A 57,671-nucleotide genomic window follows, 5' to 3' on the forward strand; every position below is an offset into this window, starting at 1 on the left:
CTGAAGCCGCGGCGCTGGCCGGTTCGGCGAGGCCGGGGCATAATCCGGCGGCACACCCGGGGAGATCCACCGATGGAGCTGTCGACGCTGCTGATCTACGCCGTCACGCTCGGTGTCGCCTGCGCCGTGCCGGGCCCGACCACCGCGGCGCTGGTGGCCCGCGTGCTCGGCCGCGGCAGCCGCGGGGCGCTGTCCTTCTGCGCCGGGCTGGTGGCCGGCGACCTGCTGTGGCTCGGCGCCACCGCGCTGGGCCTCGCCATGCTTGCGGCGACTCTGCAGCCGGTCTTCGTCGTGATCAAATACGCTGGCGCCGCCTATCTGGTGTATCTCGCCTGGAAGCTGTGGACCGCCCCGCCGGCGGCGCCGGCCGAGGCGCAGCCGGTGCGCGGCGAAGGCCTGCGGCTGTTCCTGACCGGCATCTCGGTCTGCCTCGGCAACCCGAAGACGACGCTATTCTACTTGGCGCTGCTGCCGACCATCATCGACCTGCCGCGGCTGAACTGGGTCGGCTTCGCCGAGCTCGCCGCCACGCTGGTCGTGGTCTACGGCACCGTGCTGGCGCTCTATGTCGTGCTGGCGCTGCGCGCCCGGCGGATGTTCCGGTCGCCGCGGGCGCTGAAGGCGATCAACCGCGGCACCGGCGCGGTGATGGCCGGTGCCGCGGTGGCGGTGGCAACGCGGTAGGGCCAGCTTCGGACAAAGAGGGCGGGCGTCGGTTCTTTCGTCGACAAGGGTTCGCGCCGCGAGAGCAGGCACCGAAGGGAGCGGCCTCAACCGACCGCGGCAATCACCGCGTCGCAGACGCGGTCGGCGTCGGCGTCGGACAGGAAGGGGTGCATCGGCAGGCTCAGCACCTCGCGGCTCAGCGCCTCGCTCACCGGCAGGGAGCCCTCGCCCTCGCCATGGGCGCGATAGGCCTCGGCGAGGTGCATCGGCGTCGGGTAGTAGATCGCGGTCGGCACCCCGGCCTCGCCCAGCCTGGCCCGCGCCGCGTCGCGGTCCGCCACCCGGATGGTGTACTGCGCCCAGGCGCAGGTCAGCCCGTCCGGCATCACCGGGGTCTGGACCCGGTTCGACAGCCGGGCCGAATAGTGCCGGGCCAGCTTGTCGCGGGCCTTCAGCTCCTCATTGAAGCTCGGCAGCTTGGCCAGCAGGATGGCCGCCTGGATGGTGTCGAAACGGGCGTTGAGACCGACCCGCACCGTGTCGTAGCGGCTCTTGCCCTCGCCATGGACGCGGATCGACTTGAGGACCGCGGCCAGCTCGTCGTCATCGGTGAAGATGGCGCCGCCATCGCCGTAGCAGCCCAGCGGCTTGGCCGGGTAGAAGCTGGTGGCGGTGACCGGCGCCAGCGACCCGACCGGGCGGCCGTGGAAGGCGCCGCCGAAGCTCTGCGCCGCGTCATCGATGACGAACAGGCCGTGCGCGTCGGCGATCGCCTGCAGCTGCGGATAGTCGACCGGCAGGCCGAACAGGTCGACCGCGATCACCGCCTTCGGCGCCAGCCTGCCCACGGCCTTGGTCGCGGCAATGCGGCGATCGAGATCGGCCAGGTCGACCAGATAGGTCGCGGGATCGACATCAACGAAGACCGGCGCGGCGCCGAGCAGCAGGATCGCCTCGGCCGTCGCGGTGAAGGTGAAGGCCGGGACGAAGACGGCGTCGCCCGGGCCGATGCCGCGGGCCATCAGCGGCATGATCAGCGCGTCGGTGCCGCTGGCCACGGTCAGGCAGTGGCGGGCGCCGGCCCGCCGCGCCAGCTCGCCCTCCAGCTCCGCCACCTCCGGCCCCAGGATGTACTGGCCGTGGTCGAGCACCGCATGGATGCGGGCGTCGATCAGGGGCTTCAGGCGGGCGTATTGCTGCTTGAGGTCGACGAAGGGAAGCGACACGGGCAAGCCTCGGGCTTATCGGGACTGGGGCTGATGTAGCCCCGCCCCGGCCCCGACGCCAGCCTGAAACGCGGCCCGGACAAAGCGCCTCAACGGTCGGGCCGCCTCAGTGCTCGACGGCGTCCGGCCCGAGCGAGCGCAGCAGGTCGACCAGCCGGCGGCGCACCGTCGGGTCCTCGATCCGGTAATAGGCGCGCACCAGCTCCAGCGTCTCGCGGCTGGCCACCATCTCGCTGTCATGCGCCGGATGGTGGGCGGAGCCGTTCTGCGGGACGTCCGCCATGCCTTCGAAGAAATAGCCGACCGGCACGTTGAGAATGCGCGTCAACTGGTGCAGCCGGCTGGCGCTGACGCGGTTGGCGCCGCGCTCGTATTTCTGGATCTGCTGAAAGGACACGCCGAAGGCCGCAGCCAATTTCTCCTGGCTCATCCCCAGGAGGGTGCGGCGCTGGCGCAGTCGGGTACCGACATGGATATCCACCGGATCCGGGCCATCTTCGGTGATGGTCTTGCGCCGGCGCTGTCGGTCCAAGCCGCGGGTCGCCATACTGTCAGTTCCTCCTGCGAGCCACGCCCGACACCGAATACGATCGCGAACGATCGATCTGGTGCGGTCCCCCTATTTGCCGCAGTGTCGAACCCGGCCCGCCTCATACTATAGTATGTCGCGAGAAACCCGGCCGCAATACCCGCATAAGGCGATCTGCACCGCCACGTCTAACCCGCACGCCCCAGCACAGGTTCCACCGCCGCCAGATCCGGCAGCGGGATGTGGCAGCGGATGACGTGGCCGTCGGCGCCGGCGCGCTCAGGCGGCGCCTCGGTTTCGCAGATGCCGCCGAGCTTGCGCGGGCAGCGGGTGTTGAACGGGCATCCCTGCGGCGGGTCGAGCGGGCTAGGCAGCGGCCCTTCCAGGATGATGCGCTTCTTCTCGATCGTCGGGTCGGCGACCGGCACGGCGGCCAGCAGCGCCTCGGTGTAGGGATGATAGGGCGGCTGGAAGACGGCGTCGGTCGTCCCCTGCTCCATGATCTGGCCGAGATACATCACCACCACCCGGTCGGCCAAGTAGCGGACCACGCCGAGATCGTGGCTGATGAACAGCAGCGTGGTGCCGGAGCGGCGCTGGATGTCGACCAGCAGGCCGGTGACCGCCGCCTGGACCGAGACGTCGAGGGCCGAGACCGGCTCGTCCGCCACCACCATGGCGGGAGCGCCGGCGAAGGCGCGGGCGATGCCGACGCGCTGCTTCTGCCCGCCGGAGAGCTGGCGCGGCTTGCGGTCGATGAAGGCGCGCGGCAGCTTGACCAGGTCGAGCAGGCGCAGCACCTCCTCCTCGACGTCGCGCCGGCCCTGCTTGACGCCGAATTTGCGGATCACCCGGCCGATCTGCTGGCCCACGGTCATGCTGGGGTTCAGCGTGTCGTTCGGGTTCTGGAACACCATCTGCAGCGAGGACAGCAGCTTGGCGTCGCGCTGCTGCACCGGCTTGCGGCCGATATCGGTGCCGCGGAAGGACACCGAGCCGTCGGTCGCCGTCTCCAGCCCCATCAGCACCCGGGCGAAGGTGGACTTGCCGCAGCCGCTTTCGCCGACGATGGCGACGGTCTGGCCGCCCTTGGCCTCGAAGCTGATCGCCTCATTGGCGCGGACGTAGCGGGTACGGTCGCTGCCGAACAGGGCGGCGATCGAGCTGTCGTAGATCGGGTAATGCTTGCGCATCGCCGCGACCTCCAGCACCGGCAGGTCGTTGGCGACGGCGGCGACGGCGGCGGGCATGACCTCGAGCGGCGCCGGGACCGGCGGCAACGCCTCGATCTCCTGCCAGCGCAGGCAGCGCACCCCGCGGGTCTCGCTGGCGGCCAGCATTGGCACCGGCGCCGCATCGCAGCGGCCGGCCTGGAAATGGTCGCAGCGCGGCCCGAACCAGCAGCCCTTCGGCCGGTTCTGCGGCAGCGGCAGCTGGCCGCGGATCGGCACCAGCGGCCGGGCGGTCTTGTCCCGCCCGGGAGTCGGGATGCAGCCGAACAAGCCCTGGGTGTAGGGATGGCGCGGGGCGGCGAAGATCTGGTCGATCGTCCCCTCCTCCACCGCCTGGCCGGCATACATGACGCAGACCCGGTCGCAGGTCTCGCGGATCAGCCCGAGATTGTGGCTGATGTAGAGCATGGCGGTGCCGAGCGTTCGGCCGAGTTCGGCGATCAGGTCGACGATGCCGGCCTCGACCGTGACGTCGAGCGCCGTGGTCGGCTCGTCGAGCAGCAAGAGCGACGGGTTGGACAGGAGCGCCATGGCAATCACCACGCGCTGCTGCTGGCCACCCGAGATCTGGTGCGGATAGGCCTGCAGCACCCGGTCGGGGTCGCCGAGCCGGACCCGGGCCAGCATGTCGCGGGCCCGGGCCAGCGCCTGCTCGCGGGTGCAGCCGGGTTCGTGGCACAGCGGCACCTCGGCCAGCTGGTCGCCGATCCTGAGCGCCGGGTTCAGCGCCGCCATCGGCTCCTGATAGACCATGGCGATCTCGGCGCCGCGGATCCGCCGCAGCTCCTCCTCCGACATCGCCATCAGGTCGCGGCCGCGGAACTTCATCGAGCCGCCGGCGATGCGCCCATTGCGGCCGAGATAGCGCATGATCGCCATCGCCACGGTCGACTTGCCGCAGCCGCTTTCGCCGACCAGGCCGACGCATTCGCCGGGGCGGACGGTGAGCGAGAAGTCGACCACGGCCGGGATCTCGGCGGCGCGGGTGAGGTAGGAGATCGACAGCTTGTCGACCTCCAGGATCGGGGTGGTGGTGTCGCGCGGCGGGATCAGCTCGACAGCCATGCCCTCAATCCTTCAGCGAGATTTCGCGCAACCCGTCGGCCAGCAGGTTCAGGCCGAGGACGAGCGAGGAGATGGCGATGCAGGGAAAGACCGTCATCCAGGGCGCGAAGGCGGCCATGGCGCGGGTCTCGTTGACCATGCCGCCCCAGTCCGGATCCGGCGGCGGCAGGCCGAGGCCGAGGAAGCCGAGCACGCCGATGGTGATGATGGTGTAGCCGAGGCGCAGGCAGGCATCGACGATCAGCGGCCCGCGGGCGTTCGGCAGGATCTCGACGAACATGATGTAGAGCGAGGATTCGCCCCGGGTCTGTGCCGCGGCGACATAGTCGCGGTTGCGCAGGTCGAGCGTCAGGCCGCGGACGATGCGCATGATGCCGGGGGCGCTGGCGCAGGTCACCGCCAGCACGATGTTGATGCCGGACGGGCCGAAGGTGGTGATGATGACGACGTAGAGCACCAGGATCGGGAAGGACAGGATGATGTCGCCGATCCGGCTGAGCACGTCGTCCCACAGGCCGCGCTTGTAGCCGGCCAGAAGCCCCATGGTGACGCCGAGCGCATAGGCGCAGGCGGTGGCCAGGGGGGCGTAGATCAGCACCCGGCGCGCGCCCCAGATCACCCGGCTGAGGATGTCGCGGCCGAGCTGGTCGGTGCCGAGCCAGAACACCCCGCCATCCGGCGCCACCGTGCCGGGCGGCTTGAACGGCAGCAGGTTCTGGTTCGGCGGGAACGGCGCGATCACCGGCGCCAGCAGCGCCACGACGATCCAGAACAGGACGATCAGCACGCCGACCACGCCGACCCAGCTCTCGCGCAGCAGCAGCACCGAGCGCAGCGCGCGGAGGATCGGGTTGCGGCCCAGCGAGGATGGTGGCGGCAGCGAGATCTCGGCCATTCCGACCCCTCAGGTGAAGCGGATGCGCGGGTTGAGGTAGGTGTAGCCGACATCGGCGATGGTCTGGGTCGCGACGGCGACGAAGACCGAGACCATGGCGCAGGCCTGGATCAGGTAGATGTCCTGGTTCAGCGAGGCTTCGAGCAGCAGGGCGCCGAAGCCCTTGTAGCCGAAGAAGGCCTCGACCACGATCACGCCGGACAAGAGCCAGTTGATCTGCAGCACGATCACGGTGAAGGGCGCGATCAGGGCGTTGCGCAGGGCGTGGCGCAGGATCACCCGCTTGTAGGGGATGCCCTTCAGCACCGCGGTGCGGATATAGGGGCTCTGCATCACCTCGGCCATCGAGGCGCGCATCATCCGGGTGACGTAGCCGAAATCGTACAGCACCAGGACCGCGACCGGCATGACCAGCTGCAGGACGTCGAAGCCCTGGCTCATGCCGCTGGTCCCCGGCAGCCACTTCAGGACCAGCACGAACAGGAAGGACAGGAAGGTCGCCGAGGCGAATTCCGGGACCGAGGTGGTGACGATCGACAGCACCGAGATCGAGCGGTCGGTGCCGGAGCCCTCGCGCATGCCGGCGAGGACGCCGAGCACGACCGAGACCGGCACCATGATCAGGAAGACGCAAGCAGCGAGGATCGCGGTGTTCCCGAGCCGGGGCCAGAGCACGTCGGCGACCGAGGTCTTGAAGCGCAGCGAGGTGCCGAAGTCGCCGCTCGCCATGCGGCCGAGCCAGGCGAAATAGCGCTCATACCAGGGCGCGAAATAGCCATGCGCCTCGAGCCACAGGTTCCGCTGCTCCACCGAGCTGTAGGGGCCGAGGACCTTCACCGCGACGGACGACCCGTTCACCTCCAGCAGCAGGAAGACCAGCAGCGACACCGCCAGCATGGTCAGGACCATGAAGAAGGCGCGTTTGGCGAGGAAGATCAGCATGGTCTGACGGCCTCCTCAAAGCCTTCCGGGCTCGGCGCCGGCTCTGGCGGCACGAACCCCCTCCCCCTGCCCCCCCTCCCGCAAGGGGAGGGGGGACTCGATTGTGTTGGGCGAAAGAGCCGTCACGCCGACAGCCACACCTTCTCGAAATACAATTCGCGGGCGAAGTGGTAGGCGAAGCCCTGCACCTTGTCCGTGCTGGCGGTGTAGATCTTCGCCCAGAACGGAATGATGGTGATCGCGTCCTCCTGCATGATCTGCTCGAGCTGCTTCACCAGCTCCTTGCGCTTCGCCACGTCGACCGTCGCCTGCGCCTGGTCGAGCAGCTTGTCGAATTCGGGGTTGGCGTAGCCGGTCTCGTTCCAGGACCCGCCGGTGCGATAGCCCAGGCCGAGGGCCTGGACCGCGAGAGGACGGGTGGTCCACTGCGTCACGCTGAACGGCCAGGAGGTCCAGCGGTCCCAATAGGTGCCGCCCGGCAGGATGTTGACCTTCAGGTTGATGCCGGCCGGCTTCACCATCTCGGACACGACCACGCCGATCTGGCCTTCCCATTTCGGGTCGTCGACGCAGTTGATCTCGAGGTCGAGGCCGTTCGGATGGCCGGCATCGGCCAGCAGCTTCTTGGCCTTTTCGTAGTCCTGCGGCACGGCCCCGAGCTTGGTGTATTCGGGATGGATCGGCGCGACATGGAAGTCCTCGCCCGCCGTGCCCAGCCCCTGATAGGCCAGCTGCAGCAGCTTGTCGTGGTCCATGCAGGCCTGGATCGCCTGGCGCACCCGCTTGTCGTCGAACGGCTTCTCGGTCACCCGCATGCGGGCGATGCCGACGATCGCTGTCTCCTTCTCATAGACCTTGAGCTGCGGGTTCGCCTGGTAGCCGGGCAGCAGGTTGGGATCGAGCTTATACAGCACGTCGACCTGGCCGGAGGACAGGGCCGCCAGCTCCGCCGCCGGGTCGGCGCCGAGGTCGATGAATTGCAGCTCATCGATATAGGGCTCGCCGCCCCAGTAATCGGCCTTCTTGGTGTACACCGCGCGCTGGCCGACCGTGTATTCCTTCAGGTTGAAGGGACCGGTGCCGATCGGATTCTTGATCAGGTTGGCTTCGTGCTTGGTGGCGAAGTCGCGATGGGTGATCAGCGCCGGATAGTCGCCCAGGCTCTCCGGGAAGGCGAGCATCGCGTTCTGGAAATGGAAGCGCACCGTGTGGTCGTCCACCCGCTCCAGCGCGTTCGGCGCCATCTTGATGGTGTCGCCCTCCTTCACCGTCAGGCCGCTGAACCGGCCCTGGTTGGAGGAGCCGGTCTTGCTGTCGAGCCAGCGGGTGAAGGTGGCGATCACGTCGTCGGCGTTGAAATCGTCGCCGTTGCTCCACTTCACGCCCTTGCGAAGGGACAGAGTCCAGACGGTGACGTCGTCATTCGCCGTCCATTTCTCGGCGAGATGGGGATGGGACAGGTTGTCGGTGCCGACCCGCACCAGCGGCTCGACCAGTTGCCGCCCGGAATCGCCCTTCTCCGACCAGTCGTAGATCGCCGGGTCGCTGGCATCCATGACGAACATGCCGAGCCGCAGCGTGCCGCCCCTGCGCGGCGTCTCCTGCGCCACCGCCTGCGGCATGATGGGCTCGCCGGTGACCATCGAGGCCACGGAATAAGCGGTCGGGATCGCCAGGCCGAGCAGCACCGAGGTGCGCAGGAACTCGCGCCGGTCGAGCCTGCCGTCGCGCAAATCCTCCGCCAGCTTCGGAATCGCGACGTGAACCTTACCCAGATCTTTGATGTCCATCAGGCTCTCCCTGTCGAGACGCTTTGGAACCACCCTGCCGGGCGACGGGCCTTCTTGAGTTTCTGAAGCCTCGGCCCGCAACCAGGCTCATTAGACGGCCCGCGAGCCATCGCCTTGTTTCCCCTGGCGACGGGGAAGCGTTCGTCCGCGACATCGCAGCCCAGCGGGTCCGATTGGAAGTATCACGGCCGGGCCGCCGCGGCGTCAAACCCAAATGCCGGAGTGCGGCACGCGGCGCCGTGGCGTCCGGGCGGCGGCGCCGCTATCGTCCGGCCCGAGCCCGCATGGAGTGAATGAGAGTGGCCTTCGACAATGATGCCGATGTCGAGCTGATCGAGCGGCGGACGGAGTATGCCGGCTTCTTCCGGCTGGATCGGCTGCAGCTGCGCCACCGCCGCTTCGACGGCGGCTGGACCGGGCCGCTGGTGCGCGAGCTGGTGCTGCGCCGTCCGGCCGTCGCCCTGCTGCCGTACGACCCGGTCACCGACCGGGTGGTGCTGCTGGAGCAGTTCCGGCTGGGCGCCTGGATCGCCGACCGGCCGGGCTGGATGGTCGAGATCCCGGCAGGGCTGATCGATGCCGGCGAGTCGAAAGAGCATTCCGCCGCCCGCGAGACGCAGGAGGAGACCGGCCTGGACGTGGCCGAGTTGCTGCCGGTCGGCGAATTCGCCACCAGCCCCGGCGGCTTCAACGAATGGGTCAGCCTGTTTTGCGGCCGGGTCGCAGCGCCGTCCGAGGGCAGCCTGCACGGGCTGGCGACCGAGCAGGAGGACATCCGCATCCTGCCGATGGCGGCGGATGACGCCCTGGCGCTGCTGGCAGACGGGCGGATCCAGAACGCCATCACCCTGATCGCGCTGCAATGGTTCGCGCTGAACCGGGCGTCGCTCCGCCGCCGCTGGGCCCCGCTTGAAGCCACCGATAGCGCCCTCTAAGGTCTGTGAGGACCCCGAAGACCGAGAATTGGGACCGAGCATGAGCGACACGCCTTCCCGCCGGATCGTCGACGGCTTCGTCGGCGCCATCGGCAACACGCCGCTGATCCGCCTCGCCCGCCTGTCTGAGGAGACGGGCTGCGAGATCCTGGGCAAGGCGGAGTTCCTGAACCCCGGCGGCTCGGTCAAGGACCGCGCGGCGCTGGCGATCATCCGCGACGCCGAGGCGCGCGGCACGCTGAAGCCGGGCGGCACCATCGTCGAGGGCACGGCCGGCAACACCGGCATCGGCCTGGCGCTGGTCGGCCGAGCGCTGGGCTATCGCAGCGTCATCGTGCTGCCGCGGACCCAGAGCCAGGAGAAGAAGGACGCGATCCGCCTGGCCGGCGCCCGGCTGGTCGAGGTCGACGCGGTGCCCTACAAGGACCCGAACAACTACGTTCATTATTCCGGGCGCCTGGCGGCCGAGCTGGCTGAGACCGAGCCGAACGGCGCGATCTGGGCCAACCAATTCGACAATGTCGCCAACCGCGATGGCCATTACCGCACCACCGGGCCGGAGATCTGGGATCAGACCGGCGGCACCGTCGACGGCTTCACCTGCGCCGTCGGCACCGGTGGCACGCTGGCCGGCGTCGCCCTGGCACTGAAGGAGCGCGACCCGAAGATCCGGATCGCGCTGACCGACCCGCTGGGGGCGGCACTGTACAACTGGTACGAACATGGCGAGCTGAAGGCCGAGGGCAGCTCGATCACCGAGGGCATCGGCCAGGGCCGGGTCACCAAGAACCTGGAGGGCATGCCGCTGGACTGGGCGCAGCAGGCGACCGACGCGGAGGCGCTGCAGATCCTGTTCGGCCTGGCCCGGGAGGAAGGGCTGTTGCTCGGCGGGTCGACCGGCATCAACCTGGCCGGCGCGGTGAAGATGGCGCGGCGGATGGGGCCGGGCCATACCATCGTCACCATCCTGGCCGACCACGGCAGCCGCTATCAGTCCAAGCTCTACAATCCGGACTTCCTGCGCGAGAAGGGGTTGCCGGAACCCGACTGGCTGGAGACCAGCGCATGACCGAATTGCTGTTCCGCGACGACGCCTATGCAAGCGAGGCGGCCGCCACCGTGGTCGCCGCGACGCCGGAGGGCATCGTCCTGGACCGGACTGTGTTCTACGCCACCGCCGGCGGCCAGCCGGGCGACAGCGGCACCATCCGCTGGGCCGGAGGCGAGGCGGCGGTGGCCGAGGCCCGCAAGGGCGCGACCCCGGACGAGGTCCGGCATGTCGCGGCCGATGGTGCCGCCCTGCCCGCCCCCGGCACGCCGGTCGAGCTGGCGCTGGACTGGGAGCGGCGCTATCGCCACATGCGGATGCACACCGCGCTGCACCTGCTGTGCGTCGCCGTGCCCGGCGACGTCACCGGCGGCCAGATCGGCGCCGAGCGCAGCCGGCTCGACTTCAACCTGCCGGGCGATGCGCTGGACGCCGCGGCGATCACCGCCCGGCTGAACGAGCTGGTCGCGGCCGCCCTGCCGATCACGACCGAGTGGATCACCGACGAGGAGATGGCGGCGCGGCCGGAGCTGGTGCGCACCATGTCGGTGAAGCCGCCGAGCGGCTTCGGCCGGGTCCGGCTGGTGCGGATCGGCGATGCCGCCAGCCCGGTCGACCTGCAGCCCTGTGGCGGCACCCATGTCCGCAACACCTCGGAGATCGGCCCGCTCGCGATCGCCAAGATCGAGAACAAGGGCAAGCAGAACCGCCGGGTCGTCCTCACCTTCGCAGGCGAAGCATGAACACCATCGTCTCCACCGCCTGGCTGGCCGACCATCTCGACGATCCGGATGTCCGCATTGTCGACGCCACCTACCACCTGCCGGGCACCAACCGCGACGCCGCGGCGGAGTTCGCCGAGGCCCATATCCCTGGCGCGGTGTTGTTCGATGTCGACGACATCGCGGCGCCGGAGAGCAAGGCGCCCGGCGGGCTGCCGCACATGCTGCCGCCGCCCGCGCTGTTCGCCGAGCGGATGGCGGCGCTGGGCATCGGCAATGACAGCTTCGTCGTCTGCTACGACGTGCATGGGCTGATGAGCGCGGCCCGCGCCTGGTGGATGCTGCGCGCCTTCGGCCATGACGGCGTGGCGGTGCTGGATGGCGGGCTGCCGGCCTGGAGGGCCGAGGGCCAGCCGCTGGAGAGCGGCGCGCCCACCCTCGCCCCGGCGCGCTTCACCCCCCATCCGCGGCCGGCGCTGGTGCGCAGCAAGGCCGAGGTGCTGGCCGGCACGGTGGGCATGGTGATCGACGCCCGGGCGCGCGAGCGCTTCGAAGGCACGGCGCCGGAGCCGCGGCCGGGCTTGCGCGGCGGCCATATTCCGGGCGCGCTGAACCTGCCCTTCGGCGAGTTGCTGGACCCGGCGACCAAGACCCTGCTGCCGCCCGAGGCGATCGCTGCGCGCTTCGCCGCCGCCGGGCTGCCGGAGAGCGGGCCGGTGACGGCCAGCTGTGGCAGCGGCATCACCGCCTGCGTGCTGGCGCTGGGCCTGCACCGGATCGGCCGGGAGGATGCGGCGGTTTATGACGGCTCCTGGGCCGAATGGGGCATGCCGGGCGATACGCCGGTCGAGACCGGCCCGGCACGGAGCCGGCCGTGAACGCCGCGGCGGTGCCGGAGCTGACGATCACCGTCACCCAGTTGGAGATGACGGCCAGGCCGGTGCGCCAGCCGCCGCCCCCGCCCTTGGCCCGGCACCTGCTGATGCGGGCCGAGCCGGCGACCGTGTCCTTCTACCGCTACCTCTACGACACGGTCGGCGCGAACTGGCTGTGGACCGACCGGCGGGAATGGGGCGACGACAAGCTTGCTGGCCGGCTGAACGACGAACGCACCGGCGTCTATGTGCTGTATGTCGACGGCGTGCCCGCCGGATTCGGCGAGCTGTTCCAGGCCGATGGCGAGGTCACCGACCTAGCCTATTTCGGGCTGATCCCCGAATTCATCGGCCGCCGGCTGGGGCCGTTCATGCTGTGGTCGCTGATCGACCTCGCCTGGGCGCGGCCGATCCGGCGGATGACGGTCGACACCTGCACCCTCGACCATCCGAAGGCCCTGGCGCATTACCAGCGCGCCGGATTCGCACCCTATGCGCAGCGAGTGGTGCGCAAGCCCGACCCGCGCCTGACCGGCCTGCTGCCGCGCAGCGCAGCGCCGCATATTCCGCTCGCGACCTGACGAGACCTCCCTTTGCTGTCATTGCCGGGCCTGACCCGGCGATCCAGAGGGTGTCGACAATCTCCGGATGCCCGGGTCAAGCCCGGGCATGACAGTTGTAGATGGAAGATCAGTCCCTCTTGCTATCCGCTCAGAACCCGAGAATGACACCGGTGATCAGGTTGGCGTTCTCGAAATCCTGGCCGGTGCGGAAGTTCTGCTTCTCGTAGATCACCTCGGCATAGGTGTTGAGGCCTGGAGCGAGCGTGTAGGTAACGTTGGCGCCGACGATGTGATTGTCCTTCAGGTCCTCGCCGCTGCCGAAGGACGAGTCCAGGCCGTTGCCCTTGTCGGACCAGGTATAGGCATAGGACAGCGACGCCAGGAACGGGCCGGTCTGATAGCTGATGTCGCCGATGACGGTGTCGACCGGCTTGTCGGACACGGCAATGCTCTCATTGTGGGTCCAGTTCACGCTGGCATGGAAGTCCTGGTACCCGACCTGGCCGCCCAGCGTGTAGACCTCGAGATCATTGCCGTGCGGGTTGGCGCCGGAGGCCGAGGTCTGGGTGCCGTGGCCGTAGGCCGCCGTGGCCGCCCCCCGGACCGACCAGTCGCCGAACGTGTCCTGGTAGTTCACGCCGCCGGTGACGACATTCTCGTAATAGGTCTCGTCGTCGTTGAACAGGTCGTTGCGCCCGCCGTTGCCGGCATGGTCCGCGCCGCCGACCACCGGCGTGAAGTCGACGGCGAAGCTGAAGCCGTTGAAGGTCGGCGAGGTGTATTTGATCCGGGTGTCCTGGTTGGTCAACCCGGCGAGATAGGTGGCGTTGATCGAATAGAAGTTGCCGCCGCCCAGCGGGAAGTCGCCGTCCAGCAGCTCGCCGAAATCCATGGCGCCAGCGCCCATGTTCCCGACCAGGTCGTCATGGACATAGACATAGCCGATGTCGTCGGCGACCGTCGGCGCGTCGCCGAAGGTCAGGGTGCCGAAGGCGCCCTTCAGATAGGTGTAGATGCGCGTGACGTTGACGTCGTCGCGGCGGTTGACCGAATCGAAGCGGATGCGGCCACCGTATTCCAGGCCGGAATCGGTGACGTTCTTGACGTCGAAGATCGCCCGCGCGTTGGACTGGAAGTCGTAGTCGCGGTCGAGGCTGCTGTGCTGGCTGTCGCTGAGCACCAGAGTCGACTGGAAGCCGATGAAACCGCTGATCTTCAGCTGAAGACCCGAGACCACGTTCGAGTCGGCCGCCGATGCCGGCGGCGCGACGGCCAGCCCCATGGCGGCCAGCGCCACCCCACCGAGAAGAACCTGCTTCACTTCCCCTCCTCCTGCCCCATCGTCACGGCAGCCTGCGCCCGGATCGCGTTCGTTGCCGGCGTCAGGCCCGCTCAGGGGCCGTGAGATCCTGCACAAGGAGTATCGAGACCGAGTCCTCCCGCGGCGAGTTCCGCCCATCACACGAGTTCAAAGAACCGGGACTCGATTTATCCGAAGACACCCGGACGGTAATCTCGCCGTAAGCTTTGGGCAACATCAATATACATTCTTGGATGTATGTTAAAAAATCATAAGCGGCTCGATTCAAGCCAATAAAAAAGAGGATGCGCGGCCTTGAGAGCCGCGCATCCTCCGTCGACCGGACGTGACGTTTCAGCCTTCGAGGGGACGAGACAGAGACCGTTAGGAGTGGTCCGTCACGCCCGGTCTTCTCGAGCCGACCTTGCGGTCCGGGCTCGTCCGGGTCCTAGAACCCGAGGACGATACCGGTGCCGAGGCTGGCGGACTCCCATTCAGAACCCTGGCGGAAGTTCTGGATTTCGTAGAGCACCTCAGCATAGGTGTTGAGGCCCGGGGCCAGGGTGTAGGTCAGGTTGACACCGGCCATGTGGTTGTCCTTGAGATCCTCGCCGTTGCCGTAGGACGAGTTCAGGCCGTTGCCCTTGTCGGCCCAGGTGTAAGCGTAGGACGCCGACGCCAGGAACGGACCGAACTGGTAGCTGAGGTCGCCGATGATGGTATCGACCGGCTTCTCCGCGACCGCGACGCTCTCGTTGTGCGTCCAGTTCACGCTGGCGGTGATGCCGCCGGAGCCGACCTGGCCGCCGAGGGTGTAGACCTCGAGATCGTTGCCGTTCGGGTTGGCGCCGGTGGCCGTGGTCTTGGTGCCGTTGCCGTAGGCGGCCGACGCGGCGAGGCGGACCGACACGGAGTCGAAGGTCTGCTCGTAGTTGACGCCCGCGGTGACGACGTTCTCGTAGTAGGTCTCGTCGTCGTTGAAGAGGTCGTTGCGGCCGCCGTTGCCGGCATGCTCCGCACCACCGACCACCGGGGTGAAGTCGACGCCGAAGCTGAAGCCGTCGAAGGTCGGCGAGGTGTACTTGATCCGGGTGTCGGCATTGCTCAGACCGGCGAGATAGGTCGCGTCGATCGAGAAGAAGTTGCCGCCACCGAGGAAGAAGTTGCCGTCGAGCAGGTCGCCGAAGCCGGCGCCCAGGCCCATATCGCCGTTCAGCTGGTCATGCGCATAGACGTAGCCGAAATCGTCGGCCGTCGTCGGCGCGTTACCGAAAGTGACCTGGCCGAAGGCGCCCTTCACATACACGTAAGTACGGTCGACCTGGACGTTGTCGCGGCGGTTGACCGAGTTGAAGCGGATGCGGCCGCCGTATTCCAGGCCGGAATCGGTGACGTTCTTGACGTCAAAGATCATCCGGGCGTTGGTCTGGAAGTCGTAGTCGCGGGCGAATTCGTCGTTCTGGCTGTCGCCGAGAGACAAGGTCGCCTGGGACCCGACGAAGCCGCTGATCTTCAGCGACAGACCGGACGTCACATTGGCGGCGTCGGCCGCCGACGCCGGCATCGCGCCGATCAGGGCGGCGGCGACCAGCGCCGTGCCACCCAGCAGTACCTTCTTCATTCTTCCCTCCTATGCCCCACGCCGATGCAGGGCGGTTCGCTCAAGACGCCTCTCGGCCCGCCTGCTTGCCTGCCCCGTCTTGGCTGCCCATCCGGGGCTGCAGGCAGAACCCGACGCTGCCGGTCGGGCGATGGCGGCCGTGTCGAAAGCGGTTCCCCGCAACGGCGCCGATCTGTGTCTTCGAAACCACAGTCCGATCGACCTTGGCGGCCGGCCGGCGGGGTGCCTCAAGACTTGGGCGACCATAGTCCTGCCCTCGCAGACGCGGCAACGGGATTATACATCCTAGAATGTATGTAAGATGAAATCGCAACGAGCTGTGGCCGAACGGCCACACAGGGCCGTTGGAGCCGTCAGGAGAGCCGGTCGACGATGCCGTCGTCCGATGGGCCGCCATCCGGTTGCGGCGGCGGATCGGCGGCAATCGGGAAAGGAAAAAGCTTGGCGGACATGAAAAAAGGCCGGTGGGCAGCGCCTCACCGGCCTCGGGATGGAGCGGGGCGCCGCCCGACCGGCGGCGCCCTGCCCGTCAATGCGCCAGGATCTGGCTCAGGAACAGCTTGGTCCGCTCCGACTTCGGGTTCTTGAAGAACTCCTCGGGCTCGTTCTGCTCCACGATCTGGCCACGATCCATGAAGATCACCCGGTTCGCCACGGTGCGGGCGAAGCCCATCTCGTGGGTGACGCAGATCATGGTGATGCCTTCGCGCGCCAGCTCGATCATCACGTCGAGCACTTCCTTGATCATCTCGGGGTCGAGCGCCGAGGTCGGCTCGTCGAACAGCAGGATCTTCGGCTTCATGCACAGCGAGCGGGCGATGGCCACGCGCTGCTGCTGGCCGCCGGACAGCTGCCCCGGGTATTTGTGCGCCTGGTCGGGGATCTTGACCCGGCCGAGGAAGTACATCGCCGTCTCCTCGGCCTCCTTCTTCGGAATTTTGCGGACCCAGATCGGGGCCAGGGTCAGATTCTCCAGCACCGTCAGATGCGGGAACAGGTTGAACTGCTGGAACACCATGCCGACCTCGCGGCGGATGGCGTCGATGTTCTTGACGTCGTTGGTCAGCTCGATGCCGTCGACGACGATCGAGCCCTTCTGGTGCTCCTCCAGCCGGTTCAGGCAGCGGATCAGGGTCGACTTGCCGGAGCCCGAGGGTCCGCAGATCACCACCTTCTCGCCCTTCTCGACGGCGAAGTTGATGTCCCGGAGGACATGGAACTCGCCGTACCATTTGTTGACCCCGGACATCTGGATCAGGATTTCCGGCTGGGCCGCGGTCGCTTGTTGATTGACTGCCATTTCGATCTCTCCGTCAGCGGCGGCGCGTGCCCCGGTTCAGATAGGTTTCCAGGCGCTGCGAGTATCGCGACATCGCGAAGCAGAAGACGAAGAACAGCAGCGCCACGAACAGATAGGCTTCCTTGTAGAACGGCCCCCAGATCGGATCCGACAGGCCCAGGCGGGCGGCGCCGAGCAGGTCGAACAGCCCGACCATGATCACCAGCGTGGTGTCCATGAAGGAGCCGATGAAGGTGTTGACCAGGGCCGGGATCGAGACCCGCAGCGCCTGCGGCAGGATGATCATCCGCTGCTTCTGCCAGTAGCCGAGGCCGAGGCTGTCGGCGGCTTCGAACTGGCCCTTGGGAATCGCCTGCAGGCCGCCGCGGATCACCTCGGCGAGATAGGCGGCGGTGAACAGGATGATCGCCACCTGGGCGCGCAGCAGGTAGTTGAAGTTCCAGCCCTCGGGCAGGAACAGCGGGAACATCACTGACGCCATGAACAGCACGGTGATCAGCGGCACGCCGCGCACCAGCTCGATATAGCTCACGCACAGGGTCCGGATCGCCGGCATGTGCGACCGGCGGCCCAGCGCCAGGAGGACGGAGAGCGGGAAGGCCAGCGCCATGCCGATCATCGACAGGCCCAGCGTCAGCGGCAGGCCGCCCCAGTTCCGGGTCTCGACCAGCGACAACCCGGGAATCGGGACCTCGAAGAAGCCGAGCGGCACGGCGCCGTACATCAGGCTGATGGCGGCGACCACCACCACCACCCAGGCGACGATCAGGCGCTTGCCCCAGAAGCGGCGCATGGTGCTGGCGACGGCGAGGCCGACCAGCATCAGCATGGCGATGATCGGCCGCCATTCCTCGCCATAGGGGTACAGGCCGAAGAAGATCAGCCGGTACTTCTCCTCGACGAAGGCCCAGCAGGCGCCGGTCGCGACCCGGCACGCCGCCACGACATCGGCAGGCGGCTGGTCCGGCGTCGACGGACCCCAGACCGGGTCGATCAGGGCCCATTGGACGAAGGGCGGGACCAGCCGGATCGCCAGATAGGCGATCAGCAGCGTCAGAACGGCGTTGAACCAGCTGTTGAACAGGTTCTGCCGCAACCAGGCGATCGGTCCGGTGGTCGATCCGGGCGGCGGCGCCGCCGGGATCTCTTGGGTGGCGACGAAGGGTTCGGTCAGGGCTCGAGTGCTGGCCATGCTCACCGCTCCCTCAGCGCCATCTTGCGGTTGTAGATGTTCATGGCGATCGAGATCGACAGGCTGATGAACAGGTACACCGCCATGAAGATCGAGATCGCCTCGACCACCTGGCCGGTCTGGTTGCCGATGGTGTTGCCGATCGACACCAGGTCCGGATAGCCGATCACCACCGCCAGCGAGCTGTTCTTGGTGACGTTGAGATATTGGCTGGTCAGCGGTGGGATGATGGTGCGCAGTGCCTGCGGCAGCACGATGCGGCGCAGCGTGATGCCGGAATGCAGGCCGAGCGCGCGGGCCGCCTCGGTCTGGCCGTGCGACACCGCCAGGATGCCTCCGCGCACGATCTCGGCGATGAAGCCGGCGGTGTAGACCGTCAGGCCGATCACCATCGCCGCGAATTCCGGCGACAGCGTCCAGCCGCCCTGGAAGTTGAAGCCTTTCAGCTCCGGGATCTCGAAGGCCGCCGGCGCGCCGCCGGCCAGCCAGACCACCAGCGGCAGGCCGATGAACAGACCGAGCCCGACCCAGAAGCTGTGGAACTGCTGCCCGGTCGCGGCCTGGCGCTGCCGGGCCCAGCGGGCGATGACCCAGCCGACGGCCAGCGCCACCAGCGCCGCGACCGCCATCCACAGGAAGATCGGGTTGCTCTCGACCGAGGGGACCTGGATGCCGCGATTGCTGATGAAGACGCCGGGCACCGGATTCGCCGCCTGGCGCGGCGGCGGGGCGCTGACCCGGATCAGCCCGGCCCAGAGCAGCAGCTGCACGGTCAGCGGGATGTTGCGGACGAGGTCGACATAGGCGGTGGCGAGCTTGGCCACGAGCCAGTTCGAGGACAGCTTGCTGACGCCGACCACCAGCCCCAGCAGGGTCGCCAGGATGATGCCGAGGATCGAGACCTGCAGCGTGTTCACCAGCCCGACCAGAAAGGCCCGGGCATAGGGATCGCTCGGCGAATAGGAGATCGGCGTCTCGGAGATGGCGAAGCCGGCTTCGCGCGAGAGGAAGCCGTAGCCCGTCTGGATGCCGCGAACCTCGCGGTTGTGAATCAGGTTGGAGACCAGGAACCAGCCGATTCCGACGACCACCAGCAGCAGCACAATCTGGTAGAAAATCGCCCGGAGTCTGGGGTCGTTGATTGCGGATCCACGGCGCACGGCAGTTCCTGCCGCGGCAACGTCCATGGTCATTGCGTCACACCTCGCTCAAACCGCCCTGTCGCTTTTCTTGGCCCGAAGGATCCCAGGCCCCGAAACAAAGCCGCCGACCCGTTTCGGGGTCGGCGGCATCGTCCTCGTTACCGGATCGGGGGCGCGTATTGCAGGCCGCCCTGGGTCCACAGCGCGTTCAGGCCGCGCTTGAGGCCCAGCGGGGTCTTCTCGCCGACATTGCGCTCGAACATCTCGCCGTAATTGCCGACCTGCTTGATGGCGTTGTAGGCCCAGGTCTCCGGCAGGCCGAGCGCCTCGCCCATGCCCGGGGTCTTGCCCAGCAGGCGCTGGATCGTCGGGTCCGGCGAATCGCCGAAGCTGTCGATGTTGGCGCTGGTGACGCCGCTCTCCTCGGCCTGGACCTGGGCGAAGAACACCCAGCGGGTGATGTCGGCCCACTGGTCGTCGCCCTGGCGCACGCTGATCGCCAGCGGCTCCTTGGAGATGATCTCCGGCAGGATGATGTAGTCGTCCGGCTTCGGCGCCTTGGCGGCACGGGTGCCGGCCAGGCCCGAGGCGTCGGTGGTGTAGGCGTCGCAGCGGCCGGAGAAGAAGGCGGCCTCGACATCCTCCAGCTTCTCGATCACGACCGGCTTGAAGTCCAGCTTGTTGGCGCGGAACCAGTCGGTCAGGTTCAGCTCGGTGGTGGTGCCGGGCTGGACGCAGATGGTGGCGCCGTTCAGCTCCTTGGCGCTCGACACGCCGAGGGACTTGTTCACCATGAAGCCCTGGCCGTCATAGAAGTTGGTGGCCGTGAAGGTCAGGCCCAGCGAGGTGTCGCGCGACAGCGAATAGGTGGTGTTGCGGGCCAGCACGTCGATTTCGCCCGACTGCAGCGCGGTGAAGCGCACCTGGGCGTTGAGCGGGGTGAACTTGACCTTCTCGGAATCGCCGAACACCGCCGCGGCCAGGGCGCGGCAGGTGTCGACGTCGATGCCGGTCCACTTGCCCTGGCTGTCCGCCAGGGCGAAGCCGGCCAGGCTGGTGTTGACGCCGCATTGGATGAAGCCGCGTTGCTTGACCGCATCGAACGTGGCGCCGGCCTGGGCCGAGGCGGTGAAGCCCGCCATGGCGACGACCGCAGCCCCCGCTGCCAGCAGAGTACGAACCTTCATGAAACCTCCCCTTTTTACCCCGGCCTTCGCCGGGGCGAAACCGCAAGATCGTCCCGGCAGCACGCCGCCGGGGGAGGGTCATTTAATGGAACATTATGGATGAATGCACGGCTTTTTTTGGTTCGCCGCGGCTGTGCCACCGTTGAAGTACCGTTGAAATACGGTATTTCAGTCAAGCGGTCGGCGAGCCGCGTGCTTCCGGAGTAATCATCCGACCATTCCTCGCGCAGAGGTTGGTCGTTCTTGCGGCAGCGGCCGGAGCTCGACCGAATGTATCGCGACAATCGGCAAGTAGAGCGCGGCCGGTCGACTTCCGGCCGTCAGCGCAGCAGCCCGTCGAGGAAGCCGCCGACCACCCGGTCGCGGTCGATCCGGGTCGCCACCCGGACCGCGGGCCGCGCCGCCGCCCCCTGTTCCTCGGGAACACCGCGGCGGTCAGCCAGGGTCATGCCGCGGGTCAGGTCGCCGCTCAGCTCGACCCGGACCGGCCAGTCGGTGTAGTCGGCGAGGCCGGGGTCGAGCAGCAGCATCGCCGCCGCCAGGTCGTGCAGGGCGCAGCCGCGGATGCCGTAGCGGCCGTGATAGAAGCCGACATAATGCTGCAGGATCGACCAGGCGAAGCGCCCGCGCGGCCGGGAATCGGCCTCGATCCGCGCCAGCTCGGCCTCGCCCAGCCAGGCGGTCATGGTGACGTCGAGCCCGACCAGCGTGACCGGCCAGGACGCGGCGAACACCGCCTCCGCCGCCTCCGGGTCGTGGAAGATGTTGGCCTCGGCCGCGGCGGTGATGTTGCCGGGCACGGTCACCGCGCCGCCCATCACCACCACCCGGTCGACCAGCTTCGGCAGATCCGGCTCGAGATGCAGCGCCAGCGCCAGGTTGGTCAGCGGACCGGTGGCCAGGAGGGACAAGGTGCCCGGCTCCGCCCGCGCCAGGTGGACCAGCTGCTCGGCCGCGGTCTCGGCCGCGAAGGGCCGCAGCGGCGCCGTCGGCCCGTGGCCGCCGAGGCCGTCATCGCCATGGACATGGCCGCTGATGCTGACCGGCTGGGCCAGCGGCGCCGCCGCCCCGACCGCGACCGGGACATGGCCGAGCCCGACCAGGTCGAAGACATGCTGGGCGTTGGCTGCGGCGGTCTCGGCATGGGCGTTGCCATGGACGCTGCCCAGCGCCGCCACCTCCACCCCCGGCCGGTCGGCCAGCCAGAGGATCGCCAGCGCATCGTCGATGCCGACGTCGCAATCGAGGATGATCTTCGGCATCGGCAAGTCCTTTCGTGTCGCCCGGCCCGACCATAGCGCGGCCGGGCGCGGCGCAAAACGCCGCTGGATGCCGGGGGGGGCTCCGTGCCACTCTCCCCGCCCCTGCCCTGCCGACGCGCTGGAGACGATGCCGACGCCGCAAGCCCATCCCTGGCTCGAACCCCTCTGGGTCCGGCTGCTGATCGTCGTCTTCCTGATCGCCGCGCTGGCCGCCGAGTTCCTGTGGCTGGGCGACCGGCTGTGGCTGGTCCTGTGGGGCGCAGCCCTGGTCTATGCGATCTGGGATTTTTTCCTGCGCGGGGTGTATGGCAAGCCAAAGGCGTGACGGAGGGTCATCGCCTTTGCAGCCGGCAGGCTCAGCATTACGGGCAGAGATAACTTCAATCTGTTATCCCGGGCGCGGCGCAGCACGAAGTGGTGCGCTACAGACCGGGATCTGTCTCGGACTGTGAGAGATCCCATGTCTGCACAGCGGCACTGCGCGCCGCAGCGCGCACGGGATGACGACGGGCAATGAAGTGTCACTCGGCATCCGCCGCGGACTGCGCGGCATGGTAAGCCCGCAATCGGCGGAAGACGTCGCGGGCCGGCACGCTGGCGCGCGGATCGGCGAAAGCCTTCTCGACTTTCTCCTTCAGCGGTTCGCTGATGGTTTTCTCTGTCCGATCAGGCGCCATCACACTGCCCTTCCATTCTCCGTCTCGAACAGGTGCAGCCGCTCGGGGTCGAGGCTGATCGTCGTCGGCTCGTCCGGCTGGGCCGGGAAATGGGCGTCGACCTGGGCGGTGAACCTGGCGCCCGCCACCTCGCCCAGGATCAGGGTGTGGGCACCGAGCGGCTCGATCACCCGCGGCAGGATCGGCAGCGTCACCGGGCCGGCGGCGCCGCCCGCCACATGCTCCGGCCGCAGGCCGATGGTGACGGCCAAGCCGTCGCGCCCGGCTAGCGCCGCGCGCTTGGCGGTGGGCACCGGCAGGATGGTGCCGTCCGCCAGCCGCAGGCCATCGCCGACCAGGATCGCGGGTAGGAAATTCATGCTCGGCGCGCCGATGAAAGCGGCGACGAACAGGTTGGCCGGGCGCTCATAGAGGGTCAGCGGCTCGGCCGCCTGCTCGATCCGGCCCTGATTCATCACCACCACCCGGTCGGCCATGGTCATCGCCTCGACCTGATCGTGGGTGACGTAGACGATGGTGGTCTTCAGGCGCCGGTGCAGCGCCTTGATCTCGGCTCGCATCTCGATCCGCAGCTTGGCGTCGAGGTTGGACAGCGGCTCGTCGAACAGGAACACGTCCGGGTCGCGGACGATGGCGCGGCCGATGGCGACGCGCTGGCGCTGGCCGCCCGACAGCTGCTTCGGCCGGCGGTCGAGATAGGGATCGAGGCCGAGAATGCGCGCCGCATCCTTGATCTTGCCGTCGATCGCCGCCTTCGGCTCGCCGCGCACCTTCATGCCGTAGCCGATGTTCTCGCGCACCGTCATGTGCGGATAGAGGGCGTAGTTCTGGAACACCATGGCGCAGTTGCGCAGTCCCGGGCGCAGCTGGGTGACGTCGCGGTCGCCGATCCGGATGGTGCCGCCGCTCGCCGCCTCCAGCCCTGCGATCATGCGCAGGGTCGTGGTCTTGCCGCAGCCCGAGGGGCCGACCAGCACGACGAATTCGCGGTCCGCGATCTCGAGGTCGAGCGACGGGATGACGGGCACGTCGCCATAGCTCTTGGTGACGGCTTCGAGTCTGACGCGGGCCATGATGTCCTTGGGTCTCTGAGCTTCGGCGGGCGCCGCCCCGCCGCTATGCGCGGCGGGGCGGGTCCGGTCTACTTCTTCAGGGGCGGCAGGCCCATCGAGGCGCGATAGGCGGCGAGCTGGGTGTCGCGGCCGAACTCGTCGGTCAGCTTGTTCCACTCCTGAGCGATCGTATCGAGCGCCTGCTGCGGCGAGGTCTCGCCCGCCAGCGCCTTGGACAGCTCGATCTCCAGCACCTCGGTGTAGGAGAAATAGCCGGGGATGCGCATGTCGAGGGCCACGTTCTTGGCCTCGAGGCTGCCGCGCTGTGCCGCCAGGTACTCGTCCGCCTCCTCCTTGGTCATCTTCGCGAGCCAGCGGTCGGGCGCGAAATGGCTGAGGCGGTAGGGGTTGACGCCGGAGCCGCCGGTCACCGTGGCGATGCCGCTGTTTTCCGGGTTCGAGACCCATTCGACGTAGTTCCAGGCGGCCTCGACATTCTTGCCGGCCGAGGGCACCGCCGCCTGCCAGCCGCCGAAGGCCATGAAGGGCGAGAACACCGGCTGGTCGAACTTCTCCCAGGCCTTGGTCTTGTGGTTCCAGATCTCGGTCGACCCCGGGGTCAGGGCCGAGCCGACATGGCCGGCGACCTTGCTCTGGTCCTTGTCGGAGGCGATCACGCCGGTGTCACCCCAGTCGAAATTCATCGCCACCTGACCGCCGGAGAAGGCGGTGCGGATGTCGCCGGAGGAGAAGTTCAGCGCGCCGGGCGGCGAGAACTTCACCGACTTGATGTAGTCCTCCAGCGCCTTGGCCCAGCCGGGGTTGTTGACCTGGGCGTCCATGGTCTCCGGGTCGAAGAACATGCTGCCCGGGTTCTGCGGGTCGTTGGTGTAGCTGGCGGCATGGGTGAAGAAGAACCAGAACTGCTGGCCGCCGCGGCGGAACGCCTCCGCCGTGCCCCACAGCTTCTGGTCGGGCCGGGTGAAGAACTCGGCGATGTCGTAATATTCCTTCCAGGTCTTCGGCGGGGCCAGGTCGTAGCCGTACTTGGCCTTGAACGCCGTCTTCTCCTTCGGGTCGTCGAACAGATCCTTGCGGTAGGACAGGGTGTGGAGGTCGCCGTCGATGGTCTGCGACAGGTGCTTGCCGTCCCACACCATCAGCCGGTCGCGATAGACCGGGGCGATGTCCTCCCAATCCTTGCCCTGGCGCACCGAGTCCGGCATCTCCGACAGATAGGGCGAGAAGTCCGGCATCCAGGCCGGGGCGAAGGTGATGACGTCGAAGGTGGATTCGCCCGCCGTCATCGCGGTCAGGTATTTCGGGTACAGCTCGCCGAACGGGAATTCGACGACATTGACCTTGCCGCAGGTCTTCTGCTCCCAGGTCTTGGCCGCCATCTGCAGTGCCAGAGCGATGAACGGCCCGGTCTGCGACCCCGCGGTCAGGGTCACGCCGGAATAGTCCGGGTCGCAGGCCGCGGCGGCGGGGCCTTGCAGCGCCGCGGTGAGCGCGAGCGCGCCTGCGGCGGCGAGAAGCATGGTCTTCATTGTTGTTCCTCCCTGTGTCGCGATCATCGGATGCTGCCCAGCAGCAGGCCTGATCGCATCAGCCTGGCCAGGAGAATCGCCATCACCATCATCGGCCCGATCGAGATCATGGCCGCGACCGAGATCGCCCACCATTCGTCGCCGCGGTAGGAGTTCTGCCCCGACAGCATGATCGGCAGCGTCTGCCAGCTGCCGGCGGTCAGCAGCAGCGAGAACAGGAACTCGTTCCAGACGAAGCTGAGCGTGATCATCGAGGTGGCGATCAGCCCGGGCCGCGCCATCGGCAGCACGATCTCGAGGAAGATGCGGAAGCGCGGCACGTCGTCGACCAGCGCCGCCTCCTCGATCTCGACCGGCAGCGCCTGGAAGAAGTCGCGCATCAGCCAGACCACGATCGGCAGCGAGAACGCCGTGTAGCACAGCGTCATGCCCCAGAAGCTGTCGAGCAGGGGCAGCCCGGCCTTGCCGATCTCGGAATACAGCAGGTAGAGGGCGAAGGCGGTGACGATCGGCGGGAACATGCGCTGGCTGACGAACCAGAACACGACGTCGTCATTGCCCAGCACCGGGCCCGGCAGGCGCAGACGGTTGAGCAGGATCGACACTGCCAGCGCCGCCACCAGTGCGCCGCCCAGCGCCGGCACGCGCCTCAGCCCCAGGACGCTCGCCAGCAGCAGGAAGCCGCCGATCGCGACCACGGCGAAGGCCACCCCGGCCAGCAGCCGGACCTGGAACGGGAAGCGCACCAGCGCATAGGCCGCCATCGAGCCCAGCGCCACCGACAGCGCCGTCGCCGCCAGGCCGATCAGGGTGGAGTTGACGAAGGGCGTGATGAAGTTGCCGCGGACGCCCGTCAACGCGTCGATCCAGGCCTGCAGCGTCGGCTCGAAGTCGATCCAGGGCAGATAGGTCGGCCCGCCGCTGACCGCGACCGGCGGCTTGAACGAGGTGATCAGCGTCCAGTAGATCGGGAACAGCGTCACCACGAACCAGCCCAGGCACAGCAGGAAGACCAGGCCGCGCTTCATGCCGCCGCGCTGGAGATCCCTCATCGCTGCTTCTCCAGATGCGGCTTGAGGATCGCCAGATAGATCGTGCCGAAGACCACGATCACGATCAGGAACAGGAAGCTCAGCGCCGAGGTGTAGCCCAGGTTGAACTTCTTGAACCCCTCCTGATAGGCGAACAGGGTCAGGGTCTCGGTCGACACGCCCGGGCCTCCGCCGGTCAGGACGAAGACCGTGTCGATGATCTTGAAGCCCTCGATGATGCGGATGAACACGACCGCGGCCGAGATCGGCAGCAGCATCGGGAAGGTGATGCCCCAGAATTGCTGCCAGGCGCTGGCGTTCTCCAGCTGCGCCGCCTCGTAGACGTCCTGCGGCAGGCTCTGCAGCCCGGCCAGCATCATCAGGATGACGAAGGGCGTCCACTGCCAGACCTCGACCGCGATGATGGTGCCCAGCGCCCAGGTCGCGTCGGTCAGGAACGGCAGGTTCGGCAGGCCGAACCAGGTGAACAGGTCGTTGATCGGGCCGACGGTCGAATGGAACAGCATGCGCCCGACCAGGGACACGGCGATCGGCGCCATCAGCATCGGCAGCAGGAAGCCGACGCGGAACAGACGTTCGCCCGGAATCTTGCTATGCAGCGCCAGCGCGACGGCGAAGCCGAGCACGTACTGCACCGAGACCGAGATGAAGACGACAGTCGCGGTGGTCTGCACGGTGGCCCAGAAGCGCGGGTTGGCGAGCAGCGAGGCGTAGTTGTCGAGCCCGACGAAGCGCGGCGGCAGCGGCGGCACCAGCCGCATGCTCTGGAAGCTGATCGTCAGCGAGTAGATGAGGGGAAAGATGCCGACCAGCAGCACGACCAGAAAAGCCGGCCAGATGAAGGCGTGCTTGATCGGCTCCCGCAACGTCCGTACCTCCCCCGTCGCCGCGCTGCTGTCGCGCGGCGTCTTTGCTTTGTCGTACGTTATGGTGACTCGCCCCGCCGGCGCAACCGGCGGAACCGGATGGAGAAGGATGTGATGGACACCGTCGACCCCGTGCGGAATGCCGCGCCCGCCCCCTCGGCCGGCGGCATCGCGGCGGTGATCTTCGATTGCGACGGGGTGCTGGTCGACAGCGAGTTCATCGCCTGCCGGGCGGTGGCCGGGCTGATCGCGCATTACGAACCGCAGGCGCCGGTCGAGGAGCTGGTGGAGCAGCTGGTCGGCACGCCGGACCTGCACATCGTGCGCCAGGTGGCGGCGCGCTTCGGCACGGTGTTCCCGGAGGATATCGGCCCGCGCATGGCGCAGGTGATCGACGATGCGCTGGCGCTCAGCCTCGACGCCATCCCCGGCGTGCAGGCGGCGCTGGCGGCCTTAAGCCTGCCGATGGCGGTGGCCTCGAACAGCCATGCCGCCCGGGTCCGCCGCTCGCTCGAGATCGCCGGCCTGACCGGGCTGTTCGGCGCGCATGTCTATACGCCGGAAGCGGTGGCGCGGCCGAAGCCGGCGCCGGACCTGTATCTCCACGCCGCCGCGCAGCTCGGCGCCGACCCCGGGCGCTGCCTGGTGATCGAGGACAGCGTCCCCGGCACCACCGCGGGCGTCGCCGCCGGCATGACCGTGATCGGCTTCCTCGGCGGGCGCCACATCCGCGACGGCCATGCCGACCGGCTGCGCGCCGCCGGCGCCCGGCTGATCTGCCCGCATATGGACGATCTGGCCGGGCTGGTGGCGGGGCTGCGGAGCTAGCTGCGGCGGACGGCCGGCTCGACCCGGACCACGGTCAGGTTGCGCGGCTTGCCGGAGGGGGTGATCCAGGTGATGGTCTGGCCCTTGCGCAGGCCGATCAGCGCGGCGCCGACCGGGGTCAGCACCGACAGCCGGCCGGCCGCGATGTCGGCCTCCTCCGGATAGACCAACGTGACTGTGTGCTCCTCGCCGGTCGCGTCGTCGCGATAGGCCACGGTCGAGTGCATCTGGACCACGCCCTTGGCCGCGGTCGCGTCGATGATCTGGGCGCGGTCGAGCTCTTCGGCCAGGAAGTCGGCGATCGCCGGGAAGGCATCCGCCGCGGCGTCGGCCAGCGCCGCCAGGCGATCATAGTCGCCGGCGGTGACGTGGATCTCCGGACGCTTGGGCAGGCTGCTGCGGGACATGCCGAGTTTCCTTTCTTCTGGACGACCGCTCCGGGATCGTGCCCGGAGGGTTCGGGTGCGGCCCGGCGCATCATGACGGCCGGGGCGCGAATTCTGGTGAGGCTGGGAGACAGGTCGCCGGATGCGGCGAAGGCGAGAACGGACGACGGGGCGGCTGCGGCCTGCGGGGGCACCGCCCCCGAGATCAGCAGCCCCGGGCTTGAAGCGGCGTTCGACGCGCCGCCAACAGGTTCGTCCGTGGTGTTCTCATGAGGATTGAGATAGGCGGCCGGGACGCGGCCGTCAACCGGCACGATCCGGATCCGCACCGCTCATGAAAAGGCCGCGCGGTGATGAACACCGCGCGGCCGGCCGGACCGGAAGGCCGGTCAGAGCACGAAGTCGTCCGCCACCAGGGCGCCGTGGGTGCGGACGAAGATCTCGAAATCCGCCCTGCCGTCGCCATTGGTATCGCCGGCCAGGATGCTGCCGGCGAATCGCAGCTCGCCCGCGACATTGTGGAAGGCCTGGGCGCCGATGAAGGTGAAGGCCTGGTTGCCGAAGGCCCCCAGCCTGGTGTTCGCGTCGATCGCAGAGAGGTCGATCTTGTCGCCCTCGACATGGATGAAGTCGGTGACGAAGTCCCGGCCCGCACCCGCCGCCGATTCCGACGCGGCGGCGAAGCGGAACGTGTCGGCGCCGCCGCCGCCGGTCATCTCGTCGGTGCCGGCGCCGCCGACCAGGATGTCGTCGCCGATCCCGCCCTTGAGGTTGTCGCCGGCGGCGCCGCCCTTGAGGAGGTCGTCGCCGGTGCCGCCGGAGAGCTGGTCCTTGCCGCCGCCGCCGTCGAGTTGGTCGTCGCCGAGCCAGCCGTTCATCGTGTCCTCACCCGAGGTGCCGACCCGGATATCGTTGACGTCGCGGATCGCGCCCTGCAGATCGGTGAACACCTGCGCCGACGTCTCCGCCACCTCCTCGAGCGTCCCGGCCAGCGAGATCAGGGCATTGAGCTGCGGCACGGCGATGCCGATGTCCTGGAACTCGGCGATCACCTCCTTCAGGTCCTGGACCACGTCGGAGATGTTGGTCACGGACATGTCGAGCACGGCCTGCAGGCCATCGCGGCCGTTGACGCCGCCGACCAGGCTTTCCAGCGCGGCGCCGAGCACGCCGTCCTCGCCGAAGACCTGGGCGAGCGCCGCCTCGGGCACCCCGCCATGCAGCAGGCCCTCGTCGCCGGCCAGGAGGTCGGCCACGGTGCCGGCGATGGCGAGCGGGCCGGCGACGTTGATCACCCCGCTGCCGACGACCAGCACGCCGACATCCAGGAGCGTGTTGAACACATCCCCGATCAGTCCGTCGCCGAGCGCGCCGCGCAGGCCGACCTGGTCGCCGCCGAGGATGCCGAACTCGCTGAAGAAATTGCCGATCAGGCCGCCGTCGCCCTGCAGCAGGCTGCCGCTCAACGCCCCGCCGAGCACGTCGGTCAGGAGCGTGTCGAGCACGTCGACGCCACCGCCGAGCACGCTCTCGAGCAGGCCGGACACACCGCCGCTATCGACGATGTTGGCCATCAGCACATCCGGCGACAGGGCGCCGAGGGCGCCGAGCAGGAGGTCGGTGAGGCCGCCGCCGTCCGGCCCCAGCACGTTGCCGAGCAGGCCGCCGAGGATGCCGTCGGTCAGCAGGCTGTCGAGCACGTCCAGCCCCGGCAGCTGATCGAAGATCCCGCCGATGGCCCCGCCGATGTCGGTGCCGACGCCGAGATCCGCCAGGACACCGCCGATCAGGCCGTCCGGATCGAGCAGATTGCCGATGATGCCGGTGACGGTCAGGTCGTCGAACAGCCCGCCGACATCCCCCAGCATGCCGCCGACCAGACTGGTGATCAGACCGCCAGCATCGCCCACCAGCCCGTCGGCGAGGCCGCCGATCGTATCGGCCACGCTGCCGATCAGGCCGTCGGGAGCGAGCAGCGAGCCAATCAGGTCGCCGCCATTGTTCAGAACCCCGACCAACTGGGTCACCAGCCCGTCCTCGCCCAGCAGGCCGCCAAGCAGCCCGTCGGGGCTGAGCAGGCCGCCCTCGCCGAACAGCCCGTCGAGCAGGTCGCCCACCGGCACGCCGTCGATCGCACCGCCCAGCAGGCCGCCGAGATTGCCGAGCAGGCCGGACACCACGCCGCCGATCAGCTCGGGGGTGAGCAGCTCGCCCAGCAGCCCGCCGGCATCGCCGAGCTCACCGAGGAAATTGCCGAGCAGGCCGTCGAGGCCGCCGCCGAGCAGACCACCGAGCAGGCCGTCGAGCAGTCCGCCGACACCCCCGACAACACCGCCCACCAAGCCGCCGACGCCACCCACGACGCCGCCCAGCAGACCGTCCTCGCCCAGAAGACCGCCCAGCAGCCCTCCTACCAGGCCGTCCTCGCCGAGAAGACCACCCAGCAGCCCTCCCAGTAAGCCGCCGCCGTCAAGAAGTCCATCCAAGGAATCTGTCGAAGCCATTTCCATCTCCTCCAGGGAATGAGCAGTCCCAGACGCTACCGTTCTCTGGACGGCTTCGAGCCTCTGCTGCCGAAGCTAACACGCATTTCGGATGAAAATAAGAATTTATGCAGAAAAATGGGATTCATCGTTCATCAACTACTGGAATATTTCTCGGATATTTCGGTTTTATTTTGCATAAATGATGGTCGAAGCGGGTCGCGCCAAAGCGCCGTCGTCGCGGGCCCGATCCGTCCGGACCGGACATTCTGCCTCGCTCCAGCGCCCCGAAACCGAACTCCGGCAATGGCGGATTAATGCCCCATACCCAGCGCGCGTCCGACGTTTCGCGCCAGGAAGGAATGGATCTGCGCGATGACGGCGGCCCCCTCACCGACGGCGGCGGCGACCCGCTTGGTCGATCCGGCACGGACGTCGCCGACGGCAAAGATGCCGGGGCAACTCGTTTCCAGCGGCAGTCGATCGCCTTCGCCGCTGCGGTCCCCCGTGAGCACAAAGCCCTTTCCGTCGATCGCGACACAGCCGTCGAGCCAGCCCGTGTTGGGATCGGCGCCGATGAACAGGAAGAGGTGGCGCGACGCGCACTCCTCGGTCTCGCCGGTCCGGGCGTCGCGGAACGTGGCGCCGGTCAGGCCCGTCTCCCGATCGCCATGCAGGGCGACGATCTCGCTGCCCACATGCAGCTCGACATTGGGCAGCGCCGCGATCCGGTCGATCAGATACCGGGACATGGTCTGCTCGAGCGGTCGCCGGACCACGAGATGCAGGTGCCTGACCTGCGGGGCGAGGTAGGCGACCGCCTGGCCGGCCGAGTTGCCGCCACCGACCAGGGTGACGTCCTCTCCCGCACAGAGACGCGCCTCGATCGGCGACGCCCAGTAGGAGACGCCGGCCCCTTCCAGCGCGTCGACATTGGGAACATCGGGTCGGCGGTAGCGCGCTCCCGACGCGATCACGATGGACCGCGCCCGCGCAATGCATCCGTTGCTGAGCTCGAGGGAGAATGGAGCGTCCGCATCCGCTCCATGACAGCACAGCTTTCCGACGGTCAGCGGGATTGCGAGCTCGGCACCGAACTTCGTCGCCTGATTGAAGGCACGGCCCGCAAGGGCCTGTCCCGAGATGCCGGTCGGGAAGCCGAGATAATTTTCGATCCGGGCGGACGCGCCCGCCTGGCCGCCGAAGGCGCGTGAATCGAGAACCAGGACAGACAGTCCCTCGGACGCCCCATAGACGGCGGTGGCCAGCCCGGCCGGCCCCGCCCCGACCACTGCCACGTCATAGACGCTCTCCGGATCGAGATCCGGCATGATGCCGAGACAGGACGCAGCATCCGCATCGCTCGGATTTCGGAGCAATGTGCCGTTCGGACAGATCATCAACGGCAGATCTTCAGTCGCGATGCCGAGCCGTTCGACCAGCTCGCGCCCCTCGGTCTCGCAGGCGGCGACGATGGCGTGGGGATAGCCGTTGCGGGTCAGGAATCCGGACAGCCTGATGATGTCCGGCGCCTCCCGGCGTCCGACCAGGACCGACCCTGCGCCGCCGATCCGCCCTTCCTCGATCAGCGATACGCGGCGGAGGATGAAGGCGCGCATGATCGCTTCGCCAAGATCTGCCGACCCGATGACGAGTGCCCGAAGATGTGCTGCATCGAAGGGAATCGCCAGCACGCCCTGGTCGCCGGCGACCACCGACGCCAGGGTCGCATGCCCCGACAGCTGGCTGGTCTCGCCGCTGAACTGTCCGGGCGAGTAAGTGGCGATCACCGACGACCTGCCGGCCGCGCCGCGCTGAATCGCGTCGGCCGAGCCTTCGAGGATCAGCCAGGCGGGAACATTGCGGGTGCCGATCTCATAGAGGACATCACCTGGGTCGAAGCGGCGCGGCTCACCGCTCGCGAAGCGCCGGGCCGTGCCGATCTGGAGAGTCGAAAGCGTCGGATATGTCTGCTCTCGCCGATCGTCGCTGATCGCCATGGCGTGATCTCCGTCCCGGCCTATGCTCGCGCCGGTGCGTGACATCGCCCGGCATCAATTCGTCAGTGTATGCCGCATCCCATGGCAGGTCATGCGGGCGCGAGCTGAGGCGCCTTCGGCTGGGTCAGCGCGAAGACGAGAAGACCCAGAAGCGTCAGCCCGAAGCCTGCCCATACGGCGGAGAGCAGGCCGTAGCCCGCCGCGATGGTCAGGCTGCCCGCCCAAGCGCCGATGGCGTTGGCGACGTTGAGCGCCGCGAGGTTCATGGCGCCCATCAGCGTGGGGGCTTCCGGGGCGAAGCCCGTCAGGCGCACCTGGATCGTGGGGATGGCGACCATCATGGTCATGCCGACGCCGAACAGCGCCGGCATCAGGACCCACACATTGCCGCCGCCGGCCGCCAGCACCGCGAGGACGACCAGGGCGCTGCCGAAGCCCACGACCAGTCCTCGCGCGGGATGGGCATCCGCAAGCCGTCCGCCGATCAGGTTGCCGGCGGTCATGCCGAGGCCGAACAGCGCCAGCGCGATCGGGATCCAGGCCTGATCGAGCGTCGCCACGTCGGTGACGAAGGGGCCGACGAAGGTGTAGACGGCGAAGATGCTGGCGACGCCGAGCGCCGCGACGAGCATCATCGCCCAGACGGCCGGCCGGCGCAGCGAGGCCAGCTCCTGCACCACGGGGCCGCCGTGCAGCGCCTCCGTCCGGGGCACCCAGCTCCACAAGGCCAGGAAGGCCAGGCCGGCCAGCGCGGCGACGGTGAAATAGGTGTTCCGCCAGCCGAGAGTCTGGCCGAGGAAGGTCGCCAGCGGCGAGCCGATGATCGTCGCGACCGTGAGCCCGGTCATGACCAGCGCGAACGCCTTTCCCGCATGGCCGGGACCGACGATATACGACGCCACCACGGCACCGGCGCCGAAATAGGCCCCTTGCGGCATGCCGCTGATGAAGCGCGCCAGGGCGAACATGCCGAGATCCGTGGCGACCGCCGACAAGACGTTGCCGAGGATGAACAGTCCCATCAGGCACAGCAGCAGCGTCCGCCGGTTCAGCCGCGCCGCCACCAGCGTCACCAGCGGAGCCCCGATCACCACGCCGAAGGCATAGGCCGCAATCGCATTCGTCGCCGTGGGGAGATCGATGCCGAGGCTGGCCGAGAACAGCTGGAGAATCCCCATGCTTGCGAACTCCGACGTCCCGATGCAGAAGCTGCCGAGCGCCAGGGCGAACAGCGTGAGGCCGCGCTTGCGCCGCTCCGCTTCATTCGTGCAATGCACCTTCACCGCGGCGCATTGACCGCGATAGGCCTTGTCCAGCATCCCTGCCTCCCTTCGTGATGGCTGTGCCGATCGCGCCGATCCGGCTCTATCGCTTGAAGACGATCATCTTCTCCGCGGTCATCTCATGCGCCGTGTGGGGAATGCCGCCGATGCCGTAGCCGGACTCGCGCCGACCCGCGAACGGCATCCAGTCGGTGCGGAAAGCGCTGTGATCGTTGACCATCACCGCCGAGGCATCGAGCCGTTCGGCGGCGTCCAGCGCGACATCGAGGTCGCGCGTGAAGATGCTCGCCTGGAAAGCGACGGGCAGGGAATTGGCGGCGGCGATCGCCTGGTCGATCTCGTCATAGCCATAGACGCAGGTGACCGGCCCGAAAATCTCATGCGTCGAGACCCTGGCGTCGCGCGGCGGATCGACGAGGATCGCGGGCCTGAGCGTCGTCTTGCCGAGGCGTCCGCCGCCGATCCGCTGCGCGCCCCTCGTCACCGCTTCATCGATCCAGCTTTCGACCCGCTCCGTTTCGCCGGGTGTGATCAAGGGGCCGACCTCGGTGTCGGCGCGGGTCGGATCGCCGACGCGCAATTGCTGGACCCGCGCGGCCAGGCGGTCGATGAAGGCCTGCCTGAGCTCGGCATGCACATAGATGCGCTGGACCGAGACGCACACCTGGCCGGCATGGTAGTAGCCGCCCTTGGCGATCGGCTCGATGATCGCATCGAGATCGGCGCTCCGGTCGACGATGACGGGGGCGACGCCGCCATGCTCCAGCGCGCAGCGCGTTCCTGGCGCCAGGATCGAGCGCAGCCGCCAGCCAACCTTCGCCGAACCGATGAAGCTCAGGAAGGCGACACGGGAGTCGGTCGCGAAGGCTTCGGAAAGGTCACGGCTTTCGGGCAGCAGCGTCTGCACCCAGCCATCCGGCATCCCGGCCTCATGCACCAGCCTCACGAGCTCGACACAGCAGAGCGGCGTCGCCATGGCCGGCTTGACGACGACCGGGCAGCCGGTGGCGATGGCGGGCGCGACCTGATGCACGATGAGGTTGAGCGGATGGTTGAAGGCGGAGATCGCCGCCACCACGCCGATCGGCTCCTTGACGGTCCAGGCGCGGCGGTTCTCGCTTGCGCGGGTGAGGCCCATCGGGATCTCGACGCCGCCCCGCATGCGCAGCAGATCCGCTGCATTGCGGATGCCGTCGATCGCCCGGTCGGTCTCGACCAGCGCGTCCGAATAGGGCTTCCCGCCTTCGCGCGCGATCAGCATGGCGAAGGTCTCGCGCCGCGTTTCGACAAGGCCGGCGAGCTTGTGGAGCACGGCCATCCGCTCATGCGGCTGCAGCCAGGCGGCACGATCCTGGAATCGGGCGCGCGCCGTCGCCAGCTTGGCTTCAAGCGCCGACGCATCATCCGTCGGCAACTCCGCGATGCGCTCGCGATCAAACGCTTGCACAACCTCGACCATGCTCGTCCTCGTTCTCCAAGCGGCAGGGTTGCCGCGATCCGCGCCTTCCGAGCTATCCGACCTCCACCGCCTCCGAGACCACGGCCGTCCGATCGGCCAGCTCGGGGATTTTGGCCAGGTAGGCTTGATAGTGCGGCGAGTTTCGATGGGCTTCGACGGCCGCAGCGTCGCGGTACAGCTCATCCAGCACATAGCGATCTTCGTTCGATGAGTCGTGCCAGACGTCCCAGCGGAGATTGCCCGGTTCGGCCCGGCACTGCGATGCCATGCCGACGAGCAGCGCTCTGAGCTCAGCGCTCCTTCCCGGGCGAGCGGTCAGGATGGCGGTGATCTTGGACGGAGACTGTGTCACGCGCGGCTCCCGGTGAAATGGGCAAGCGGGCCTCCTCTCAGCGGCCAGGCTTCGAGCGTGCGGGTTCTGATCGCACGCCCGAAGCTTCAGTCCGCATCCGGCTGGTTCATCCTTTGAGGGCGGCGAGCAACTCTTTCCCCAGCGGCCCCGCCGAGGCAGGGTTCTGGCCGGTGATGAGGCGTCCATCGACGATGACGTGAGGTTGCCAGTTGGATGCTGACGAATAGTCGGCACCCTCTGCCCTCAACGCATCCTCCAGCTCGTAGGGGACGTCATCGCGGGCATAGTCGTATTCCTCCTTCTTGGAGAACGACGTGAGCCGCTTGCCGCGCACGAAGGGCGTGCCGTCACCGAGATCCACGCCGAGCAGCGCGCACGGACCGTGACAAACCGCGGCGACGAGCTTCCCCGTGGTCCAGGCACGGACGATGGCGCTCTGCACGGCGGCATTGCGCTGAATGTCGACCATGGGCCCGAGGCCGCCCGGCACCAGAATGGCGTCGTAGTCGGCGGCGTCCACTTCGGACAGCCTGCGGCTGTGGTTCAGCCGGCGAAACGCCTTGCTCTCGAGAAACGCCTTCTGGGCGGGGTCTTTCTCATCATAGGCATCGTAAGGCGTCCATCCTCCGGCAGGCGAAGCGAACTCCACCGCGATTTCCGCCTTGTCGAGCACGTCGAAAGGATGAGCGACCTCGGCGAAAAAGAAGCCGGTCTTGCGACTGTGCGGACCGATCACGGCTGCGTTGGTGACGATGAACAGGACATGTTGGGTCACGGCTTTCTCCTTTGGTTCCCGCTGCGCGCTCAGGCCGTCAGAACGTCACCACCGCTCGGCCGACCACGTCGTTGCCTCTGAGCAGGTCGAGATACTCGTTGATCTGCTCGAAGCCGATGGTCTTGATGGTGTGCTGGATCTTGCCTTCGGCGGCGAGCGCCATGACCTCGCTCAGGTCGGCGTTGTTGCCCCAGAAGGACCCGTGGAAGGTCTGCTCTCCCGACACGCGCGGGAACAGCGGGACGTCGATGCGATCGCCGACGAAGCCGACATCCGCGTAGTGGCCGCTGATCGCCAGCAGGGCAAACCCCAGCTGCACCATCTCCGGCGCGCCCACGCAATCGATGATTGCGTCGAGCTTGTTCTGGCCGGTGGCCTTCTTCAGCTCCTTGCCGACATCGTCGGCAGACTTGCCCTTGACGCTGATGATGTGGTCGGCGCCGTATTTCTTCGCGATCGCAAGCTTGTCGAGATTGCGGGCGAATGCGACGACGGTCGCGCCGGCGCCGAGCAGCTTGGCATATTGGACCGCATAGGCGCCGAGGCCGCCGACGCCGAACACGCCGACGACCCGGTCGGGCCCGAGCCCTCCGGCATTGCGGATCTTCTTAAGGCCGCGATAGGGCGTCAGCCCGGCATCGGTGAGCGGCGCGAGCTCCTCGAATTTCAGATGCTTCGCCACCTTGATCACATAGCGTGCCGGAACCGGGATGTATTCCGCGAACCCGCCATAGGGCCCGAAGCCGGGCCAGCGCACATTGGGGCAGATGTGGGTGTTGCCGACCTGGCAATGGCGGCAGACGCCGTCGCCCCATCCGGGCGCGACCACCACATGGTCGCCTTCCTCCAGGCCTGCTGCCTTTGGCACGACGCCGCCGATTTTCTCCAGCATGCCGGTGATCTCGTGACCCGGGATCACCGGCGGCGGGATGTCGCCATAGCCCTGGAAAAATCCATCGACCAGAAGAACATCGGATCGGCACATCCCGCAGGCCTTGACCTTGACCAGCACCTCGTCCGCCTGGATCTCCGGAACCGGGATGTCCTCCAGGACGAGCGGTTTGTGATACTCAAGTATGCGAGCCGCCTTCATGTGCTTCTCCTTATTCTCGAGAGTTCAACCAGCGCTGACCGCGGCCGCGGCCGCCTCCGCGACGGCGATGTCCTGTTCGACCGTGCCGGCGCTCGCCCCGACCGCGCCGACGATGCTGCCGTCGATCCGGACCGGCAGGCCGCCGCCGAAGATCACGACCCTGCCGCGATTGCTCTGCTCGATCCCGTAGAGCGGCGCGCCGGGCTGCGCCAATGCCGCCAGGTCGGACGTGCGCTTGTCGAAGATCCGCGCCGTCACCGCCTTGCCGATGGCGAGATCGATGCTGCCGATCAGGGCACCGTCCTGCCGGGTGAAGGCGATCAGCGCGCCGCCGGCATCGACCACTGCAATGTTGTAGGCGATGCCGATGCCGGCGGCCTTGGCCTCGCCGGCCTCGAGCATCCGCTTTGCATCCGAAAGCGTCAGGGTGCTGCTGGATCGCGGCATCGTATTCGCGGCCTTGTCTTGATCCTGATTCCCGTCATTTCGAGGCAGGCATGCGCACCGCATGGCCGCGTTTGCAGCCACGTCTGCGAGATGCGAGAGTTTCCTTGATCGACCGGCGCCTGCCAGAGCTCGCAGGCCAGCCTTGTGGGCTAGGACAATTGACTAGCACCGGGGGCGGCTTTCGAGTGGTAAAAAACGGTAAAAGAATCGAGGTGGGGCGGGCCGCGGAATTGCTTTACCGCGAGTCCGGTTAGCGGTCGTAGGAAGGGAAGAAGCGATCCGGCGGTCCGGCCGCAATCGCGAAGCCCGCATTGGGGGCTGCAGGGATCATGGGTTGGTCAGACAGCACTGACGGCAGGATTTTCTGCTTTGGCGAATGCCGTTTCATACCCGATCGCCAATTGCTGCTGCACCGTGGCGTTCCGATCCATGTCGGAGCCCGTGCGCTCGATCTGCTGCACGCCCTGGTGCGGAGGCCCGGCGATCTCGTCGGGAAGGACGAGCTCATCCGCTTCGCGTGGCCGAACATTTTCGTCCACGAGGCCAATCTGAAGGTCAATATCGCCGCCCTGCGGCGCGCTCTTCCGCGGGGTCAGCCCGATTTGAATTACATCGCGACGGTGCCTGGCCGCGGATACCGGTTCGTCGCCCCGGTGCGCGTCCTGGGCCCGCCCGTCGAGGCGGTTCTCCCGGATGCGGTGAGAGAACTGCCGGTCGTGCCGGTGCTGATCGGGCGCGACGAGATCACGGCGGAGATCGTCGACACGCTCGCGGAGACCAGGCTGCTGACGATCGTGGGGCCGGCGGGCGTCGGCAAGACCAGCATTGCGATTGCCACGGCGCGGCACGTCCGCGAGCGGTTGAAAGACGGCGTGTGCTTCGTCGACCTCGCCGCGATCGAGGATCCGCATCTCGTCGCGCCGGCAATCGCCATTGCACTGGGGCTGGACAGCAATCTCGTCAATGTCCTCGCCGGGCTTGTCGAAACGCTGCGCGACCGGGACATGTTGCTGGTGCTCGACAATTGCGAGCATGTGCTGAGCGTCACGGCGGCCGTTGCGGACCATCTGAATCATGCGCTGCCCAGGCTTCTGATCGTCGCGACGAGCCGCGAGCCGCTGCGGTGCCGGCGGGAGTCCGCCTATCGCCTCGCACCGCTTCGCTGCCCGTCCGAGGGCAGCGAAGCGGACACCGCGGCGGCGATGAGCTTTCCGGCCGTGGAGCTCCTGGTACGACGCGCGGAGATCCATGGTTATCGGATGAACCAGACCGACCTGCCCGTGCTCGCCGCCATCAGCCGCCGCCTGGACGGCATCGCGCTTGCGATCGAGCTTGCGGCGCCAAGGCTGTCCGTCGATGGCCCCTCCGCACTGCTCAGCCTGCTGGAGCACAGCTTCGAACCACTGGCGTCGCAGGGGGACGCCGCGACGCCCCGCCATATGACGCTGATGGCGACGCTGGACTGGAGCTACAGGCTGCTTCCGCAGCACGAAGCCCGTCTGTTGCGTCATCTGTCAGTCTTCAGCGGCACATTCGTGCTGGAAGATGCGGTCGGCGTGTGTGGCCATCTCGCGGCGGCGGAGGATGTCGCGGCCTGGCTGGAAAGCCTTGCCGCCAGATCGCTGCTGGCTGTCAGCTACCATGCTGGACGCCGGCGCTACCGCCTCCTCGACAGCACGCGCAGCTTTGCCGGCGAACGCCTTCGAACCCATGAAGAGCACCAGACGGCCATGGCGGCCTATGCGCGCTACCTGCTGGTCCTCTTCGAGCAGGCCGAAGTCGAATGGAACTGGCGGACCAGGGAGGATTGGACAGCGCGCTACGGTCATTGGGGGATCGATCTGCGCCGGGCGATCGACTGGTCGTTCGGCGACGGAAGCGACGTGGAACTCGGGGTTCGGGTGACCGCCGCAGCCATTCCCCTGTGGGGTGAGCTTTCCTCGATCTCCGAAATCCGGACGCGCGTCGGGAAAGCACTGGACGCCCTCGACAGCCTGCCCGGCCTCCGTCCGATGCTGAGAATGAAGCTGGTCGCAGCGCATGCCCAAAATGTGAACTTCTCCGGCAACCTCGGTCCGGAGGTGCAGACGGCCTGGCAGGAAGCCCTGCGGCTTGCCGAAGAACTCGGACAAGTCGAGTATCGGCTTCGAACGACGATCGGCTGGGTCGGCGCCAAGACATTCGCGGGCCGCCATCGCGAAGCGGTGTCGATGCTCGCCGGGCTCCGCAGTATCATCGCCGCTGAAAGCGAGCACTCCGCGGCACCGGATATTTCCCGGCTGGAACTGATCAACCGCTTTTATTGCGGCGAGATCAGGAGCGCTGTTGCGGGTTTGAGGCTCCTGGCTCGCGAACATGCGATGGTCGCCAACCGATCACGAACCTCGCGGTTTCAGCTCGATCGCTTCGTTGGGATCCGATCTTATCTCGGCCCCATGCTGTGGGTCATCGGCGAGCATCATCAAGCACTCAGCGTCGCGCAGGAAGGGGTCGCAGCAGCAGCCGCGATCGACCACAAAATTTCTCACATGCATTCATTGGGACTGGGAGCAATTTCAGTTTCGATCTGGTGCGGCTTTTTTGACTTGGCGCAGGATCAGGTGAGGATGCTTGCGGCACAAACCAGCTTTTGCCAGGTCGACACTTGGCCGCCATTCCTGCGCTTTTATCAAGCCACGATCGACGCCACTGACGGCGACAGTGATGCAATCGACAGGATGCGGGAGGGAATCGACGAATTCAGGGCTCGCGATCTCAAAATTCATTTCCCGATTCATCTCGCGATGCTTGCGCAGGCAGCTTTATCTCACGGCCGTATCGATGCCGCACGCGCCGCGGTTGAGGAGGCCCTGGACTATGCAGAGGATGGCGGTGAACGTTGGTGCACCGCCGAATTGCTTCGCCTCCATGGCATGCTGCGATGGCGCGAAGGAGACATGCCGAAGGCACAAGAGGTCCTTCGAGAGGCCGTGAGGGTCGCGCGCCAATATGGTGCGTTGAGCTTCGAGCTGCGCGCAGCGACCAGCCTGGCCGAACTCAGCCTGCAGACCGGCCGCCGGGACGGCGCGATGGCGCAGCTGGCTGCAGTCTACCAGCAGTTCAACAGCAGCTTTCAAAGCGCCGATGTGGTGGCGGCGCGCAGAGTTCTGGGGTCGCTTTGAATGTCGGCGATCGAAGCGCGGCCAGTCCGGCCATCGCGGGCGATTCGATCATGATAAGGCCGCGATCGGCGAGCGACCCATCACCCCGTCTCTGCGTCGGCATCAGGACTGGCGGAGCAGCGCCTCGACCTCGTCGCGCTGCGGCATCGACGGCGCCGTGCCCGGCCGGGTCACCGAGAGGCCGGCGACGGCGCAGCCGAAGCGCACCGCCTCGGCCACCGGCCGGCCTTCGGCCAGAGCCAGGGCGAAGCCGCCGTTGAAGGCGTCGCCCGCCCCGGCGGTCTCGACCACCGGCCCGGCCGAGAAGGCCGGGACATGCACGGTCTCCGACCGGCTCTTCAGCAGTGCGCCCTTCTCCCCGAGGGTGACGATCACCGTGCCGACGCCCTTGTCCAGCAGCACCTCCGCCGCCCGCGCCGCCTGCTGGCCGCTGTCGACCGCGAAATCGACCAGGCTCTCCGCCTCGGTCTCGTTCGGGGTGAGGTAGTCGACCAGGGGATAGAGATCGTCCGGCAGGCTCATGGCCGGCGCCGGGTTCAGGATCGTGGTCACGCCGTGCCGCCGCGCGATCTCCAGCCCGCGCCGCACCACCGGCAGCGGCAGCTCGAGCTGGGCGACGAAGACCTTCGCCGCGGCGATGGCGGGCGCCGCCGCCTCCAGCTCGGCCTCGGTCAGGGCCGCCGCGGCCCCCGGCTCGATGATGATCGCGTTCTCGCCGGTCTTGCCGTCGACGAAGATGAAGGCGGCACCGGTCGGCCGCTCCGGATCGGTCAGCACATGGGCCGCGTCGATGCCCTCTTCGGCATAGAGGCTCCGCGCCATCTGGCCGAACGGATCGGTGCCCAGCTTGGTGATGAAGGCGACGTCGGCGCCGGCCCGGGCGGCGGCGACCGACTGGTTCGAGCCCTTGCCGCCCGGGCCGAGCTTGAAGCCGTTGGACAGCAGGGTCTCGCCCATCACCGGCAACCGGGCGGCGCGGAAGGCGAGGTCGGCGACGAACACGCCCTGGACGGCGATCTTCGGCGAGGTCATGGGTCTGGTCCTACTTCGGCGGGATCACGCCCATCTTCAGCAGGAAGCAGCCGTAGAACCGCCCCTCCCCGGCCCGGACCACGGCATAGGCCTTCTTGGCGTCCTCGTAGAAGGCGAAGCGCTCGACCGAGCCCATTGGCCAGGACCGGCCCTCGGCGCGGTCGATCTCGGCCTGAACCTCGCGCTGCACCTCCGGGATCTCGTCCGGCTGGCCCACCACCTCCATGCGCCGCGCCGGATGGTCGACGAAGCTGTCGAGCGGCATCAGCGACAGGATCGCCCGCACCGCCCGGGCGGCGCTGACGCCCGGCAGCTCGATCGGCGCCTTGACCATGGTGTGTTGCGCGACCGACCGGGACGGGAAGTTGGTGTCGCAGATCACCAGGTCGTCGCCATGCCCCATGCCGGCCAGCACGGCGAGCAGATCCGGGGTGATGATCGGATCGATGGTCTTGAGCATTTTCAGCAGCTTCCCTGGTCTTTTCGGGCGCCATGGCGCGTTGATTTGTCGTGCTTATCAGCACGCGGCATTCTGGATCACCGCCGCGACGCTTGGCAACATGGCCGAAGCATTGCGGCTCGTGTATATCGTGGCGCCATGTCGCTCCTCAGCCGCTACATGTTCCGCCAGATCGCGGTCGCCACGATGCTGGCCACCGTGATTCTCGTCTTCGCGATCATGCTTACCACCTCGATGCGGCTGATCCAGATGATCGTCGACGGCGGCGTCGGGGTCGGCCTGTTCCTCGAGCTGGTCTTCCTGTCGATGCCGGAGTTCCTGATCGCGGTGCTGCCGGTCGGCGTCGTGGCCGCCTGCCTGATCGTCTACAACCGGATGCTGTCGGACGGCGAGCTGCTGGTGATGCGCGGCGCCGGCATCGGACAGCTGCGCCTGGCCGTGCCCGGCCTGGTGATGGGGCTGATCATCACCGGCCTGAGCTACAGCATGACGCTGTATTTCTGGCCGGTGGCCAATCGCGAGTTCCGCGACCTGACAGCGATGGCCCAGTCCGACGTCTCGGCCGCCTTCCTGCAGACCGGCGAGTTCAACGCCATCGGCGACAGCAAGACGGTGTTCGTGCGCGACCGCAACCCGGTGACCGGGGACCTCAGCGGCATCCTGGTGCACAGCACCGACAACGAGGACCAGCCGATCACCATCATCGCCGACCGCGGCTATGTCGAGGACAGCGAGGACGGGCCGCGGATCGTGGCCCTGAAGGGCGTGATCCAGCAGCTCGACCGCAAGACCGGCAAGGTCGACCCGGTCGCCTTCGACAGCTACACCGTGCCGCTGAACACCCCCGGCGTCGAGGACCTGGCCCGCAGCTATCGCGCCCCGTCCGAACGGTTCCTGCCCGACCTGCTGCACCCCGATCCGAATTCCCCTCGCGACATGCGGAACTACGGCCGGCTGGTGATGGAAGGCCACAAGCGCATCACCGATCCGCTGCTGCCCTTCGCCTATGTCGTGCTCTGCCTCGGCGTCCTCTTGAGCGGCGACTACAACCGCCGCGGCCTGAGCCGCCGCATCCTGATCGCCGCCATCGGCGTCGTCGCGGTCCAGGCCACAACCATGAGCGTCGCCGGCGTGGCCCGCGACTCGCTGCAGCTGGTGCCGATCATGTATGTGATGCCGGTGCTGACCACGGTCGTCGGCTTCGCGATCCTGCTGGTCGCGCGGCGCCGGAAGGTGCCGACGGAGGCGCCGACCAGCCCCAATCTCGCACCGGCCTGAGGCATCCGGGCCGTCACAGGCCTGGAGGCGGCATCGCTGCTGAGCCACAACCTGTTGTGGTCAAACGGCCGATCGCAAACGGCATTTGGTTCGGGCCCCGGCGACAGCTATAAGCGCTCCATGTCCCCCGATCCCCTCTCCGTCCTGCACGACGTCTTCGGCTACACCGCCTTCCGCGGCGAGCAGGCCGAGATCGTGGCCCAGGTGATTTCCGGCGGCGACGCCCTGGTGCTGATGCCGACCGGCGGCGGCAAGTCGCTGTGCTATCAGGTGCCGGCGCTGGTCCGGCCGGGGCTGGGCGTCGTGGTGTCGCCGCTGATCGCGCTGATGCAGGACCAGGTCGAGACGCTGCGCCAGCTCGGCGTCCGCGCCGCCGCCCTGCACTCCGCCCTGCCGCCCGGCGAATCGCGCAACATCGCCCGGGCGATGCGCTCCGGCGAGCTGGACCTGCTGTATGTCTCGCCCGAGCGGCTCTTGACCGACGGGCTGCTCGACATGCTCGACGACTGCAAGCTGGCTTTGTTCGCGATCGACGAGGCGCATTGCGTATCGCAATGGGGCCACGACTTCCGCCCGGAATACCTGCAGCTCGACACGCTGGCGACGCGCTATCCGGGCGTGCCGCGCATCGCCCTGACCGCAACCGCCGACGGCCCGACACGGCGCGACATCGCCGAGCGGCTGAAGCTGCAGAACGGCCGCATCTTCGTCGCCGGCTTCGACCGGCCGAACATCCGCTACCGCATCGTGCCGAAGGAGAACCCCAAGGCGCAGCTGCTGTCCTTCATCCGGCGCGAGCATCCGAACGAGGCCGGCATCGTCTACTGCCTGTCGCGCATCAAAGTCGAGGCGACGGCCGAGTGGCTGCGCGGCGAAGGTATCGAGGCCCTGCCCTACCATGCCGGGCTGGACCGCGAGGTGCGGGCGTCGAACCAGGACCGCTTCCTCAAGGAGGACGGCGTGGTCATGGTCGCGACCATCGCCTTCGGCATGGGGATCGACAAGCCCGACGTCCGCTTCGTCGCCCATCTCGACCTGCCGAAGAGCCTGGAGGCCTATTACCAGGAGACCGGCCGCGCCGGCCGCGACGGGCTGCCGTCCGACGCCTGGCTGGCCTACGGCATCCAGGATGTCGGCAAGATCCAGGGACTGATCGCCGAATCGGACGCGCCGGAGCGGCAGAAGCAGATCGATCGGCAGAAGCTGGACGCGCTGCTCGGCTATTGCGAGACGGTGCGCTGCCGCCGCCAGGTGCTGCTGGAGTATTTCGCCGACACCCTGCCGCAGCCCTGCGGCAACTGCGACACCTGCCTGGAGCCGGTCGAGGCCTTCGACGGCACCGAGCTGGCGCGCAAGGCGCTGTCCTGCGTCTACCGCACCGGCCAGCGCTTCGGCGTCGGCCATGTCATCGACGTGCTGACCGGCAGCGAGACCGACCGGGTGCGCCAGCTCGGCCATGATCGCCTCAGCACCTGGGGCATCGGCCGCGACCTGGCGAAGGCGGAGTGGAAATCGGTGTTCCGGCAGCTGGTGGCGGCCGGCCTGCTGATCGTCGACACCGAGGGCCATGGCGGGCTGCATCTGGCGCCCGACTGCCGCGAGGTGCTGCGCGGCGAGAAGGAGATCCATCTGCGGCGCGAGGCAGTGAAGCGGCCCGCGCGCGGCAAGGCTTCGGGCAAAGGGGTCGGCCGCGCCGTGCGGGCGCTGCCGGACGATCCGGCCGAGGCCTCGCTGTTCCAGGCGCTGCGGGCGCGGCGGCTGGAGCTGGCGCGCGAGCAGGGCGTGCCGCCCTATGTCATCTTCCACGACGCGACCCTGACCGAGCTGGCCCATGCCAGGCCGCGCTCGATGACGGAGTTCGCCACCATCCCCGGCGTCGGCCAGGCCAAGCTGCTGCGCTATGCCGACGCCTTCCTCGAGGTGATCGAGCAGCACGCCGAGTAGGGACGGCGCGACGCGGCTTTCATAAGACTTTATTCTCGATTCTCGAATCGATCGTCCCATAGCCTTCCGCAGCCGGACGGCTTCCCTTCCCGGCGCCTTCGCCCGGCATCCGGACGTCAACGATCGTTTTCCCGAGGATCGAATGATGCAGCTCTATTTTTTTGCCGCCACCCTCGAAACCGATAACGCGCCGGTGCTGATGATCGAGAGCACTTCGCCGGCGCCGGGCTCGACCCTCCAGATCGACGCGATCGACAGCAATGTCGCGCTCTGGCAGCTCTGGTCCCTGACCTCCGACGGCCACCTCGTCAGCGCGGGCAACTCGACCCTCGCCCTGAGCATCGGCGAGAACAACGCCCTGATCGTCGACACGCTGCAGCCGGGCAACGCCGCGCAGCTCTGGCAGATCTCGAACGGCACGATCGTCAGCAAGCTCAACGGGCAGGCGCTCACCGTCACCACCGCGAGCGATCCTTCCGCCTCCGCCGTCGTGCTCGAGCCCGCGCAGAACTCCCAGGCCCAGCAATGGACGCAGACCGGCTTCGACTGCAACACCCTGCTGACGACGGTGAGCAACGGAACGGCGAAAGACCTCCTGCTGTCCGCGACCGCCATCGAGGGCCTGGTCATGGCTCCGGACGGCACCATTCCCCTGCCTGCCGGCGCCAGCGTGACCGTCGTGTCGACCTACATGGGCGGCCTGGCGACCGGATTTCAGATCTTCGGTCCGGAGAATGCCGCGGCTTCGGTGGCATCGTTCGACGTCCATCAGCACCAATGCGTCTTCGAGGCCGGAGACGTCTGGGTCGACACCATCAACTATCTCGACGGCTTCAACGTGTCGGACGTGCAGACCCAGTCGGGCTCCCACCACGACACGCTGCCCGGCAACGTCTCTGTCACGATCACGCAACCCTGAGCTTGGCGCCCGGGCGCGACGGCCCTACGGATGGAGGCCGTCGAGATCGGGCATCAGCACCACGCTCTCCTGCTCGTTCGGGTCGGTGCGGGCGATCACCGCGACGCAGGCCTCGGTCGCGCTCGGATTGTAGGGCAGGTGCGGCATGCCGGCGGGGATGTAGAGGAACTCCCCAGCCTTGACCATCAGGTGCTGCTCCAGCCGGTCGCCGAACCACATGCCGGATTCGCCGCTCAGCACATGGATCGCGGTCTCATGCGCCTCGTGGCGATGCGCCTTGGCCCGGCCGCCCGGCGGCAGGGTGACGAGCTGCAGGTGGATGCCCGTCGCTCCCGCCGATTCGGCCGAGATCCCGGGCGTGTAGGTCAGCGCCTGCTTGCCGGTGAACCGCGCGCCGGCGCCGACCACACGGCAGGTCGGCTTGAGATCCGTCATATCCATCATCCGCGTCCCATCGCATCGACCCGTCCATCCTCGGCGGGCCGGATGACCGTCGCATTGCGGAACGGGGGAAGAGTGTTACATCGGAGACAGATGGCGACGATTTTCGTCGCACCCCGCTGGCCCGCCCTGCGCGGAACGGGTTTGACCCGCCCGCCCGGCTGGCCGAAAGATGGCGGCCCTGTCAGTTGTGACGACTGACACACGCCGCCACTGACTGACAGCGACCGACATGTCCAAGTCCCGCCGCCCTGCCACCATCCTCGCCCATGCCGGCCGTCATCCCCGAGAGAACCACGGCATGGTCAATCCGCCCGTCTACCACACCTCGACCGTGCTGTGGCCGACGGTGGCGGCGATGGACGCGTCCCATGCCGGCTTCGAGCACGGCGTCTACAGCTATGGCCGGGTCGGCACCCCGACCAGCGAGGCCTTCGAGGACGCGGTCACGGCGCTGGAGGGCGGGTACGGCACGGTCGCCGTCTCCTCCGGCCTGGCCGCGGTCAATGTCGCGCTGACCACCTTCGTCAAGGCCGGCGACCATGTGCTGGTCACCGACAGCGCCTATGGCCCGACCCGGCGCTATGCCGACACGGTGCTGGCCCGCTTCGGCGTCGAGGTCGAATACTACGACCCGCTGATCGGCGCCGGCATCGAGGCGCTGTTCCGCGGCAACACCCGGCTGGTCTATCTCGAATCCCCGGGATCGCTGACCTTCGAGGTGCAGGACGTGCCGGCGATCGCCGCCGCCGCCCGGGCCCGCGGCATCCTGACCGCGCTCGACAACACCTGGGCCACGCCGCTCGGCTTCGACGCCTTCGGCCATGGCGTCGACGTCACCGTCCACGCCGCGACCAAATACATGGTCGGCCATTCCGACGCGATGATGGGCATCGTCGGGGCCCGCGAGAAGTCGGTCTGGCTGAAGCTCAAGAGCTTCGCCGTGACCTCCGGCCATTGCGCCGGGCCGGACGACCTCTACCTCGCCCAGCGCGGCCTGCGCACCATGGGGGTGCGGCTGCGCCAGCACCAGGAGAACGCGCTCGAGATCGCGCGCTGGCTGCAGGCGCGGCCGGAGGTGTCGCGGGTGCTGTACCCGGCCCTGCCGCAGGATCCCGGCCATGCGCTGTGGCGGCGCGACTTCACCGGCGCCTCCGGCCTGTTCGCGATCGTGCTGCAGCCGGCCTCGGCCCCCCAGGTGGCGGCGATGCTGGACGGCATGGAGCTGTTCCAGATGGGCGCCAGTTGGGGCGGCTATGAGAGCCTGATCCTGCCGACCCATCCGGAGAAGATCCGCAGCGCCACAACCTGGCAAGCCGAGGGGCCGGGCGTCCGGCTGCATGTCGGCCTGGAGGACCCGGCCGATCTGATCGCCGATCTGGAGGCCGGATTCGACCGGCTGCGGGCGGCCGCATGACCGCGGAAACGCTGCTCGACGAGGTCCGGTTCGACACCGACGGGCTGGTCCCCGCCATCGCCCAGCAGCACGACAGCGGCGAGGTGCTGATGCTGGCCTGGATGAATCGTGCGGCGATCGAGGAAACGCTGGCCACCGGCCGGGTCTGCTACTGGTCGCGATCGCGGCAGGCGCTGTGGCGCAAGGGCGACACCTCCGGCCAGGTGCAGCGCCTGGTCGAGCTGCGGCTGGACTGCGACGGCGATGCGGTGCTGCTGCGGGTCGACCAGACCGGCGTCGCCTGCCACACCGGCCGGCGCAGCTGCTTCTTCCGGGTGGCGAGCGACGGCGCCTGGCACACCGACCTGCCGGTGCTGCAGGACCCGGAGGCGCTGTACGGCCACCGGCACGAGTGATCCTGCGAGGAACAGCATGGCCTTCGCGATCAAGGCCGAAATCCGCGATCCGCGGGCAGAGACTTTCGTGTTCACCGCGCAGAAGACGATGTATGGCGGCAAGCACATCGCCGCGGGCGACACCGTCTTCCTGTTCGCCAGCGAGACCGAGGGCGGGCGGGGCCTGGTCGCCTGCGGCGTCGTCACCGCCGCCGCAGCGGTCGCGAAGCTGCCCGGCTCCGCCCGGCAGACGCCGCGGGTGAGCGTCACCATCCGGCGCACCGCCCTCGCCACGCGGCCGCTGGGGCGGAGCGAGCTCAAGCCCCTCACCGACTGGACCGACGGCCAGCCCGGGACCGAGCTCAACTTCAAATTCTATCGCCAGGCCACCAACAAGATCGTCGGCCTCTCCGATGAGACGGCGGCGTTCCTGAGCGGCTTCTTCCGCAGCATGATCGGCCAATGAACGGAACAAAATTCTGCTGAAATAAATTCAATATCTATGAAATTCATAGATTTCTAGAGCCAGAGTGTCAAAGCGCTTGCCTTCTTCGGAAACAATGATACTTTTTGGCGCTAATAAAAATTTAGTACTATCTTAGCGATAATATTGCTTGGCCTCGCCCCCCAGGGCCTTCCTTGTCCCTCCTCTGCGCAAATCGGCGGCCTCGCCGGGGAACGACACCGGCAGACCCCAGCGAAAATCTGGAGGGAGATGCGACGTGGACATCAACGACACGGCCGAACCGGCTGAATTTCTTCCAGATGCCAGGGACATTGAGGAGATTGTCATGCAGCGTTGCCTTTCCCGCATTATCCCCGCCCTGTCGCTCTGTCTCCTGGCGCTGGCGCCGGCCGGCGACGCAAGTGCCCAGACCGCCTTCAGCCTGCGTGGCGGCCCGACGCTCGACGTGCTTCAGAAGGCCCATCCCTTCCAGGACAACAACGGCCAGATCCCGCCCGCCGGTGAATATTCCGGCCCGCTCTTCTCGCTCAATCACAACTGGCCGACCGCGCCCGACCCCTTGAAGGACGCGCCGTGGCAGAAGGCGATCGGCAACGGCCCGATCACGACCGCCAATGCCGCGGCCTATGCCGATGCCCTGAAGCAGGCGGTGAGCAAGAACGCCCGCGCCCTGATCATGCACTATGACAGCTGGGACGCCGCCGCGGCGGGCTGGTACAACGAGCCCTGGCTCGGCTCGCTGCGCGAATCGATCCACGGCACCTATGCAGCCGGCGAGTTCGGTCCCGCGATCTTTCCCGATACGGGACTTCGGGTGACCTTCAACACCAATGTGCTGACCTATTACGACCAGCGCGGCCTATTCGCTCGACCATTTCTGGGGCCGTTCGGCGATGAAGCCGACGCTGAAGACCGAGAACGCCCAGTTCGTCGAGGGCGCGATCGTCGTCAAGGCGGCCATGTTCGCCTCCACCGATCCCAAACAGCCGACTGGCTGGTGGGATGCCATGCAGGGTGCGCAGGAATGGCCGCTGTATATTCCCGTCGGCAAGGCCACCACGCCTTCGGTCTGGCCGAGCTATGTCGCCCAGTTCGACATCATCGTGAAGGACAGCCAATCCTCGCCGCAGACCGGCTGGGTGTTCATGACACTGGTCTATGACGCCGCGGCTCCAGGCGACGTCTGGGACAAGATGGTGCCGCTCGGCGTGCAATGGGGCAACGACCCGGAGGCGAAGACCGAAGGCGCCACGCTGACGGAGAACTGGATCAATCCCAAGGCGCCGCTCTATTCCACCCAGACGCTCGGCTGGGGCGGGCGGCTGTCCGGCCCCAATGACGGCGGCCGCAACGACATCGTCGTCGACGGCAAGCCGATCAAGAACGCCCCCGATTCCGGCTGCATGAGCTGCCACAGCACCGCGCAATGGAATATCGACCAGCACGAGATGGTGAGCTTCCTGCTCCCGTCCTTTGCCACCGACGACCCGAAATATCCGGGCGGCTTCCTGCTCTGCAACGACAAGGGTGAGCAGGATCCGAAGGGATCCTATATCTGCTCGCCGGCGCCGGGGTCGGCGGGCTGGATGAAGTGGTTCCAGAACCGGCGCGGCGACGTGCCGATGGACCAGGGCTCGTTCGCCACGGATTTCGACGAGGTGTTCTCGTTCAAATCGCTCCCGCTGTGGTGGGCGGCGGTCAATCCGAGCGGCGCGGCCATGGCGGTCCAGGAAGGCGCGCCGGCGCAGCGCGTCAACCAGTACACCGGCGCACCGCTGCCGCAGGAGCAGCAAGTAGCAGGCCCCTCCTCCCGGCGGGCGCTCCGTCCGCCGGGAGGGCGTGGCCCTCACCCGCCTGCGAAACCGGTAGCAAACGTGCAGCGCTTCCCGGGCCGACCAGTTGCAGTGGCCGCGCGCCTGCACCGCTCCCAGGCTCGCAACCTTCAGGTCCCAGCTCACATCGGAGATCCTGTGATGTCACACCGCTCCCTTGCCAGCCGCCTCGTCGCCGCCGGATGCAGCGCCGTGGCCGTCCTGTCCGGCGCACCGCCGGTCCAGGCCCAGCCCCTTCAGATCAGCCCCACCCTTCCCCCCGACATCAGCTCGGGCGCCCCGACGGCCACCCTGACCGAAGCCAGCAACTTCGCCTGGCAGGAATTCATCGCGCTGAACTGGCCGGCCGCGCAGCTGAACGGCGTGGTGCAGCGCGGCCAGCCGGACATCGGTGCCAAGTTCGGCCAGGCGGGAGCGACGCCGCTGGTGTGGGAGAGCTACCGCCAGAAGGTGGAGATCTTCCCCGGCGCCAACAGCGAGGCCGTCCCGCCGCACGGCGTCAATGGACCAGGCACATCGCAGGACCCCTACAACTACAGCGATCCGCCACAATACCTCTATTCCGGCGGGACCATCCCCAATGGCGGCGTCGTCGATGCCTGCCCCGGCCAGGCCCCGGTGACCCAGCCCGCCTGGGTCAACCTGGACGAAACCAGCCAGATCGGCCTGGACCAGATGTATGCCGGGATCGTTGACGTCCCGGCGACGACACAGCCCAACACCGCCCCGCAGCTGATCCGCTTCCTGGCAAAGGCGAACCAGAAGGAATACGACTACATCGTCGGCAACAAGCTGTGGTTCACCACCGGCGACGCCTACACGAACCGGATCGCAGCATGGCAAGCCGCCTTGCGAGACGACCAGCCGCCGCTCGATTCCGGTTCCGTGATCACGCTGCCCGCCGGCACGGTCGAGGTGAAGGCGGCGTGGCGGCCGTTGGCGAAGGGGGAAGATTCCAGCCAGTTCCACATGACCACCGTCCGCTACTATGAGCCGGGTCCGGGCGGCAGCCCCTGCTATCGGGAGGACCAGTGGGCCCTGGCGGGCCTGCACATCATCCAGAAGACAATGTCGGCCCCCTATTTCATCTTCGCCACCTTCGAGCAGGCGGGCAATGTGGTGACCGCCGACGGCGTGGCGACGGAGGACGCCAACGGCAAGGTGGTAATCCCCACCGCCGGGCCCAACACGCCCGCCCTCGTCTACACCGACGACCCGAACACCCCGACCGTGAAGACGAATCCCGCCAACACCTTCTGCGACACTCCCGGCAAGCGGCTCTACTATCAGGAGGCGCTCGGCAATCCGCCGGGCGGCACGCCGGCCGGCGGCAATATCTGCGTCGACGCCCGCTACGAGCCTATCCCGCCCGTGGTGCAGGCTGCCAACGCCACGTGGCACGGCCTCATTTCAGACTATAACGCCCAGAACAACCTGAAATCCCCCTGGCTCTATTACAAGCTGGTCAGCGTCCAGGCCGTGCCGTTCAATCATGCGGATATCAGCACGGATTCCGACAGCACGAAGCAGATCGGCAACTTCTACCAGGCCAACATCGTCGTCGAGACGGACTACACGCTGCAGCAGTTTCTGGCCCGCATCGCCGCCAACAACGCCCCGACACTCTACCCGGCGGTCAACCCGGCGCTGATCACGCGAAGCTCGACAAAGACGCCGCCGCTGCAGACGCCGCCGCCGAGGTCGCCGAATTTCCAGAACGTCTATGTGGCCGCGGGCAGCCATTTCACCACCTACCAGATGGGCGGCTGCATGGGCTGTCACGGCAACGCCCAGGTGAGCGGAAACGACTTCAGCTTCATCGTCGGCGGCAACGCCTTCAACACGACGCCCGACGTCCCTGCACCCAACGCCACGAAGCAAGCGCTGTACCTCTCGCTCTTCGGCAATCCGCTTCCGGCGGACCTCAAGAAATAGGCCGCGATCCGGAGAGAGCTGCGAGTCCGGTCGCAGCCCTTTTCGTGTCGCCGCACCTGCCGGTCTGGCTCACGGCGCCCCGTCCGTGCGCGACGGAAGCGCGAAGGTGACGGTTGCCCCGCGAGTCTCGTTGTTGGCCGCCCAGAGACGGCCGCCATGCGATTCGACGATCGAACGGCAGATGACGAGCCCCATGCCCATTCCCTGCGGCTTGGTCGTGAAGAACGGCTCGAGGGCGCGCTCCGGGTCCTTGAAGCCCGCTCCGGCGTCGCGCACCTCGACGAGGATCGTGTCGGGGCCGTCGCGGCGCGAGCGGATCTGGATCGAGCGAGCGTCGTCGGCCACGGCGTCCATCGCCTCCATTCCATTCCGGATCAGGTTCACCAGCACCTGCTGCACCTGGACGCGATCGAGCGCGACCGACGGCAGGGCCGGATCGAGCGTCGTCTCGATCCGGACACCCTTTGCCGCAATCTTGTCGGCCATCAGGTGGCAGACCTCACCGATCAAGCGGTTGAGATCTTCCGGCGATCTGACATGCGGCGCCTGATGGAACAGGGCCCGGATGCGGCTGACGACATCTGCGGCCGAGGTGGCGTCGCGGGCGATGCGTCCGGCCGTGATCTTCGCGCGCTCCAAATTCGGAGGCTCGGTGGACAGCCAACGCTGGCAGGCGTGGGAATTCGCGACGATCGCAGCCAGCGGCTGGTTGACCTCATGGGCGATCGAGGCGGAAAGCTCAGCCAGGCTCGCGGCCTGAGTGGCCTGCGCGAGCCTGTCGGCGGCGTGCCGCAACACCTCTTCGCCGTGCTTGCGCTCGGTCAGGTCGACGACGAAGGCCACGCCCCGGTCTCGTTGCTGGTCGAATGCGGCAACGCCCACCAGTACAGGCACGCGACTGCCATCCTTGCGCAGGTACTCCTTCTCGAGCGGGAGGGCACTCCCCGTCATTCTCACTTCCGCGATATTCCGCGCGTGACGCTCGTACCACCCTGGCGGAATCAGAGTGGACGTGCTCAGGCGGCCTGCGGCGACATCCTCTCGCTCGTATCCCACCATGCGGAGAAAGGCGTCGTTGGCCTCGATGATCGACAGGCCGTCGGGTTCGACACCCGGGCCTATGGTCTGCCATATGAAGGTCCCGATGATGTTGGCGTCGACCAGCCGGCGGATCTTCGCCTCGCGTTCGGCGACATCGCGGTACAGGCCGGCGTTTTCGAGCGCGATCGCAGCCTGGGAGGCCAGCAGTTTGAGAATGGCGGTCCGGGCCTGCACGAACACGTCGGGCGCCAGGTTGTTTTCCAGGTACAGCAAGCCGCTGAGCTTGGCCTGCGCGAGAAGCGGCAGGCAGAGAATCGATTTGCCCTGGTGTTGACGAATATACGGGTCTGCGGCAAATGGCTGCTGCGCAGCGGCATCGTCGAGAACGACCGGATCCTGCGTTCGCATGACATATTGCAGCACGGATTGGGGCAGCGCCATCTCGGCCGAGGGCTCATCGCGCAGATCGACCGCGATCATCTCGTTGCCGGTGATGGCCTCTGCCACGCACCACAATTCGCCCCCGCGCGCGAGTATCAGGACACCGCGCTCGGCGCCCGCCTGTTCGATCGCCGTGCGCATCACAGTATCGATCAGCGTCTCCAGCACGATCTCACGGGAGATCGTCTGCGACACCTTGATGACTGTCGCGAGGTCGAGATGGTCGACCGGCGTGTCGATCGTGCTGGTCGAACCGGGTGGCGATCCTTCCTTGCCGAGCTGCGGAAACATGTCGTCAAGTTGCCGCACCTTGCCGTCGGCTCCCCACCGCAAGTAGCCGTAACGAGCGTTTCGCAGGTAGAGCTGCCCGATCTCATTCAGGCCGCGTTCAGTATAGAAGCGCGCTGCAGTCTCGTAGGCGACCGCCTCGTTGTGAACAAAACCGCTGGCCCGGGCCGAATGGATGGCCTGTTCGTAGAGCCGCTCTGCGTCCAGTTCGCGACCTTCCAATCGCGCGATCTCCGCGCCGACCAGCGCCGCGCGATTCAAGAAGTTCTCCGGGCAATTCTCCGCCCATGCTGCGAGTCGTTTGTGATGAGCGGTCAAAGCCGCCAGATGTTGCTGGCGCTCGCCGGAGTGTGACGATCGGTGGAGGCCGTCCGCGGTACGTGAGGGCGCCGGCCCGTCCTGGTCGGAAACCGCGGACACGCAGGATGCCGCGTGAGAAAGCGCGGCATAGAAGTGATACTCCGCCGTCTCGAAAAAGCCGACCATCGTCCAGAGCATCGGCTGCGCCTTCGCCGCCGCATCGAGTGCGGAAGAGTAATCGGCTGCAAGGAAGCGGGCCTGCAGCTTCCGGATCCAGTACACGGCCGGGTTGGGTGTATAATGCCGCTCGACCAGCGCGCCGCCGGTCTGCCCGTCATCGAACCAGCCGAATTCGGGAGTGAACCCGCGGAGGGTACTGACCAGGCCGAGCTGCGTGGCGATGATGTCGATCTGGTGCCCGAACCGTGCCCCTTCGGCAAACTCGAGACCGATCTCGGCCTGGCGCTGCGCCTCGACCAGCGGGTCACCGGCAGCGAGGAAGTTCGTATTCAGGTTGTCGAGGCTGTACACGGAAATGTTGCGATCGCCGACCTTGGTCGCGACATCGAACGCTCGCTCCATCAGCCCGCGGCACGCCTTGACGTGCTTCGTCCAGGGCAGGACGAATTGCGCAAACCACAGATAGGTCCGAGCCTGGAAACGCACCAGGTGACGTTTCTCGACCAGGTCATAGCCGAGTTGACCGAATTGGAGTGCGGCTTTGTAGTCGCCGAACCGAGGCCCGGCAATCTTGCCGAAATACACATAAGCGACACATGAGGCATCGCCGTTGCCGCGCTCCAGGCTGAGGTTGACCGCTCGGCAGACGGTCATGCACAGCAGGTTCTCGTCAATGAAGATTGCCGTCGGAAAAATCTTGGTCAGGACATCCAGGGTCGCGAGCGATGCCGGATCGCTCAACAAGGGCAAATCGATGAGATCGCCGATGTCGCGGCTGCCCAACTGAGACCAGACCCGTTCGTATTCACGGCGCGCCTCTTCTTCCGTCGGATGGGGGGACCATTCACCCCCCAGATGCCGGAGGTAGTCGAGGCAGGCGGCCACGGCGTGGTCGGTCTGATCGAGAGTCGTGTACAGATCGATGCGCAGGCATTCGACGGTTGCTCGTTCGACCGTGTCGGCGGCGCGGGTGGCAAGCATGGTCAAGCGCTTCTCGGCGGCCGTCAGCTCGCCCGTGAGGAACTCGCATTCCGCTCGGTGAAATTCCAGAGCAAAGGCGAGGTCATGGCGGCGCTCCCAACTGTCGCTCGCCTCGAGTGCGGCGCCGGCGTTCAGGTAGCTAAGCGCCGAAGCGTATGCCGCGGAGGCTTTGGCACGTTTGCCTGCCACCAGATTGAGCTCGGCCAGGTGCTCGCGCTCGTCCGGTGAGGCGATCAGTGCGGCCCCGCGGTTGAGCTGGTTGACGATCTCGAAGACCGCCTCGTCCTGCTTCTGTGGCGGAGTGCGCGCCGCCAACAACCTGCCAATTCGCAGATGGGCCTCGGCCCGTGATGGTTCCGGGATCAGCGAATAGGCCGCTTCTTGAATTCGGTCGTGCACGAATTTGTAGGAACCGTCCAAACGAACAATCAAATCCAGATGGGTAGCCTCCCATAAATCCAGGCGGACCCGGTCTTCCGATGTTCCACGAACGATCGAAATCGTGGAAACATCGGCGGTGTTGCCAAGACAGGAAAGCTCCTTGATGGCCTCCTGAGCTGCCATGGGCAGACGGTTGATTTTGCCCACCATGAGGTCAACGACATTATCGGTGTAGCTCTTGGCCTGGATACGGCTCAGGTCCCAGGACCATCGCCCCAGACCGTGGTCGAACGTGAGCAGGTCTTCGTCGACAAGCGCAGTGACGAACTGGGTGGCAAAAAACGGATTGCCGCCGGTCTTTCCGTGAACCAGATGCGCCAGCGGCGCCACCAGATCCGATGCGCAGCGAAAGGCATCCGCAAGCAGTGCTCCCAGATCCTCACGGGTCAAGGGTGCAAGCGTGATCTCCTGCACCACCGCTCCGGCCTGGCGCATCGCTTCCAGCTTGCGCATCAGTGGATGCGATGAATTGACTTCATTGTCTCGATAAGCTGCGATCAGCAACAAGTGCTGCGCATCCGATTGACACAGCAGATCCTCGATCAGATCGAGGGTGGCCAGGTCCAGCCATTGCAGATCATCGAGAAATAGCGCGAGGGGGTGGTCCTGCCGCGCGAACACTCCGAGAAATCGGCGAAACACCAATTGGAAGCGGGCTTGCGCGTCCTGCGGCGGCAGATCAGGGGTCGGCGGCTGCTCTCCCATGATCAGCTTCAGTTCAGGCACCAGAGTTGCAATGAGCTGCCCGTTCGGGCCCAAGGCTTCGCCGAGTGCCTGGCGCCAGTCGTGCAGGTCTGCCTCGCTCTTGCCGAGAAGCGGGCGGATCAGGCTCTGAAACGCTTGAGCCAGGGTGGCGTAAGGAATGTCGCGCTTGTACTGGTCGAACTTGCCCGATGCAAAGAGAGCGCGGGGCGGAACCAGCGCCTTGTGGAGTTCGTTGACGAC

The 57,671-nt window shown here is 67.3% G+C and carries 47 protein-coding genes (1 of these 47 running past the window's edge); 16 read left to right on the plus strand and 31 right to left on the minus strand.

What is annotated here, in order from left to right; all coding sequences use genetic code 11:
- Nucleotides 1–72 precede the first annotated feature (72 nt).
- Complete coding sequence (locus tag FFK22_RS20645) at nt 73–684, plus strand: LysE family translocator (RefSeq protein ID WP_138888580.1); 612 nt, start codon at nt 73–75, stop codon at nt 682–684.
- A gap of 86 nt (nt 685–770) precedes the next feature.
- On the opposite strand, the gene FFK22_RS20650 is transcribed toward FFK22_RS20645, so the two are convergent.
- The 6 genes from FFK22_RS20650 to FFK22_RS20675 all read right to left on the minus strand — a co-directional run bounded on the left by FFK22_RS20650 (nt 771) and on the right by FFK22_RS20675 (nt 8,345).
- Entirely contained in the window at nt 771–1,892 is a 1,122-nt protein-coding gene (locus FFK22_RS20650) for a DegT/DnrJ/EryC1/StrS aminotransferase family protein (protein ID WP_138888581.1), read from the minus strand.
- A 106-nt stretch (nt 1,893–1,998) separates the two neighbouring features.
- Complete coding sequence (locus FFK22_RS20655; protein ID WP_138888582.1) at nt 1,999–2,439, minus strand: helix-turn-helix domain-containing protein; 441 nt, start codon at nt 2,437–2,439, stop codon at nt 1,999–2,001.
- A gap of 170 nt (nt 2,440–2,609) precedes the next feature.
- Complete coding sequence (locus FFK22_RS20660) at nt 2,610–4,718, minus strand: ABC transporter ATP-binding protein (RefSeq protein ID WP_138888583.1); 2,109 nt, start codon at nt 4,716–4,718, stop codon at nt 2,610–2,612.
- Between the two features lie 4 nt (nt 4,719–4,722).
- Nucleotides 4,723–5,613 (minus strand): ABC transporter permease, encoded by an 891-nt coding sequence (locus FFK22_RS20665; RefSeq protein ID WP_138888584.1) that lies wholly within the window; start codon nt 5,611–5,613, stop codon nt 4,723–4,725.
- Nucleotides 5,614–5,622: 9 nt separating this feature from the next.
- A complete protein-coding gene (locus FFK22_RS20670) occupies nt 5,623–6,555 on the minus strand; it encodes an ABC transporter permease (protein ID WP_138888585.1) in 933 nt (310 codons plus the stop codon).
- 122 nt (nt 6,556–6,677) lie between these two features.
- Nucleotides 6,678–8,345: an ABC transporter substrate-binding protein gene (locus tag FFK22_RS20675; protein ID WP_138888586.1), complete on the minus strand. Its 1,668-nt coding sequence runs from the start codon at nt 8,343–8,345 to the stop codon at nt 6,678–6,680.
- Between the two features lie 299 nt (nt 8,346–8,644).
- On the opposite strand from FFK22_RS20675, the gene FFK22_RS20680 reads away from it, so the two are divergent.
- From FFK22_RS20680 to FFK22_RS20700, 5 genes are read left to right on the plus strand one after another with little or no spacing between them, the layout of a single operon-like run.
- Nucleotides 8,645–9,280 carry an NUDIX domain-containing protein gene (locus FFK22_RS20680; protein WP_221938735.1) on the plus strand — a complete coding sequence of 212 codons (636 nt, stop codon included), beginning with the start codon at nt 8,645–8,647 and terminating at the stop codon, nt 9,278–9,280.
- Nucleotides 9,281–9,320: 40 nt separating this feature from the next.
- Nucleotides 9,321–10,349 (plus strand): cysteine synthase A, encoded by a 1,029-nt coding sequence (locus tag FFK22_RS20685; RefSeq protein WP_138888588.1) that lies wholly within the window; start codon nt 9,321–9,323, stop codon nt 10,347–10,349.
- Nucleotides 10,346–11,071 (plus strand): alanyl-tRNA editing protein, encoded by a 726-nt coding sequence (locus tag FFK22_RS20690; RefSeq protein ID WP_138888589.1) that lies wholly within the window; start codon nt 10,346–10,348, stop codon nt 11,069–11,071. Before FFK22_RS20685 ends, FFK22_RS20690 begins: the two co-directional genes overlap by 4 nt.
- The gene (sseA, locus tag FFK22_RS20695; protein ID WP_138888590.1) at nt 11,068–11,928 is read left to right on the plus strand and encodes a 3-mercaptopyruvate sulfurtransferase; all 861 of its coding nucleotides are present in this window, start codon (nt 11,068–11,070) and stop codon (nt 11,926–11,928) included. Before FFK22_RS20690 ends, sseA begins: the two co-directional genes overlap by 4 nt.
- Nucleotides 11,925–12,506 (plus strand): GNAT family N-acetyltransferase, encoded by a 582-nt coding sequence (locus tag FFK22_RS20700; protein WP_221938736.1) that lies wholly within the window; start codon nt 11,925–11,927, stop codon nt 12,504–12,506. Before sseA ends, FFK22_RS20700 begins: the two co-directional genes overlap by 4 nt.
- Nucleotides 12,507–12,636: 130 nt before the next feature.
- Here the strand turns inward: FFK22_RS20700 and FFK22_RS20705 are convergent, their stop codons facing one another.
- The 7 genes from FFK22_RS20705 to FFK22_RS20735 form a co-directional block, all read right to left on the minus strand.
- A complete protein-coding gene (locus tag FFK22_RS20705) occupies nt 12,637–13,809 on the minus strand; it encodes a porin (protein ID WP_186002561.1) in 1,173 nt (390 codons plus the stop codon).
- Nucleotides 13,810–14,236: 427 nt separating this feature from the next.
- Entirely contained in the window at nt 14,237–15,409 is a 1,173-nt protein-coding gene (locus FFK22_RS20710; protein ID WP_138888593.1) for a porin, read from the minus strand.
- A gap of 529 nt (nt 15,410–15,938) precedes the next feature.
- Entirely contained in the window at nt 15,939–16,709 is a 771-nt protein-coding gene (locus FFK22_RS20715) for an amino acid ABC transporter ATP-binding protein (RefSeq protein WP_138888594.1), read from the minus strand.
- 13 nt (nt 16,710–16,722) lie between these two features.
- A complete protein-coding gene (locus tag FFK22_RS20720) occupies nt 16,723–17,901 on the minus strand; it encodes an amino acid ABC transporter permease (protein ID WP_138888595.1) in 1,179 nt (392 codons plus the stop codon).
- Between the two features lie 2 nt (nt 17,902–17,903).
- Entirely contained in the window at nt 17,904–19,061 is a 1,158-nt protein-coding gene (locus FFK22_RS20725) for an amino acid ABC transporter permease (protein ID WP_221938737.1), read from the minus strand.
- Nucleotides 19,062–19,201: 140 nt separating this feature from the next.
- Nucleotides 19,202–20,230 (minus strand): amino acid ABC transporter substrate-binding protein, encoded by a 1,029-nt coding sequence (locus FFK22_RS20730; RefSeq protein ID WP_138888597.1) that lies wholly within the window; start codon nt 20,228–20,230, stop codon nt 19,202–19,204.
- Between the two features lie 320 nt (nt 20,231–20,550).
- Nucleotides 20,551–21,492, minus strand: coding sequence for a nucleoside hydrolase (locus FFK22_RS20735; protein WP_138888598.1), 942 nt, complete (start codon nt 21,490–21,492; stop codon nt 20,551–20,553).
- Between the two features lie 127 nt (nt 21,493–21,619).
- Here FFK22_RS20735 and FFK22_RS20740 point away from each other — a divergent pair, with 127 nt between their 5' ends.
- On the plus strand, nt 21,620–21,817 hold the full coding sequence (locus tag FFK22_RS20740) for a hypothetical protein (RefSeq protein WP_138888599.1): 198 nt from the start codon (nt 21,620–21,622) through the stop codon (nt 21,815–21,817).
- A 196-nt stretch (nt 21,818–22,013) separates the two neighbouring features.
- Here FFK22_RS20740 and FFK22_RS43095 read toward each other — a convergent pair whose 3' ends face one another.
- The 5 genes from FFK22_RS43095 to FFK22_RS20760 all read right to left on the minus strand — a co-directional run bounded on the left by FFK22_RS43095 (nt 22,014) and on the right by FFK22_RS20760 (nt 26,689).
- Nucleotides 22,014–22,169 (minus strand): hypothetical protein, encoded by a 156-nt coding sequence (locus FFK22_RS43095; protein WP_186002562.1) that lies wholly within the window; start codon nt 22,167–22,169, stop codon nt 22,014–22,016.
- Nucleotides 22,169–23,242 (minus strand): ABC transporter ATP-binding protein, encoded by a 1,074-nt coding sequence (locus FFK22_RS20745; RefSeq protein WP_138888600.1) that lies wholly within the window; start codon nt 23,240–23,242, stop codon nt 22,169–22,171. The genes FFK22_RS43095 and FFK22_RS20745 overlap by 1 nt, the downstream gene beginning before the upstream one ends.
- A gap of 68 nt (nt 23,243–23,310) precedes the next feature.
- Nucleotides 23,311–24,771: an extracellular solute-binding protein gene (locus FFK22_RS20750; protein ID WP_138888601.1), complete on the minus strand. Its 1,461-nt coding sequence runs from the start codon at nt 24,769–24,771 to the stop codon at nt 23,311–23,313.
- Nucleotides 24,772–24,794: 23 nt separating this feature from the next.
- Nucleotides 24,795–25,823, minus strand: coding sequence for a carbohydrate ABC transporter permease (locus FFK22_RS20755; RefSeq protein WP_138888602.1), 1,029 nt, complete (start codon nt 25,821–25,823; stop codon nt 24,795–24,797).
- Nucleotides 25,820–26,689: a carbohydrate ABC transporter permease gene (locus FFK22_RS20760; protein ID WP_221938738.1), complete on the minus strand. Its 870-nt coding sequence runs from the start codon at nt 26,687–26,689 to the stop codon at nt 25,820–25,822. The genes FFK22_RS20755 and FFK22_RS20760 overlap by 4 nt, the downstream gene beginning before the upstream one ends.
- 114 nt (nt 26,690–26,803) lie before the next feature.
- On the opposite strand from FFK22_RS20760, the gene FFK22_RS20765 reads away from it, so the two are divergent.
- Nucleotides 26,804–27,517, plus strand: a complete 714-nt coding sequence (locus tag FFK22_RS20765) for an HAD family phosphatase (RefSeq protein WP_221938739.1) — start codon at nt 26,804–26,806, stop codon at nt 27,515–27,517.
- Here the strand turns inward: FFK22_RS20765 and rnk are convergent.
- From rnk to FFK22_RS20810, 9 genes are all read right to left on the minus strand, one after another.
- On the minus strand, nt 27,514–27,924 hold the full coding sequence (gene rnk, locus FFK22_RS20770; RefSeq protein ID WP_138888605.1) for a nucleoside diphosphate kinase regulator: 411 nt from the start codon (nt 27,922–27,924) through the stop codon (nt 27,514–27,516). The two genes, FFK22_RS20765 and rnk, sit on opposite strands and share 4 nt — an antisense overlap.
- Before the next feature lie 368 nt (nt 27,925–28,292).
- Nucleotides 28,293–30,407 carry a calcium-binding protein gene (locus FFK22_RS20775; RefSeq protein ID WP_138888606.1) on the minus strand — a complete coding sequence of 705 codons (2,115 nt, stop codon included), beginning with the start codon at nt 30,405–30,407 and terminating at the stop codon, nt 28,293–28,295.
- A 293-nt stretch (nt 30,408–30,700) separates the two neighbouring features.
- The gene (locus tag FFK22_RS20780) at nt 30,701–32,386 is read right to left on the minus strand and encodes an FAD-dependent oxidoreductase (RefSeq protein WP_138888607.1); all 1,686 of its coding nucleotides are present in this window, start codon (nt 32,384–32,386) and stop codon (nt 30,701–30,703) included.
- A gap of 89 nt (nt 32,387–32,475) precedes the next feature.
- Entirely contained in the window at nt 32,476–33,705 is a 1,230-nt protein-coding gene (locus FFK22_RS20785; RefSeq protein ID WP_138888608.1) for an MFS transporter, read from the minus strand.
- A gap of 46 nt (nt 33,706–33,751) precedes the next feature.
- Nucleotides 33,752–35,128 carry an aldehyde dehydrogenase family protein gene (locus FFK22_RS20790; RefSeq protein ID WP_138888609.1) on the minus strand — a complete coding sequence of 459 codons (1,377 nt, stop codon included), beginning with the start codon at nt 35,126–35,128 and terminating at the stop codon, nt 33,752–33,754.
- Nucleotides 35,129–35,180: 52 nt separating this feature from the next.
- Nucleotides 35,181–35,666, minus strand: coding sequence for a putative quinol monooxygenase (locus FFK22_RS44810; RefSeq protein WP_373683757.1), 486 nt, complete (start codon nt 35,664–35,666; stop codon nt 35,181–35,183).
- Nucleotides 35,587–36,255, minus strand: a complete 669-nt coding sequence (locus FFK22_RS20800) for a type 1 glutamine amidotransferase domain-containing protein (protein ID WP_138888611.1) — start codon at nt 36,253–36,255, stop codon at nt 35,587–35,589. The genes FFK22_RS44810 and FFK22_RS20800 overlap by 80 nt, the downstream gene beginning before the upstream one ends.
- A 37-nt stretch (nt 36,256–36,292) precedes the next feature.
- Complete coding sequence (locus tag FFK22_RS20805) at nt 36,293–37,348, minus strand: NAD(P)-dependent alcohol dehydrogenase (protein ID WP_138888612.1); 1,056 nt, start codon at nt 37,346–37,348, stop codon at nt 36,293–36,295.
- 24 nt (nt 37,349–37,372) lie between these two features.
- Nucleotides 37,373–37,795 carry a heme-binding protein gene (locus FFK22_RS20810; RefSeq protein WP_138888613.1) on the minus strand — a complete coding sequence of 141 codons (423 nt, stop codon included), beginning with the start codon at nt 37,793–37,795 and terminating at the stop codon, nt 37,373–37,375.
- A gap of 329 nt (nt 37,796–38,124) precedes the next feature.
- Here FFK22_RS20810 and FFK22_RS20815 point away from each other — a divergent pair, with 329 nt between their 5' ends.
- The gene (locus tag FFK22_RS20815; protein WP_138888614.1) at nt 38,125–40,956 is read left to right on the plus strand and encodes a winged helix-turn-helix domain-containing protein; all 2,832 of its coding nucleotides are present in this window, start codon (nt 38,125–38,127) and stop codon (nt 40,954–40,956) included.
- A 102-nt stretch (nt 40,957–41,058) separates the two neighbouring features.
- Here the strand turns inward: FFK22_RS20815 and rbsK are convergent, their stop codons facing one another.
- Together rbsK and FFK22_RS20825 are read right to left on the minus strand one after the other, a co-directional pair.
- Complete coding sequence (gene rbsK, locus FFK22_RS20820; protein WP_138888615.1) at nt 41,059–41,988, minus strand: ribokinase; 930 nt, start codon at nt 41,986–41,988, stop codon at nt 41,059–41,061.
- A 10-nt stretch (nt 41,989–41,998) separates the two neighbouring features.
- Nucleotides 41,999–42,448 carry an RbsD/FucU family protein gene (locus tag FFK22_RS20825; protein WP_138888616.1) on the minus strand — a complete coding sequence of 150 codons (450 nt, stop codon included), beginning with the start codon at nt 42,446–42,448 and terminating at the stop codon, nt 41,999–42,001.
- A 138-nt stretch (nt 42,449–42,586) separates the two neighbouring features.
- Here FFK22_RS20825 and lptF point away from each other — a divergent pair, with 138 nt between their 5' ends.
- The 3 genes from lptF (at nt 42,587) to FFK22_RS20840 (ending at nt 46,589) form a co-directional block, all read left to right on the plus strand.
- On the plus strand, nt 42,587–43,726 hold the full coding sequence (gene lptF / locus FFK22_RS20830; protein WP_186002564.1) for an LPS export ABC transporter permease LptF: 1,140 nt from the start codon (nt 42,587–42,589) through the stop codon (nt 43,724–43,726).
- Between the two features lie 120 nt (nt 43,727–43,846).
- On the plus strand, nt 43,847–45,670 hold the full coding sequence (gene recQ / locus FFK22_RS20835) for a DNA helicase RecQ (protein ID WP_138888618.1): 1,824 nt from the start codon (nt 43,847–43,849) through the stop codon (nt 45,668–45,670).
- Between the two features lie 142 nt (nt 45,671–45,812).
- Nucleotides 45,813–46,589, plus strand: coding sequence for an RICIN domain-containing protein (locus FFK22_RS20840; RefSeq protein ID WP_138888619.1), 777 nt, complete (start codon nt 45,813–45,815; stop codon nt 46,587–46,589).
- A gap of 24 nt (nt 46,590–46,613) precedes the next feature.
- Here FFK22_RS20840 and FFK22_RS20845 read toward each other — a convergent pair whose 3' ends face one another.
- A complete protein-coding gene (locus tag FFK22_RS20845) occupies nt 46,614–47,024 on the minus strand; it encodes a cupin domain-containing protein (RefSeq protein ID WP_221938741.1) in 411 nt (136 codons plus the stop codon).
- A 238-nt stretch (nt 47,025–47,262) separates the two neighbouring features.
- On the opposite strand from FFK22_RS20845, the gene metC reads away from it, so the two are divergent.
- From metC to FFK22_RS20865, 4 genes are all read left to right on the plus strand, one after another.
- Entirely contained in the window at nt 47,263–48,447 is a 1,185-nt protein-coding gene (gene metC / locus FFK22_RS20850; protein WP_138888621.1) for a cystathionine beta-lyase, read from the plus strand.
- Nucleotides 48,444–48,842, plus strand: a complete 399-nt coding sequence (gene hisI / locus FFK22_RS20855) for a phosphoribosyl-AMP cyclohydrolase (protein WP_138888622.1) — start codon at nt 48,444–48,446, stop codon at nt 48,840–48,842. The genes metC and hisI overlap by 4 nt, the downstream gene beginning before the upstream one ends.
- A gap of 16 nt (nt 48,843–48,858) precedes the next feature.
- Nucleotides 48,859–49,287: a hypothetical protein gene (locus FFK22_RS20860; protein WP_138888623.1), complete on the plus strand. Its 429-nt coding sequence runs from the start codon at nt 48,859–48,861 to the stop codon at nt 49,285–49,287.
- A gap of 893 nt (nt 49,288–50,180) precedes the next feature.
- On the plus strand, nt 50,181–53,054 hold the full coding sequence (locus FFK22_RS20865) for a hypothetical protein (protein ID WP_138888624.1): 2,874 nt from the start codon (nt 50,181–50,183) through the stop codon (nt 53,052–53,054).
- A 69-nt stretch (nt 53,055–53,123) separates the two neighbouring features.
- On the opposite strand, the gene FFK22_RS20870 is transcribed toward FFK22_RS20865, so the two are convergent.
- Nucleotides 53,124–57,671: the 3' portion of an ATP-binding sensor histidine kinase gene (locus FFK22_RS20870; RefSeq protein WP_221938742.1), read on the minus strand. 1,029 nt of this gene lie beyond the right edge of the window; the window shows 4,548 of its 5,577 coding nt (coding positions 1,030–5,577); its start codon lies off the right edge, out of view; the stop codon is at nt 53,124–53,126.

It is taken from the genome of Mycobacterium sp. KBS0706, from assembly GCF_005938675.2.
GTDB lineage: Bacteria > Pseudomonadota > Alphaproteobacteria > DSM-16000 > Inquilinaceae > Inquilinus.

Bases quoted from the DNA above. Each gene is read 5' to 3' on its own strand.
- FFK22_RS20645 (WP_138888580.1), top strand. From the start codon at position 73: ATGGAGCTGTCGACGCTGCTGATCTACGCCGTCACGCTCGGTGTCGCC.
- FFK22_RS20655 (WP_138888582.1), bottom strand. From the start codon at position 2,439: ATGGCGACCCGCGGCTTGGACCGACAGCGCCGGCGCAAGACCATCACC.
- FFK22_RS20660 (WP_138888583.1), bottom strand. From the start codon at position 4,718: ATGGCTGTCGAGCTGATCCCGCCGCGCGACACCACCACCCCGATCCTG.
- FFK22_RS20665 (WP_138888584.1), bottom strand. From the start codon at position 5,613: ATGGCCGAGATCTCGCTGCCGCCACCATCCTCGCTGGGCCGCAACCCG.
- FFK22_RS20670 (WP_138888585.1), bottom strand. From the start codon at position 6,555: ATGCTGATCTTCCTCGCCAAACGCGCCTTCTTCATGGTCCTGACCATG.
- FFK22_RS20675 (WP_138888586.1), bottom strand. From the start codon at position 8,345: ATGGACATCAAAGATCTGGGTAAGGTTCACGTCGCGATTCCGAAGCTG.
- FFK22_RS20685 (WP_138888588.1), top strand. From the start codon at position 9,321: ATGAGCGACACGCCTTCCCGCCGGATCGTCGACGGCTTCGTCGGCGCC.
- FFK22_RS20690 (WP_138888589.1), top strand. From the start codon at position 10,346: ATGACCGAATTGCTGTTCCGCGACGACGCCTATGCAAGCGAGGCGGCC.
- sseA (WP_138888590.1), top strand. From the start codon at position 11,068: ATGAACACCATCGTCTCCACCGCCTGGCTGGCCGACCATCTCGACGAT.
- FFK22_RS20710 (WP_138888593.1), bottom strand. From the start codon at position 15,409: ATGAAGAAGGTACTGCTGGGTGGCACGGCGCTGGTCGCCGCCGCCCTG.
- FFK22_RS20715 (WP_138888594.1), bottom strand. From the start codon at position 16,709: ATGGCAGTCAATCAACAAGCGACCGCGGCCCAGCCGGAAATCCTGATC.
- FFK22_RS20720 (WP_138888595.1), bottom strand. From the start codon at position 17,901: ATGGCCAGCACTCGAGCCCTGACCGAACCCTTCGTCGCCACCCAAGAG.
- FFK22_RS20730 (WP_138888597.1), bottom strand. From the start codon at position 20,230: ATGAAGGTTCGTACTCTGCTGGCAGCGGGGGCTGCGGTCGTCGCCATG.
- FFK22_RS20735 (WP_138888598.1), bottom strand. From the start codon at position 21,492: ATGCCGAAGATCATCCTCGATTGCGACGTCGGCATCGACGATGCGCTG.
- FFK22_RS20740 (WP_138888599.1), top strand. From the start codon at position 21,620: ATGCCGACGCCGCAAGCCCATCCCTGGCTCGAACCCCTCTGGGTCCGG.
- FFK22_RS43095 (WP_186002562.1), bottom strand. From the start codon at position 22,169: ATGGCGCCTGATCGGACAGAGAAAACCATCAGCGAACCGCTGAAGGAG.
- FFK22_RS20745 (WP_138888600.1), bottom strand. From the start codon at position 23,242: ATGGCCCGCGTCAGACTCGAAGCCGTCACCAAGAGCTATGGCGACGTG.
- FFK22_RS20750 (WP_138888601.1), bottom strand. From the start codon at position 24,771: ATGAAGACCATGCTTCTCGCCGCCGCAGGCGCGCTCGCGCTCACCGCG.
- FFK22_RS20755 (WP_138888602.1), bottom strand. From the start codon at position 25,823: ATGAGGGATCTCCAGCGCGGCGGCATGAAGCGCGGCCTGGTCTTCCTG.
- FFK22_RS20765 (WP_221938739.1), top strand. From the start codon at position 26,804: ATGGACACCGTCGACCCCGTGCGGAATGCCGCGCCCGCCCCCTCGGCC.
- rnk (WP_138888605.1), bottom strand. From the start codon at position 27,924: ATGTCCCGCAGCAGCCTGCCCAAGCGTCCGGAGATCCACGTCACCGCC.
- FFK22_RS20775 (WP_138888606.1), bottom strand. From the start codon at position 30,407: ATGGCTTCGACAGATTCCTTGGATGGACTTCTTGACGGCGGCGGCTTA.
- FFK22_RS20780 (WP_138888607.1), bottom strand. From the start codon at position 32,386: ATGGCGATCAGCGACGATCGGCGAGAGCAGACATATCCGACGCTTTCG.
- FFK22_RS20785 (WP_138888608.1), bottom strand. From the start codon at position 33,705: ATGCTGGACAAGGCCTATCGCGGTCAATGCGCCGCGGTGAAGGTGCAT.
- FFK22_RS20790 (WP_138888609.1), bottom strand. From the start codon at position 35,128: ATGGTCGAGGTTGTGCAAGCGTTTGATCGCGAGCGCATCGCGGAGTTG.
- FFK22_RS44810 (WP_373683757.1), bottom strand. From the start codon at position 35,666: ATGGACGCCTCATCACCGGCCAGAACCCTGCCTCGGCGGGGCCGCTGG.
- FFK22_RS20805 (WP_138888612.1), bottom strand. From the start codon at position 37,348: ATGAAGGCGGCTCGCATACTTGAGTATCACAAACCGCTCGTCCTGGAG.
- FFK22_RS20810 (WP_138888613.1), bottom strand. From the start codon at position 37,795: ATGCCGCGATCCAGCAGCACCCTGACGCTTTCGGATGCAAAGCGGATG.
- FFK22_RS20815 (WP_138888614.1), top strand. From the start codon at position 38,125: ATGGGTTGGTCAGACAGCACTGACGGCAGGATTTTCTGCTTTGGCGAA.
- rbsK (WP_138888615.1), bottom strand. From the start codon at position 41,988: ATGACCTCGCCGAAGATCGCCGTCCAGGGCGTGTTCGTCGCCGACCTC.
- FFK22_RS20825 (WP_138888616.1), bottom strand. From the start codon at position 42,448: ATGCTCAAGACCATCGATCCGATCATCACCCCGGATCTGCTCGCCGTG.
- lptF (WP_186002564.1), top strand. From the start codon at position 42,587: ATGTCGCTCCTCAGCCGCTACATGTTCCGCCAGATCGCGGTCGCCACG.
- recQ (WP_138888618.1), top strand. From the start codon at position 43,847: ATGTCCCCCGATCCCCTCTCCGTCCTGCACGACGTCTTCGGCTACACC.
- FFK22_RS20840 (WP_138888619.1), top strand. From the start codon at position 45,813: ATGATGCAGCTCTATTTTTTTGCCGCCACCCTCGAAACCGATAACGCG.
- FFK22_RS20845 (WP_221938741.1), bottom strand. From the start codon at position 47,024: ATGACGGATCTCAAGCCGACCTGCCGTGTGGTCGGCGCCGGCGCGCGG.
- metC (WP_138888621.1), top strand. From the start codon at position 47,263: ATGTCCAAGTCCCGCCGCCCTGCCACCATCCTCGCCCATGCCGGCCGT.
- hisI (WP_138888622.1), top strand. From the start codon at position 48,444: ATGACCGCGGAAACGCTGCTCGACGAGGTCCGGTTCGACACCGACGGG.
- FFK22_RS20860 (WP_138888623.1), top strand. From the start codon at position 48,859: ATGGCCTTCGCGATCAAGGCCGAAATCCGCGATCCGCGGGCAGAGACT.
- FFK22_RS20865 (WP_138888624.1), top strand. From the start codon at position 50,181: ATGAAGCCGACGCTGAAGACCGAGAACGCCCAGTTCGTCGAGGGCGCG.